Source organism: Nonomuraea sp. NPDC051941 (assembly GCF_044593615.1).
Map to the genome: position 1 here is coordinate 1 of NZ_JBIUCF010000082.1, position 42,261 is coordinate 42,261.

Below are 42,261 nucleotides of genomic sequence, written 5' to 3' on the forward strand. Positions count from 1 at the left end.
TGCGTGCCGTCGAAGATGGCGTACATGCCTTCCGGCTGGTCTCCCCTGGCGACGCCGTTGGTGTTGTTGTTGCGGTAGCCGGTGCCGGGGGCCACGTAGACGCCGTACGCCTTGTGGCCGTTGACCGTGGTCGGCGCCGCGGTCGCGTTCGCGAGGTTGTCGTATCCGCCCGGGGCCGGGCCCGGGAACCCGCCGGGAGGCGCCTGGATGAGGTGGTTGCCGCGTCCTGACTGGTCGTAGATGACGGTGATGAGGCAGGTCGTGCCGGCGCAGAACGAATCCTGCGTGGCGGCGTTGGCGGACCCGCCCGCGCTCAGCACGCCGATGTTCTGGGTGGCGTTGTCCGAGGAGCGGCGTACCTGGTAGAGCGAGCCGTTGTAGGCGGCGTACAGGGCGCGGGTCGTGCTGTGCGCCGCCACGCACGGCGTGCCGCCCGCGGCGTAGATGTCGCACGGCTGGTTCGACGACGGCGGCGGCGTGACGGTGGGGGTGGGAGTGGGGGTGGAGACGCCGCCGGTGCAGGTGACGCCGTTGAGGGCGAAGCTCGACGGCACCGGGTTGGAGCCGCTGTACGCCCCGTTGAACCCGAAGCCGGTGCTGCCGCCGCTGGGGATGCCGGCGTTGTAGCTGACGTTGGACACCGTGACCTGGGAGCCGGACTGGGTGTAGGTGCCGTTCCACAGCTGGGTGATGGTCTGTCCGGCGGGGAACGCCCAGGTCAGCTTCCAGCCGTTGATCGGGTCACCCAGATTGTTAACGCTAACATTTGCGCCGAAGCCTCCGGGCCACTGGTTGGTCACCGTGTAGGTGACCTGGCAACCGGCTGCGACGGCCGACGCGACGTGCGTTCCGGCCAAACCAACACCGGCCGTCAACAGCGCGGCGACGGCCGCGGCCGACAGTTTCCACCGTCGGCGGAAAGAGCTGACATGTCGCACTGGTGTTTTCCCATTCTCCGAGATGTGGTCGAGCCGACGGTCCTCGGCGGGGAGCGATTAGTCAACGAGCCCGGCTCCCCTCAATTCCGGATCCCCGCTGACCTGGGGCTCAGTAACTCGAGGAACCGGTCGGAGGAGAAACTTTCATCCGTTTCTTCGGCAACGATCGGTAGATCGCTCGGGGCTGCTGTGACGGATGCGCTCAAACACAAAAATCGTGATTACATATGACGCTTGGGCTTTGACGTGCTATTTGCGATTAACGAGGTAACTGAGAATATCTGTATGGGTATGTCCGGTTCCATCTGAGTGTCCGCTGAAACGGCGGATGCCAGGTTCCGGACCGATCTATCCATGAACGGAAACGAGACACGTGAACACCAACAGTCGGCGGACGCAAGGGCGGCTCGCAGCACTAGCTATCACCGGCGCGGTCGCCGGTGTCATGCTCCTTCCACTGGGCCAGGGGGTGGCCTCCGCGAGCGCGGCCGGCGGCCCGCCGGCACCGCGTAAGGTGACCCGCGTGGTGCAGCAGGCCGCGCCGAGGGTCGTCAGCCACGAGAAGCCCGTCTTCATTCCTCGGTTCATCCGGCAGGGGCGCGAGCGCGTCTTCGTCGACGTGGAGAACCGCAACCGCAACCTCAACAGGCACGAGCGCCGGCGCGAGCACCGCCACCACGATCACCAGGACAACCACAAGAACGATGGCACCTGGACCGACAACTCCGTCACCGAGACCCCGGAGTGGTCGGAAGACACCTCGGCGGAGTGAGGGGTCCTTCCGCTGACACCGCGGCCGGCGCCAGGTGGGAATCGTTCGCGCCTGCTCGGTGACGGTGGACGATATCGGCGTCGAGGAACAATGGAGCGGTTTATTCCATTGTTCCCGACGCCGAACTCGGCGTTAGGCTTCGGTCGTATGGATGTGATCTCTCCTCCCAAGCTGAACGCAGGCGACGTCGTACGAGTGGTGGCACCGGCCATGTCCCGCGCGATGGTCATGGAGCACGATCACACCGACCTCATCAGGTCCCGGTTCGCCGAGCTCGGCCTGACGCTCTCCTACGGCACCCATGTCGATGAGCGGGACGCGTTCGACTCGTCCAGCGTCGCCTCGCGGATCGCCGATCTGCACGAGGCCTTCGCGGACCCGTCGGTGGCGGCGATCCTGACGGTCATCGGCGGCTTCAACTGCAACGAACTCCTGCCGTACCTGGACTGGGAGCTGATCCGCGCCAACCCGAAGATCTTGTGCGGCTACTCCGACATCACCGCCCTGCAGAACGCCATCCTCGCCCGCGCCGGGCTGGTCACCTACTCCGGTCCGCACTGGTCGACGTTCGGGATGCGGGATCACTTCGAGGAGACCCTGCGCTGGTTCACCTCGGTCATGTTCGACACCGCTCCGGTCGTCCTGACCCCGGCGGCGCGGTGGAGCGACGATCTCTGGTTCCTCGACCAGGACAAGCGCGCACCGATCCCCAACGAGGGATGGTGGCCGCTGCGGCCCGGCACCGCCGAGGGACGCATCGTCGGCGGCAATCTGTGCACACTGAACCTGCTGGCGGGCACCCCGTACATGCCATCCCTCGACGGCGCGATCCTGATCGTCGAGGACGACTTCGAGTCGCACCCGGCGAAGTTCGCCCGTGACCTGACCTCACTGCTGCAGCTTCCCGACGCCCCGAAGATCCGAGGACTGGCGATCGGACGGTTCCAGAACGCCAGCCGCATGTCCCGGCCGCTGCTGGAACAGATCATCGCCACCCAACCGGTGCTGAGCCGCGTCCCCGTCCTGGCCAACATCGACGTCGGCCACACCAACCCCCTGGCCACCTTCCCGATCGGCGGCCAGGCCCGGCTCGCCGTCACCGACACCGAGTCGGACCTGACGCTGCTCCGCCACTGACGCCCGGATCAATGTGCGGGGCGGAGGGCGAAGACGGCCAGCGCGGCGGCGATCAGGAAACCGAGGCCGCCGACTGCGACGTCGGCGTGCAGGCCCGCCACGAGACCGCCGCCCGCGACCAGCGTGCCGACCAGCGCCACCCCGATCGCGCTGCCGGTCTGACGGGCGGCGTTGAACACCGCGGAGGCCGCCCCGCCGAGCTCGGGCGGCGCCGCCTCCATGATCGCCGCGGTGGCGGCCGGCATCGTGAAACCGGTCCCGAAGCCGGTGAGCATCAGCGGTACGACCAGCGCCCAGTAGCTCGTGCCGGCGTCGGCCGGCAGCCAGCTCAGCAGCCCGATGCCGCCGATGATCAGCCCGTACGCCATCGGCGGGCGCGGCCCGGTGCGCGCGGCGACCCAGCCGCTCAGCGGCGAGGCGATCGGCGGCATCAGGGCCATCGGCAGCATCGCCAGCCCGGTCGCCATCGCGTCGAGGTGGCGTACCTGCTGGAAGTACAGCGGCACGACGAACAGCAGGCCGTAGAAGCCGAGGTTGAGCAGCACGCCGATGGCGGCCGAAGCGGAGAAGCGGCGGCTCGCGAACAGCTCCAGCGGCAGCATCGGCGCGCTGGCCCGGCGTTCGAGCAGCAGGAACGCCGGCAGCGCGAGCACGAACAGAGCCAGCCCGCCCAGCACCACCGGCGAGGTCCAGCCGCTCGCCCCGGCCTCGATCAACGCCGCGGTCAGCCCGGCCAGGCACAACGCCCCGGCCACCTGCGCCGGCACGTCCAGCCCCCTGCGCCCCGTACCCCGCCCTGCCCGGCCGGGGACGTGCCGGACGGTGAGCAGGACGCCGAGCAGGCCGAACGGGATGTTCACGAAGAACACCGCCCGCCAGCCGATCGCGGACACCAGCACGCCGCCGAGCACCGGCCCCGTGCAGGCGGCGATCCCCGCGACCATGCCCCACACGCCGAACGCCCGCGCCCGCGCCCCCCGCTCCGGGTACGCGTCACGCAGCAGCGCCAGCGAGGCCGGCACCATGGCCGCGGCACCGGCGCCCTGCACCAGCCGGGCCCCGATCAGCGCACCGGCCGACGTCGCCAGCCCGCACCAGGCCGAGGCCACGGTGAACACCGCCAGCCCGGCCAGGAAAACCGGCTTCCCGCCGAGCCGGTCGTTGAGCCCGCCACAGAACAGCAGCAGCCCGGCGAACGCCAGCGTGTAGCCGTCGACGACCCACTGCAGCTCGGTCAGCCCGGCGGGCAACCTGGCGCCGATCACCGGGATCGCCACGGTGACCACGGTGACGTCCAGGATGACCAGGAAATATCCGAGACAGAGCGCGATCAGCGGTGACCAGCCCGCGGTCCGCGAGAGGGACGCGGTCGGCTCTCTCGTTGTACGCGTCATGCCTTCAGTCTGGAACGGAACTACTACGGCGAACGCCGAACTGTCGTCGTCCTAGACTGGCCCCATGTGGAAGACCGCCACGGAAGCCGACATCGCGCACGTCGCGGCGGCCATCGGCGATCCGACCCGGACCAAGGTGCTGCGCGCCCTCGCCGACGGCGGCGTGCTGCCCGCCAGCGCGCTGGCCGCCGAGGCCGGGGTGAGCATGTCCACGATCAGCGGCCACCTGACCAAGCTGCGCGAGGCCAAGCTGCTCACCGTCGAGCACGACGGCCGGCACCGCTATTACCGCCTGGCCAGCACCGACGTGGCGCGGGCGCTGGAGGAGCTGGCCAGGATCGCCCGGCCGCTGCCGGTCACGTCGCTGCGGGAGGACGTCCGCAACCAGGCGCTGCTGCGCGCCCGGCTCTGCTACGACCACCTCGCCGGGCGGCTCGGGGTGGTGCTGCTGGCCGCGCTGGTGGACGGCGGCGTGCTCGCCACCGCCGCGAACGGCTACCGGATCACCCCGGCGGGCCTCGGCAGGCTGGGGGAGTTCGGGATCGACGCCGAGGAGTTCTCCCGGCGGCGACCGGCGATCCGCTACTGCGTCGACTGGGGCGAGGGCCGCCACCATCTTGCGGGCGCGCTCGGCGCGGCCATCGCGACCCGGTTGTTCGCGCTGGACTGGCTGCGCCGCGGCCGGGCCCGCCGGGTCGTCCAGCTCACCGACGCGGGCCGCACCGGCCTGTACGAGACCTTCGGCGTCCCTCTCGACTGGGACACCCCGCAAGCCGCACCCCGCTGATCCGGGCCGGTCGGGGTGCCGAGGATCGGGTGCGTACGACGGCGCCGGTCAGGGTCTAGAGTCGTCCACCGTGACCGAAACCCCCTCCTATCTGACCACGACGGCGGAGGCCTACGACGCCGTCGCCGTCCTGTACGCCGAGCTTTTCCATGATGCGCTCGACCGCCAGCCCCTGGACCGCGCGGCGCTCGCCCCGTTCGCGGAGCTCGTGCGAACCGGCGGTGCCGGGACCTCGGTCGCCGAGGTCGGATGCGGCCCCGGGCACATGACGGCGCACCTCCGGGACTTGGGGCTGGACGCCTTCGGCATCGACCTGTCCCCAGTGATGATCAACCTTGCCCGTGAGGCCCACCCTGACCTGCGTTTCGAGGTCGGTTCGATGGACGCCCTCGACCTGGCTGACGGGGAGCTGGGCGGCATCCTGTCCTGGTATTCCATCATCCACACTCCACCGCAGGAACTGCCGCCGTACTTCGCCGAGTTCCGCAGAGTGCTGGCCCCGGGAGGCTACCTCCTGCTCGGCTTCTTCGACTCCGAGGGCGGGCCGGTGATGGAATTCGATCACAAGGTGACGCTTGCCTATCGCTGGCCGATCGACGGCCTCGCCGAACTGGCGCGCGAGGCAGGGTTCGTCGAGGTGGGACGAATGCTGCGCGAGCCCCAAGAAGACGAGCGGCAGTTCCGCCAAGGCCGTCTGCTGATGCGCAGACAGTAGATCCGACAGCCGGTCGGCGGCGCCGGCCACCTCGACTGCCAGAACCGCAGCGCGTGCAGCGCCGCTTCCCGAGAAGCGGCGCTGCCTCGGCTCAGCTGCAGCGCGCGACCCGGCTCACGGAGTACGGCTTGTAGGCGGCGGCGTAGAACTTCTTCTTGCCCTTGGTGTGGGCGTTGACGGTCATGCAGCGGTACTTGGAGGCCTTGTCGCCCACCGAGCCCTTCCTGACGAACATGATCTTGACACTGACCTTGTGGCTGCAGTGGTTGTTGAAGTAGATGGTCGCGGTCGTGTTGCCCTCACCCCAGGAGTAGTTGGCCCACTTGCCCCTGGGCTTGGAGCAACTGACGCTGTCGCGCTCGATCCCGGCTCGGGCCGACGCCGTACCAGCCTTGGTCGCGGTGGAGGCCGCGCTTGCCGGTGCCGAGGACAGCAGCAGAGCGGCCGTGGCGGCGGAGCCGAGGAGAAAGGATACGAGCTTCTTGCGAGTCATGCTTCAACCTCATGAAGGTAAATAGATCTTGACAAACCCACCATACCGGTCGTCCGAATCATGGGTAAAGCAACCCCCTCACCATCCGTAGAACAGCCGGTTACGCAGCGCCGTCCGAAGTCCGAACTGTCTCTTGATAGCATCAAGAGTTGAGGCTATAAAGAGATAGTGCATGAAGAGACGTCGGAGGACACGTTCTTCCGTGAGCTCGGAGGGGCCTGCGCCGAGCTGCGGCAGGCATTCGCCCGGCACGTGGGCATGAGCCCCCACCGCGTACAGCTGCTCGTCCGGCTGTGGCGTGACGGCGAGACCAGCCACAGCGACCTGCGCCGGACCCTGGGCATCGACGGTGCGAGCGTCACCCGGCTGGTCAAGGAGTTCGAGGCCGAAGGGCTGGTCGGTCGCCGCCTGGACCCGGCGGACAACCGCTACACCCTGTCCGCGCTGACCTCCGCCGGCGAGCGCGTCGCGGCCGATCTGGAGCGATCGCACCAGGCGTACCAGGAACGGCTGCTCGACTGCGTCACCCCGCAACAGCAGGAGATCGTGCAGGGCGTTCTGCGCCGCATCCGCGCGAACATGATCGAGCAGGAGAGCCGATGACCGAAGACGTGCGGGCCGCTGCCCGGCGCATGTATGCGGCGTTCAACGCCCACGACCACGCCGCCACGGCGGAGATCTTCACCGCGGACTTCTATAGCCACCCTCTGGACACGACCGGCCCCGAGAGCGTCACCCGGTCGTGGCAACGGTTCCACGAGACCTTCCCGGATGCCCGGGTCGTCGTCGAGGACATGGTCGTCGAAGGGGACACGGCCGCCGTCCGTACGAGTGTGCACGGCATTCCCGGGCGGCAACCACCGACCATGCTGGAGATCTTCCGCGTGCGCGACGGACGGATCGCCGAGCTGTGGGGGCTGTCGTCGCTGCGCCGCGACTCCTGACACAGCGGTTCGGCGCACGGCTGTGGCGCCGAAACCGCGTGACGTCTCTTCCCTGGTCCGATCTCCTGAGACCGGCTCAGGCGGGGAGCACCTTGAAGCGACGGTTGACCAGGCTCGGGTTCTTGGCGCGTACGGCGCGCAGCCGCTCCGCGCCGATGACGGCCGACGCGACCCCGGGGGCCTCGCCCGCCGACGCCACCACCGTGCCCATCGGGTCCACGACCGCGCTCTGCCCGGTGCAGACGGGGCCGGTCTGGCCGCTGGCCAGGACGTACGCGGTGTTCTCGGTCGCGCGGGCGCGGACCAACGTGATCCAGTGGTCCTCCTTGGCGGGCCCGGCGACCCACGCGGCGGGTACGACGAAGGCCTCGGCCCCGGCGTCGACCAGGAACCGGGCCATCTCCGGGAAACGGAGGTCGTAGCAGGTCAGGACGCCGAAAGTGAGGTCGTCCAGGGTGAAGACGAGCGGTTCCGGCGCGTGCGCCTGCACCCGGTCGGACTCGCGGTAGCCGAAGGCGTCGTAGAGGTGCACCTTGCGGTAGACGCCGAGCAGGTCGCCGCCCGCGTCCACGGCGAGCACGGTGTTGCTGGGCTTGCCGTGCTCCCCGGCGGGCGCCTCGGTCATGCCGGCGACGACGGCGATGCCGTGCTTCTTCGCCAGCGCGCCGATGGCGGTCGCGAAGGGCCCGTCGAGGGGCTCCGCGTCGGGGACGATGTCGGCCGTCACGTCCGGGTTGGAGTACATGGCGTTCTCCGGCAGGACGACGAGCCGCGCCCCTTGGGCCGCCGCCTGCTCGATCAGCCCCGTGGCGGCGTCGAGGTTGGCGGACTTGTCGGTGGTGGCGCTGAACTGTCCGACGGTGACGAGCATGCAGGGTCTCCTAGTGGGTGAGTTCGTGGGTCTGGTCGAGCGCGGCCTTGAAACCGGCCATGATGGCGCCGTGCTCCATGGTCAGGACGAGCTGGTCGGCCCCGTTCTCCAGGGCGAACGCCTTCTCCTCCGGCGACCACGCGGGCAGCACCCAGGGTTTGCCCGCGGCGCGGGCCGCGTCCGCCACGATCTTGAGGTCGGCGAAGTCCCCTTCCGAGCGGGAGTAGGCGCCCCGGCCGCGGCGGATGGACAGGTCGCTGGGGCCGATGAAGACGCCGTCGACCGTGTCGAGCGCGAGGATGTCGTCGATCTGCTCGATGGCGCCCGCGTCCTCGATCATCGGGTAGACGCGGGTCTCGCGATCTTGGCGTACGATCCACTCGTCGTCGAACCCGCCGTACCGCGCCGTTCGTCCGCCCGCGAAGCTTCTGTCGCCCCGAGGGGGGAACTTCCCGAAGGCGCAGACGGCGGCCGCGTGCGCGGCGCTCTCGATGTGGGGCACGACGACGGCGGTGGCGCCGAAGTCGAGGGCCTGCTGGATCGGCCCCCGCTCGGGCCCGAGTACCTTGGCCAGCACCTCCAGGCCGAGACCACGGAGGAACGGGATGAAGCGTTCGAGGTCGGCCAGGTCGAAAGAGCCGTGTTCGATATCGAGCACCACCGCGCCGTAGCCCAGGTCGGCCACGATCTCGGCCGCGGCGAAACTCGGACCGGACAGCCAGGCGGCGTATCTCCGCTGCAACGGATACTCCTTCTCACGGTTAATATACGCTGTGTATACACACGAGCGTGGGGGTGGCATGAACTGGGAACCGGACATCGCGTCGGCGGCTACCGCGGGCGAGCGCGCCTACCGATGGACGCGCGAGGCGATTCTCGGCGGCCGGTTTCCCGAGGGATCCTTCCTGGAGGAGAAGCTGGTCTGCGACGAGGCCGGCGTGTCGCGCACTCCCGTCCGTGAGGCGTTCCACCGCCTGGCGGCCGAGAAGTACATCGACCTCCTGCCCAGGCGCGGCGCGCAGGTGCGCAGCGTGACGGCTGCTGAGTTGTTCGAGACGTACGAGATGCGGCTTGTGCTCGAGATCCACGGCTTCCGGATCCTGTGCGACAAGAAGACCGACATCCCGCAGGAGCTGTCGGCGCACCTGGACCTGATGGAGGATCCGGACATGGTGGCGCGGTGCAGGGCGGGCGACCGCGACGCGATCGCCGAGCACGCCAAGATGGACTTCTTCTTCCACTTCGCGTTCGTCAGGGCGACGGGCAACACCGTGCTGACCGACCTGTTCAGCAGCCTCCAGCCACGGCACCAGCGGATCGGGGTCAGCGCCGTGGCGGCGCGCCCCGACCGGCTGGCGGTCATCAACCCCGAGCACCGCACCCTGCTCGCGGCCCTGACTATGCACGACTTCGACACCGCCGAACGCACCCTGCGCAACCATCTGCGGCCCGACGAGCGGGTGGTCTCCCACCTGAGGTGATCACCTGGCGATCGCCCGCCACAGCTCGCGGCGCTCGGCCTGCTCGGCGGGGTCGGGCACCGGCGCCGCCGCGACCAGCCTCCTGGTGTAATCCGTCCGGGGATCGTTCAGCACCTCGCGGGCGGGGCCGTGTTCGACCATCCGCCCCTGCTGCAGCACGGCGACGTCGTGCGAGAGCAGCTCGACCACGCCCAGGTCGTGGCTGATGAACAGGCAGGAGAAACCGAGCCTGTCCTGCAGCTCCCGGAACAACCGCAGCACCGTGGCCTGCACGGAGACGTCCAGCGCCGAGGTGGGCTCATCGGCGATGAGCAGCTCGGGCTCCAGCGCCAGCGCGCGGGCGATCCCGACGCGCTGCCGCTGGCCGCCCGACAGCTCGTGCGGGAACCTGCCGGCCCAGTTCCTGGGCAGCTCGACCTGGTCGAGCAGCTCCAGCACCCGCTCGTGGACGGCGGTGCGGCCCGCGTACCGGTTGATGATCATCGGGGCCGCGATGGAGTCGCCGATCGACCGGCGCGGGTCGAGCGAGGACCCCGGGTCCTGGAAGACCATCGAGTACTTCCTGCGGAACCCGCGCAGCTCCCTGGCGCCGAGCCCGGTCACGTCACGTCCGCAGATCTCGATCGTGCCGGATGTGGCGCGGACCAGCCCGACGATGGCCCGGCCGATCGTGGACTTGCCCGAGCCCGACTCGCCCACCAGGCCGAGGACCTTCCCCTTCCCGATCTCGAAGCTGATGTCGTGCACCGCTTTGAACCCTTTGCGGCCCAGCCGCCCCGGGTACTCGACCTGGAGGCCGGCGACCCGCAGCGTGGCGCCCTCCGGCGTGTCGCCGCCGGACGGCGCCGGCTCGGCCTGGCCGCGCCGGGGCACCGCGGACAGCAGCTTGGTGGTGTACTCATGCCGGGGTTCGGCGAACAACCGGGCGACCGGGGCCTCCTCCACGACCTCGCCCTGCTTCATCACCACCACCCGGTCGGCCAGGTCGGCGACCACGCCCATGTCATGGGTGATGACCACGACCGCCGAGCCGAGGTCCTTCTGCAGGCGGCGCAGCAGCTCCAGGATCTCCGCCTGCACCGTGACGTCGAGGGCCGTGGTCGGCTCGTCGGCGATGATGACCTCGGGCGACCAGGCGATCGCCATCGCGATCATCGCGCGCTGCCGCTGGCCGCCGGAGAGCTGGTGCGGGTAGCTGTCGATCCGCGACTCCGGCTCCGGGATGCCGACCTTCCTCAGCAGCTCCAACGTACGTGAGCGGGCCTCGGCGGCCGGTACGCGCTCGTGGCACTGGATCGCCTCGATGATCTGCTCGCCGATGGTGTAGACCGGGTTCAGCGCGGTCATCGGCTCCTGGAAGATCATCGCGATCCGCTTGCCCCGGATGTCGCGCAGGGCCTCCTCGCCGAGGTCGAGCAGCTCGGTGTCGCCGTACCGGATGCTGCCGCGACGGCGCGCGTTCTTGGCCAGCAGCCCGAGCACCGACATCGAGCTGACGGACTTGCCCGAGCCGGACTCCCCGACGAGCGCCACCACCTCGCCCTTGGCGACCGTGAAGCTGACGTTCTTGACGGCGGGCACCCACGTGCCCGCGATCTGGAAGTCCACCGAGAGCCCCTCGACTGAGAGGATCGGCTCCGCGGGATTCGTGCCGGTTGTCATGCGTCCCTCGAGGTGTTCCGGTCGTATTCCTGTATGTAGGCGGAGCAGAAACCGATCACCCGCTCGATCCAGATCTCGCCCGTCTTCGCGTTGCCGAGACTCACGTCGCCGGTGCAGCCGGTCGCGCTCACCTCGGAGAAGTCCCACAGGACGGTCCCGCGCACGTCGTGCCCCGGGATCGCCGCCTCCGTGTAGCTCGTCGGGGTCCAGCCGCTGCCCGACGCCAGGCCGCCCGAGACGGCCAGCTCGCTCTGGACCTGGTCGGGGAACATCGCGAGCATCGCGGAGTGCTCGGGCTCCGCGCCGTGCCCGTACGCCTTGGCCGGGTCGTCGTAGACGTCCCGCATGAGCGCGTAGCCGAGCTGCCACGGGTACAGGTGGCCGACGAGAACGCCCAGGTCATGACGTGCCTGGAGGCCGGCGTCGATGGCGGGCCCGACGTTGCCGCCGTTGTTGTTGATGATGATCACGCGACGGAAGCCGGACTGCACCAGAGCCTCGATGATCTCGTACGTGACGGCGCGCAGCGTCGCCTGGCTCAGCGAGAGGTTGCCGTTGAAACCGCGGAAGACCCCGGAGTGCCCGTAGTGGAGGGCGGGTGCGACATAGCACCCGTTCTCCTTCGCCAGCTTGTCGGCCACCCATTCCGCCACGATGGAGTCCTCGTGGATCGGCAGGTGCGGGCCGTGCTGCTCGACCGCGCCGATCGGCAGCAGGATGATCGGGTCCCGTTCCGCCAGCTCCTTGACCTGGGTCCAGGACAGCTCGCCGAGCCTGTGGGTGGAAGGGAGGGTCATGAATGCGTTCCTTTCAGTTGGTGCCACGGCGCCGCGGGTCGAGCAGGTCGCGGATGCCGTCCCCGAACACGTTGAGCGCGAGGACGACGAGGATGATGAGCACGGACGGATAGAGCAGCAGCGTCGGCTGGACCTCCAGGAAGTCGCGGCCCGAGCCGACCATGGTCCCGAGCGAGGGCAGCGGTGGCTGCGCGCCGAGGCCGAGGAAGCTCAGTCCGGCCTCCATCTGGATGGCGAAGCTCACCGACAGGCTCAGCTGGACGATGATGGGCGCCGCCACGTTCGGCAGGATCGTCCCGACGAGGATTCCCGCGGGCCGCGCGCCCATGATCTTCGAGGCTTCGACGTACTCCAGGTTCCGGATGGCCAGAACCTGGGTGTAGACGATCCTGGTGAACCTCGGGATGTACAGGACGCCGATCACCAGGACGACGTTCACCAGGGCCGGGCCCATGATCGCCACCACCGCGATGGCCAGCACGATCGGGGGGAAGCTCAGCAGGACGTCGATGCCGCGCATGATGATCGTCGAAGCCCAGCGGCCGACGTACCCGGCCACGAGCCCGAGCGCGACCCCGATGACCGCCGCCACCAGCACCGCCGACAGCGCCACCCCGAGCGACACCTGGAGCCCGACCAGCAGGCGCGACAGGACGTCGCGCCCGAAGTCGTCGATGCCGAGCACGGAGGCCGAGGTCAACGGCTTGCCGACGATGTCTCGGTAGTCGTACGGCGCGATCAGCCTGGCGAACAGCGTGACGATCGCGATCAGCAGCAGGAAAGCGCCCGCGACGGACGTCCTGCGGTTGGACAGCATGCGCCGGAGGAAGGTCCTCCCGCCGGCGCTCTCGATCGCAGGCGCGCCTGACAGCACGGTGGCCATGATCAGTTATCCTCCGCCCGGGGGTCGAGTGCCCTGGCGACCAGGTCTCCGACCAGGTTGACCAGGATGACGATGGTGGCCGCGGCGAGGACGACGGCCTGGATGACGGGATAGTCGCGCTGTCCCACGGCGTTCATGAGCAGGGAGCTCATCCCCGGCCACCCGAAGATGGTCTCGACCAGGACCGTGCTCCCGATCAGCGTCGTCAGCTCGACCGTCGTCGCGGAGACGACGGCGAGCAGCGCCGTACGCAGCGCGTGCCGGTTGATGACGTGCTTCTCGACCAGGCCCTTCGCCCGGGCCGTGCGGACGTAGTCGGCGTTGAGCGTCTCCAGCATCGACGCCCTGGTCATCCTCGTCACCACCGCGCACGAGGCCGCCGTCAACGTGGCCACGGGCAGGATGAGGATCTGCAGGTGGGCGAGCGGATCCTCGAACGGCGAGGCGAACCGGCGCGGCGGCAGGATCGGGATGAAGAACGCGAACACCAGCAGCAGCAAGGTGCCGATCACGAACACGGGTAGCGAGATCCCGAAGATCGACCCGGCGACCAGCGCATGGTCGGCCGGCTTGTCGGCGCGCGTGGCGGCGATCCGGCCCAGCGCGATGCCGACCACCAGCGAGATCGCCAGCGCGATGAGGACGAGCTCCAGCGAGTTGCCGATCCGGGACGGCAGGTCCTGCATCACCGGGCGGCCGCTGATCAGCGAGGTGCCGAGGTCGCCCTGGAACAACCGGGTCCAGAACCCGACGAACTGGCTGAAGAACGGCTCTTCGAGGTGCATTGCGGCCCGGGTGGCGGCGACCTGCTCGTCGGTGGCCGCGTCGCCGAGCACCGCCCTGGCCGGATCGCCGGGGATGAGCCGTACGAGGAAGAACACGATGGTCCCGACGAGGAGCAACTGCAGGATCGCCTGGGCGAACCGCTTGGCCAGGAAACGCCTCACGCCGTCTTCTCCATCCAGGTCCGGCGCAGGGCCGTGGCGGTCCAGGCGCCCTTCGGGGGGTGCTCGTAGCCCTTGACGTGGTTGTAGTGGGCCTCGCCCTGCTCGCGGCGGATCGTGTACGTCATCGGGACCAGCTCCAGGGCCCGTTTCTCGACGTCCAGGTAGATCTCGTTGCGCAGGCTCTGGTCGGAGCTCCTGCGTGCCTGGGTCAGCAGCTCGTCGATCTTGTCGTCGGCGAAGTCGAGGTACTTGGCGAAGGCGCCGGTGCTGCCGATGAAGTCGCCGAGCGAGGCGGGATCACCGAACTTCGGCGCCGTCCCCCACGAATGGACGGGGAAGACCTTGGTCGACACGCTGGAGCGGAAGGTCAGCCACTCCTGCTGGGTGAGGTTCACGTTCAGTCCCGCGGCGCGCAGGCCGGGCAGCATCGCCTGCGCCGGCCTGGCGATGACCGAGTACGAGCTGGTGGTCACCACCGGCAGCGTCAGGCCCTCCTGCCCGACCTGTTTGAGCAGGAATCTGGCCTGTTCCGGGTCGTAGGGCATGGAGCCGGCGAGCTGGGGCGCGTACGGGGCGAAGGTCTCCGACATCAGGGCGCCGTCCATCGGCTTGCCGTGCCCCAGCAGCGCGGTGTCCAGGACGGACTGCCTGTTGATCGACATCGCGATGGCCTTGCGGACGCGTACGTCGTCGAAGGGGCGCCGGCTGGTCACGAAGCCCACGAAGCCGAACCCGAAGGTCTTGTCCGAGACGAACCGCAGCCGCGGGTTCTCGGAGATGACGCCGACGTGGGTGGCGGGGACGTAGTCGATCATGTCCACGGTCGCCGTGCGCAGCGCCGTCACGCGGGCGTAGTCGTCGCCCATCGGCTGGAAGACGATCCCGTTGAGGTACGGCAGGCCGTCCTCGAAGTAGTTCTCGAACCGGACGTATGTGGTGTTTACCCCCGGGATGCGCTCCACGAACCGGAACGGTCCGGTGCCCATGACCTGCGTCTTGGTGTTCGCTCCCGACTCGATCCACTTCCTGGAGACGATGTTGGTGGTGGGCGCGGCCAGGGCGAACGGGAAGGCCACGTCGGGCTGCTTGAACCGGAACACCACGGTGGTGGCGTCGGGCGCCTCGACGGAGGCCACCTGGTCGAGCAGCGGGGCCGACGCCGCCGCGGTCGCCTTGTCCATCATGCGGCGGAAGGAGAAGACCACGTCGTCGGCCGTCATCGTGGACCCGTCGTGGAAGCCGACCCCGGGGTGCAGCCTGACCTTGTAGGTCAGCTCGTCGGCCCAGCCGAACTCGCTCGCGAGATCACCGACGATCTCTCCGGCCCCGTTGTACTGGACCAGCCCGTTGTAGGCGAGCTGGCGCAGGTAGTCGGAGGCGCTGCCGCTGGTGAGGTGGGGGTCGAGGTTGGCCGGGTCGGTGGAGAGACCGAAATACAGCACCCCGCCGCGGTTCGGTCCACCGCCACGCTCGCCCGGGCGGATTTCCTGCATCGATAGGGGCAAGGTCTCTGGGCTGCCGCAGGCCGTCAGGGCAGATGCCCCCAGCGTGGCTACGCTTCCGGCGAGAAATCCTCGCCTGCTGATCACTGCCATGACATCTCCGCCTCGTCAGGGCCTGGCGCTGAGTCGTTGGGTTGGGGATCCATCAGGTATTGCGTATGTATACATGGCGTTCACACCAGGGTCAACGGGTTGCAGCCTGGCGGAATTTGAGATACCGGCCAGGACAAAACGCTTGCCGATGACCCGTCGTAGGCTGAATCCCGCACGTAGCGGACAGGAGGCTGAGGTGGCCGAGACGACGGTGGCCGAGGTGATGGCCGAACTGGCCGAACTCGAGGACCCGAAGGCACGCGCGGTGAACGAGAGACACGGTGACGATCACGGTGTGAACCTCGGCAAGCTGCGCGCGCTCGCGAAGCGGCTGAAGACGCAGCAGGAACTCGCATGCCGGCTCTGGAAGACGGATGACACCGCGGCGAGACTGCTGGCGATCCTGATCTGCCGGCCGAAGGCGTTCGAGCGGGACGAGTTGGACGTCATGGTGCGCGAGGCCCGCGCACCCAAGGTGCACGACTGGCTCGTGAACTACGTGGTGAAGAAGAATCCGCACGCCGAAGAGCTGCGCCTGTCCTGGTCCGTCGATCCGGATCCAGCGGTCGCGAGTGCCGGCTGGGCGCTGACCACCGAACGCGTGGCGAAGAAGCCCGAGGTCCTTGACCTCTCAGGGCTGCTCGACGTCATCGAGGCGGAGATGAAGGACGCCCCGGATCGCCTGCAGTGGGCGATGAACCACTGCCTGGCCCAGATCGGGATCGAGCACGCCGACCACCGCACCCGTGCGATCGACATCGGTGAGCGCCTGGAGGTGCTCAAGGACTACCCGACCTCCCCGGGCTGCACGTCTCCGTTCGCGCCCATCTGGATCACCGAGATGGTGCGCCGGCAGCACGATCAGTAGTGGCCTGACGCTTTTCTGCTCTGTACGGCCCGCAGCACGAGCATGAAGCCCAGCAGCGCGCACCAGGCGCCGAGCGTGAACCTGGTGAGCAGGATGACCACGATCAGCAGGACCCTGAAGGTGTGCCCCGTCGGCCCCGGCATCAGGTCCACGAAGTGACCGACGGCCTCCACCGACATCAGCAGGCCGCCGATCCCGCCGAGCACCGCGATGAGGGCGTTCAGCCGCCACAGCAGGAGTGCGGCCGCCGCGGTCACCACGCCCAGCAGGACGGCAGGGACGATCGCGAGCAGCACCTCGGGCAGGTCGTCCTCGGTCTTCAGGACGAGCCCCCAGAACAGGAAGACCAGGGCCAGCGGGATCACGAGCGCCATGCTGATCGCCGAGGCCACACTGTGGCGCCACACCGCCACGCAGAAGGCGGGAACCACCAGGATCAGGCAGCCCATGCTGATCATGATCCAGGCCGGCATGCTCAGGACGTACCTGTGGTGGTCGAGGGCCCGCCCCGCGAGGAGGTCCAGACCCTGGGCGAACAGGGTCAGCGCGAGCAGGGCCATCAAGGCCAGCGTCACCGCGGAGGCGACCAACCGAGGCCGGCTCCCCGGGGCCGGCGATCCCGGGTCGGGCAGGAACAACGTCCCGGACGGCGGAGGCGCGGGGCGGTCCGGCACGGGCGCAGTCTGCGGCATCTGCCCCGTCAGCAGGCCCAGGAGTTCCTCGGCGCTCGGCCGTACCTCCGGGTTCTTGGCCAGGCAGCGCGCGAGCAGCGGCCGCAACCCCTCCGGCACCTCGGACAGATCCGGCTCGGTGGTCAGGATGGCGTGCATCAGGGCGGGCATCGTGTCCCCTTTGAACGCCTGCTGCCCGGTAGCCGCGAACACCATCGTGCTGGCCCAGCTGAACAGGTCCACCGCCGGCCCGACCACCCCGCCCGCGAACTGCTCGGGCGCCATGAACGCGGGCGTCCCCATCACACTGCTGGTGGCGGTCTGATCCAGCGCCCGGGCGATCCCGAAGTCGATCACGACCGGCCCCTCGGGCCCCATGATCACGTTGCTCGGCTTGAAGTCCCGGTGCACGATCCCGGCCCGGTGGACGGCGGCCAGCGCGGTCAAGGTGGTCACCGCCAGCCGTTCCAGCCCGCTGCCGAACCGTACCCCCTCGCCTCTCACCAGCCGTTCCAGCGAGGGCCCGGTGATGAACTCGCTCACGATGTACGGCCGGCCGTCGGCGACCCCGACCTCCAGCACCCGAGCCGTGCAGAACGGCGCCACCCGCCGCGCCGCCTCCGCCTCCCGCAGGAACCGCCGGTGCGTCTCCGCATCCCCCATGTACGCGTGCAGCACCTTCACCGCCACCTTCGCCCCGGCGGCGTCCTCCCCTGAATACACCGACCCCTGCCCACCCCGGCCGAGTACGCCGCTCAGCCGGAAGGCGCTGATCTGGCCCGGATCCGCAGACGAGAGAGGCAGCACGAAATGACCTTAGTGCGCCCTCCATCTCCCCACCACCGCCGTGCAGGTATGCCCGACCCCCATGCCCTCTTGCGGCATGACGCGACACTACGTATCGTGCCGATGTATCAAGTCGATATATCGGGCTGACGGTTCGCCGTAGCCCGGCTGACGCGGGAGCTGCGATGAGGCGGATCGACTACGACACGGAGCAGTACCAGGACTACGCGCGTGGCCGTGCGCTCTCCGAGCAGCAGCTGCGGACATGGATCAGCGCCTTCGAAGCGGTGCTGCCCGAGCGGCGTCCGCTGACGGGGCTGGACGTCGGCTCAGGGACCGGCAGGTACACCCCCGCGCTGGCGCGAACATTCGGGCCGGTGACCGGCGTCGAGCCGTCGGTCCGCATGCGGGAAGTGGCGCAGGCGCAGTCCCGGCATCCCGGGGTGCGGTATCTGGCAGGCTCCGCCGAGGACATACCAGTGCCGTCCGGCAGCGCCGACTACGCTCTCATGTTCCTGTCCTGGCACCACGTCCAGGACAAGCCGCAGGCGGTCCGAGAGCTGGCCAGGGTGCTCAAGCCCACCGGGCGGCTACTGCTGCGCGCGAATTTCAGCGACCACCATCCCAGGCCGTGGTGGCTGGAGCACTTCCCCCGCGGCTTCGAGGCGGACGCCTCGCTGTTTCAGCCGCTGCACGAGGTCATCGCGATGTTCACGTCGGCCGGCTGGCGCGTTGCCGGTTTCGGCACGGTCACCGAGCCGTCCGTCGGCACTCGCGCTGACATGCTCGAACGGCTGCGCCTGCGCACCCTCTCGTTCTTCGCCCAGCTCAGTCCCGACGAGCTGGAGTCCGGCTTCCGCCGCCTGGAGCAGGCCGTCGCCGCCGATCCCGACGCACCGGCGCCCGTATTTTCCGAGCCGCTCCTCACGCTCGAACGCTTCCAGTAGTCCCGACGGCGCCTGCACGACACCGGCCAGGGCGGGCACCGGCTGTGGGCCTCAGCACTCCACGAAGATGCTCTTCCAACCGACGCCCGTCCCCTGCTTCGCGTTGCCCATGGCGGGCAGCGTGAAGTGCACCGGCCCTCTGGTGTTGATCTGGTTGTGCATCCGGCCGGCCTGGCCGGAGCCGTACCACTTGTACGACCCGCGGTAGCGGAGGTTGGTCACGCCGCACTTGTCGATGACCTGCGTCTGGCCGGTGAAGCCCGGCCCCTCGTAAGCCACGTACGTCGAGCCGGCGTCCTCGGCCGTCGAGGCGTTGGCGGCACCGCCCATGATTGCGACCAGGGAGGCAGAGACGGCGCAGACAAGGGCGATTCTCTTGATGCTCTTCACGTCGATTCTCCAGGTGCGTCTTGGGTTATGGGCGAAAGCATTTTTCCTGACGAGAGGAACATATGGATCAACCCTTGATCGTCACTTGCGCCTCACTTACACCACACGTGACAACGGCAACGATCAGGAGTGGACGTCCCCGATCGGCAGGGTCCGGTTCGCTCGCGGCGACCGGTGAAACCCGGTCGAGGGCGCCGTGAAACCGGCACCGCCGAAAGTGAAGCCATGAGCATCACAGAACTCGGACGTACCGAGGGCCGCCCCGTCCTCGGCGGGGGCGCCGATCTGGCCGTACGCGCGCAAGGGCTGGTGAAGACGTTCGGCGAGCACCGCGCCGTCGACGGGATCGACCTGGAGGTACGCCCCGGTGAGATCTTCGGAGTCCTCGGCCCGAACGGCGCCGGCAAGACCACCACGATACGGATGCTGGCCACCCTGCTGACGATCGACGCGGGCCGCGCCGAGATCTTCGGGGTCGACGTGGCCGGCAACCCGCACATGATCCGCCAGTTGGTCGGCGTCACCGGACAATACGCGTCGGTCGACGAGAACCTGACGGCCCGCGAGAACCTCTGGCTCTTCGGCCGCCTGCAGGGCATCGCCGCGCCGCGCGCCCGGCGGATCGCCACCGAACTGCTGGGCCAGTTCGGCCTGGAAGAGGCCGCCGACAAGGCGATCTCACACTTCTCCGGGGGCATGCGCCGGCGCCTCGACCTGGCGGCCAGCCTGATCACCAGGCCACCGCTGATCTTCCTCGACGAGCCGACCACCGGTCTCGATCCGCGCACCCGCGGCCAGATGTGGGACACCATCCGCGGTCTGGTCGCCGACGGCTGCACGGTACTGCTGACCACGCAATATCTGGACGAGGCCGATCAGCTCGCCGATCGTGTCGCCGTCATCGACCACGGCCGCAAAGTCGCGGAGGGTACGCCCGACGAGCTGAAGACCGAGGTCGGCAACTCCACACTCCAGCTGCTGCTCGCCGACCCGGGCGAGGTACCCGCCGCTGTGGAGGTCGTACGGCGCGTCCTCGGCGAGGACCCGGTACTCAGCCCGGAGCAGGGCCGCCTCAACGTCGCCCTCGACCAGGCAGACCTGGCCGCGGACGTACTGATCGCGCTGCGCACCGCCGGGGTGTCGATCTCCTCGGTGAGCGTGGCCAAGCCCAGCCTGGACGAGGTGTTCCTCGCCCTCACCGGTCACGAGACGAATGGGTCCGATGGGGCCGCCACGAAGGAGAACCGATGAGCACCGTGATCGCACCCGCCCGCGAGGCCGTACGGGCCGCCGACCGTGTGGAGGCCGCCCGGCGGCGCGTCTCCATGGGGGAGACGATCGGTCAGACCCTGACGATGGCATGGCGGGCGCTCAAGAAGATGCGCCGCAACCCGGAGCAGTTCTTCGACGTGACGCTGCAGCCCATCCTGTTCACCGCGATGTTCGCCTTCATCTTCGGCGGCGCCATCGCCGGTGACGTGGAGAGCTACCTCCCCCTGATGATCCCCGGCATCCTCGCCCAGACCGTGCTGACGACGTGCATGGCCACGGGCACGCAACTGCGCGAGGACATGGAGAAGGGCGTCTTCGACCGGTTCAAGTCGTTGCCGATCGCCCGGATCGCGCCGCTCGCCGGCCCTATGGTGGCCGACCTGGTGCGCTACACGATCGCGGCCACTCTGACCTTCGGCATGGGCCTGGTGATGGGCTACCGTCCGGGTGGTGGAGCGGGCGGCGTGCTCGCCGCGATCCTGCTGGCGATCTTCACGGGCTGGTCGCTGGCGTGGGTTTTCACCTGGGTCGGCACCATAGCCCGCAGCGCCCAGGCGGTGCAGGGCATCTCCATGATGATCTTGTTCCCGCTGACGTTCCTGTCGAACGCGTTCGTCCCCATCGAGACCCTGCCCGGCTGGCTGGCCGCGTTCGTCCGCTTCAACCCGGTCTCACACCTGGTCACGGCCACCCGCGACCTCGCCAACAGCGGCCTCGTCAGCGGAGAGGTGGCCTGGACGCTGCTGGCGTGCCTGATCGTCATCGCGATCTTCGCGCCGCTGTCGGTACGCAGCTACAAGCGGCACATGTGACGTGCGCCCGTCACGGCCGGAGACCCGCTCGACGAGACTGCGCGCCTCGTCGAGCAGGTCGGAGCCGCGCCGATCGCCGTACTCGGCCCGCAGGGCGGCGATCATCCCGGGTGCGGCCCGCTCCGCGTGCGGTTCGATCCGCTCGAAGGCCATGCTGGGCATGCTGGTGTTGTACGCGAACCGTTCGGCCAGCACCAGCAACCCGATCGCGTCGCGCGGGGCCATGGCTCCGCGCAGCACCCCCCACGCGCCGAGCGCGAAGAGCATCGAGCCGCACAGCGGATAGTCGAGGATCGGGCTGTCCGTGGCCAGCAGGTCGTAGCCCCGGACGGTGGAGAACAGCTCCTCGCCGTACCGGGAGTCTTCCGGCGGCGCGTGGTACGCGTACGCCGTGAGAGTGACCGACTCCGCCATGATCGTCCACGGAGTGACCTCCGCGCGCAGCACCCCGGGCAGACGCAGGTTGTGCGCCCGCTGGACGGCCAGGCGGTATTCCGCGAGCGCGGCGGCCGTCCTGCCGCGGGCGAGGGCGAGCTCGGCCGCGCACAACGAGGCCATCGCCACCCCGCCGAGCACGGTCTCGCTGTCGTTGATCCGGATGATCCCGGCGAGTTCGGTCTCCGCGGCGTCGAGGTCGCCGTCGGCGAGAGCGGAGATCAGCAGCAGCGCGCGGAGCTGAACCTCGTCGTCGGCGGCGCCGATCCGGCTCAGCACCGGGATGGCGGTACGCGCGTGTCCGACCGCCCGCCGTCGGTCGCCGTGCTGCATGACCAGGTGGGCCAGCATGGCGTGCATGATCGCGGCGAACCACGGCCCCTCGTCCTCGCGGACCATCGTCAGGGTGAGCTCGGCGGCCTCGATCGCCCCGGTGACGTCTCCCGTGTTCTCCAGGACTTGGGCGCTCATCTGCGTCGCCGCCCAGACCACGTCACGGTCGGTGCTCCGGGACAGCTCCTCCAGCCGGCGGCGCACGTCGGCGCCGTCGTCCGCGTCGCACGCGAGCAGCACCGTGGCCATCGCCGCCATGCGGTGATCCGTCGCGTCACCGGTGGGCAGCCTACGGAGGAGGTCGCGCATCGGACCGCTGCCGCGGTCGGTGAAGTTCAGGCTGTTCATGAGCGTGATCAGCATGGCGCCCCTGGCCACCTCGACGAGATGCGGCGGCGGCAGCCAGCCGCTGACCACCTGGGCGATCGCGTCCCGGTGAACGAGAATCCGGGAGTGGTCGCCGCGGATCGACCACAGCGCGCCGACGCCGGCCAGCAACTGGACCATCGTGACGGGATCGGGCTCGCCGAGAGCCTGCCGGAGCAGATCGGCGAGGTTGCTCTCTTCCGCGTGCAACGCGTCGGCCGCCGCGAACTGCCCCGGGCCGAACAGCGTGGAGCCGTGTTCGAGGGTGTACGCCGTCGCCCAGGCCCGCTGCGCCGCCCGAGCGGACGCCTCTTCGCCGGCCTCCTTCAGCCGCATCCGCCCGAACTCCCTGACGGTCTCCAGCATCCGGTAGCGCAGGCCGTACGTCGTCTCGCGGACGCTCAGCATCGACTGCTCGGTCAGCGCGTTCACCACGTGCAGGGCGTCCGAGCCCAGTACGTCCTCGGCCGCGGTCAGCGTGAAACCGTCGCCGAACAGCGACATCCACCGCAACGCCAGCCGTTCCGGCTCGTCCAGCAGATTCCACGACCACTCGATGACCGCGAGCAGCGTCTGGTGCCGATCGGGGGCCGTACGGTTCCCGCCGCGCAGCAGGGCGAACCGGTCCGCCAGGCGCCGGGCGATCTCCTCCACCGACATCGCCCGTACCTTGGCCGCCGCCAGCTCGATCGCGAGCGGCAGCCCGTCAAGGCGGGCGACGATCTCCTCGACCACTCCCTCGTCGATCCGCACACCCGGGCGAGCGGCCGTGGCGCGCTGACGGAACAGCTCCACCGCGTCGCCCGTGGGCAGCTCGCCGAGCGGGTAGACGCGTTCGGCGGGGATCGACAAGGGGGCGCGCGAGGTCGTGAGCACCCGCAGGTCGCGGGTCGTCACGGTCAGGAACGCCACCAGGTCGGCGACGGCCTCGATCACGTGCTCGCAGTTGTCCAGGATCAGCAGCGCCGGAGCCTGATCGAGATGCTGGGCGATCCGGGCGCGAACGTCCGAGCGCTGCTCGGCGGTCAGGACACGACGCCCGCTGACCGAGTCCCGAACCCCGAGTGCCGAGCCCACCTCCCCCACCACACCCTCGGGCGAGGACACGCCGACGAGCTCGACGAAGTGAGCGACGGGCTGCGCGACGTCTCTGCCGACGACATGCGCCAGCCGCGTCTTGCCCAGCCCGCCAGGGCCGATGACGGAGACCACCCGGTTGGTCCGCAACAGGGCGTGCACCGCGCGGATGTCGTCATCGCGGCCGAGCAACGAGGAGCCGTCGAACAGGATGCCCGCACGCACCGGCCGGTCCGCGACGAGGAGTTCGGCGTACACGCGGGCGAGCTCAGGCCCCGGTTCGGTGCCGAGCCGGGCCACCAGGCCCGCGCGATACCGTTCGTAGCGCTCCAGAGCGGCGGCGGCACCTCGTACGGCGGCCTCGCTCCGCAGCAGGCAGGCCAGCAGCTCCTCGTCGTGCGGCCCGTCGGCCGCGGCCTCCTCCAGCAGCGGCAGCGCGGCCTCGTGAGCGCCGCTCCGGCCCCGCGCGATCGCCGCCACCCGCCGGGCCTCGGCCACCCACTTCGCCGCCATGCCCCTCAGCTCGGCGAGCGCGCCCGTGGCACCGTCCGAGCCGCCGGCCACGAGACCCATGGCCTCTTCGGCGCGGCGACGCGCGAGCGCCACGTCGTCCTCGCCCAGCGCGGCCCGCGCCTCCGTCACCAGCGCGCCGACCAGCAGCGCGTCCACCTGATCGGCGGCCAGCCCGAGCCGGTAACCACGCGGGATCCGGACCACGACATCAGCACCGGTCGCCGCCCTGGTCCGCGAGACGACCACCTGCAGCGCCTTCGTCGGATTGGCCGGCGCCTCATCGGGCCACAGCTCCTCGACCAGGTGCTCGTCACTGACCCCTGCACGCCCGTGCAGGGCGAGCACGGACAGCAGGGTCTGCGCACGATCGCCGACCACGGGCACACCTTGCCAGCGGACGCCGTCGAGCAGGACCAGAGCGGGGGACACACCCTCAGCTTACGGACGAGTCAGACGAGAGCGGCGTGACCGCTCAGTCTGAGGCGGTCGAGTCGCGGAAGAGGAAGCTGTTCGAACGATCCGTGTGCAGGTAGTGGTGGAACCGCGTGGCCTTCGCCTGGGCCGTCCTGTCGGCGGTGACGATCGTGAGGAGGACGTACCTCTTGGTCACGGCCACCCGCTGCTTGGCGTAGACGTACCTGTCGAGCATCTTGTCCCGGTGCCACTTCACCGCCCGGGAGGAGCCCGCCAGGTGGACGGCCGTGGCCTTGGCCGCCTTCACGGTGGGGAAGGACATGATGACCTGGACCGCCGTGAGATGCCCTCGGTAGGACTTGTAGGCCAGTTGAACGACGCGCTCGCACTTGTTCCTGGCCAGCACGCCGTTCCGGTCCACCGGCGCGCAGGAGTCGTACGTCCAGCCGCCCACCTTCTCGGCCTTGAACGTGACGCCGCCCAGACGGAAATTCCAGTCGCCGTACGCGTCGGCGTCGATCGGAGAGTCCGGGCGGCGCTCGTTCTCGCTGGGGCTCGGCTCCTTGGGCTCGGGTGTGGGATCCGTGGTCGGCGAGGCCGCGGCGGTGCTCGGGTCGGGGGCGCTGAGGTACTTGTACACGCTGAACGTGAAGCCGCCCGGCAGAAGCACTGCCAGGATCACGACCAGAGCAGAAACAACACCGGGGTATTCCCGCGGACCGGGTTGCCGAGGGTGTCCCATGCGTCAATTGTGCTGTACTTCATTACCTTCTGCCCCAAAACACCGTCAGCAGAACATCGGCTTGCCAGCATCCTTCGGAACCTCCGGCATGGAGTCGACGACCTTCACGGTCATCACCGCCGTACTGGCGCCCGGAGTCTCCCTGACCTGTCCGCCCTCCTGCCGCCCGATCCAGCTCCGGTAGCCGAGGAACCGGTAGGTGGTCGGCTCGAAGATGAGCTCCCCACGTTCCCAGCCGTAGGGGTTCTCAAGCTTGAGCGAGGCGCCCACCCCGTGTCGTCCGGCGGGGTCGGTGAGGTCCGGGACGATGGTCACGGTCGGCAGCTTCGACAGCGCGCCGAAGACCGTGGCCCTGGTCCGGGACGAGGTGAGCGGGTCCTGCGCCAGCCCGAGCAACGAGCTCGCGACGACCTTCTCGACCCGCATGTCGATCTCGTCCTGGCCGAGGTCCGTCTCTCCTCGTCTGCGCTGGTCCGACCGGACGAACGTCTCCGCTCCCTGGCGGATCTTCGCCAGAACCCGATCAGGATCGGCGGGAAGATCGGCGGCCTGGAACGGCAGGCTCAGGGAGTGCTCGGGGCACTGCCCCGCGCGCTGATACTCCACCGTTCCGGGGGATTGCACGTGCTCAGGGCGCCCGCTGGTGGCGTGTATCTGACCGTACGTCGAGCGCGTCAGGGCCTTGCCGGGATCCCCGGCGGGCATCCATACCTCTCGGCGCACGTCCTGGGTGTACTCGCCCTCGGAACCGCTGGCGAACGTGACGTTCTTCTGGTCGACGTAGACGAACTGCCCCGGCCCGGGCCGTACGTCCTCCCGCGCCGCGACCGAGGCCGCATGCCGGAGCAACTCGGCGGCGCTGGCCGGAGGGGCCCCGAACGGAGCGGAGTCGTGACCGCCACGCACCACGACCAGTCCCGCGGTCACCGCCGCCGCGAGCCCCACGGCCACGCCGGCCCTCATCGCCCACCAGCCGGCCGGGAATCCGCGAAGAGACCGCCGACGTGGCCGCGCCGGCTGACGGTGGCCGCTCCCGGTCCGCTCGGCCTCGATCTCTTCGGCCACCAGCACCCATGCGCGCGCGGTCACCTCGGGCGCGGGTCCGGGCAGGCTGTCGTGGTGGGCCTTGATCGCTTCGAGTTCGTTCATCACAGTGCCTCCCCGGCGGGACCGATGATCTTGCGGAGCTTCTTGCGGGCGCGGTTGAGACGTGATCCCACCGTTCCCTGAGGTATGCCGAGAGCCTCGGCCACCTCCTCGTAGCTGAGTTGAGCGCAGGCGACCAGCAGCAGGACGTCCCTGTCCCCGGACGAGAGCCGGGCGAGACCGGCGGCCAGCCGCGGTTGCATGACCGCCGCGGAGACCCGCTGCACCACGCGCTCGTCGTGACTGGCGATCTCCGCGGCATCGGCGCTCCTGGCCAGCGCTCGATACCTGCGCGCCTCACCGCGACGGTGCTCGGCGACCAGGTTGGAGGCGATGCCGTACAGCCAGGGCCGGGCGCTGGGGCAGGTGAGGTCAAAGCGGTCCCGGCTACGGAAGGCGCGCAGAAAGGTTTCCGCCGCCAGGTCATCCGCGGCCGCCTCACCCAGGCGCAGGTGAACATAGCGGTGGATGGATGCGAAATAGCGATCGAAGACGGCGCCGAAGCGATCAGGGTGACGCCACGACGCCTCTATCACCTGCGCGTCGGTGCCCTCGCTGGGAGGCGCCGAATCTTGGGGGGGAGCTGTCATGCATGCCGGCCTTTCAGGCGATTACCACGGAACACCCCTAGTTCGGCGAACCCCCCATTCCTCTTCACGGTCCATCACGCCGCCGCCGGCCAACGATCTCCGGCATACCGGCAACACTGTCCCGGCTCAAACCTCCGGGGAGAAGGCCCGCATCAGCACGGCACCGGTCGCGAACGCCAGCGCCACGCACAACGGGGTGTAGAGCAGCAGGTTGAGCCAGTAGAACGGGGTGCCGGTGTCCGTGCCCAGCCCGACGGCCCAGGCGAGGCCGAGCTCCGCACGCGCGAGCAGCCCGCCGCCCAGAGCGAGAGCGACCGCCTTGGCGAGCCGACCGCCCCGCCCGCGGGAGACTGCGAGCACCGCGAGGGCGGCGACGGTGAGCACGACGATCAGGGGAACGAGGACGCGCGCCGTGAAGGGCGTGTCGAAGTTGAGCAACGCCAGGGAGAGCGCTCGCGGGTCCGCCGCCGGCCGTACCAGCCAGGAAAGGTGAAGGAACGCGTCGAGCAGCAGGACGGCGGCGACGAAGGCCGCTGGGAGTGAGATTCTCATGCCCGGCAGGAGGCGCGGAAATCGCCGGTGGTTCCATGGAACCTTCTCCACGGTCGACGCCTCTGGATGGATATGACTTGGCCTGTTGCTGATCTGGACCCGGTACGGAGGCTGCGGGTGCTCGCCTCCGCCATCCCCGGGGCGTACATGGCGGAACGCGTCATCCCCGCCCCGTTCGAGGACGTCTGGTCCGTGGTGAGTGCCCTGGAAGAGGAGTTCGGCACCTTCGAGCCGGACATGCGCCGCTTGACCATCGTGTCCGGGCACGGGAGCGAGCGCCTGGTGGCCAAGGCGCGAAGCAGGTACGGCATGCGTGCGAGGTTCGACGTCGAGCTGCGGCCCGGCTGGTGCTGGATGCAGAGCAGGTTCCTGATCATCGGCGTCGCGGCGGCAGCCGTACCGGGAGGAACCCTGGTCGCCCAGACGGGAGGAATCCGCGTCCCCGGCCGGGCGGCGCTGGTGCCCCTGGGCGTGCGGGTCGCGGGAGAGAAGGCGCTGGCCAGGCTCGAGGCGAGGGTCGTGCGTCGATGAGCGCCGACCTGGTGCGCGCCGCGCAGGGCGGCGACACGATGGCCATGAACGACCTGCTGAGCGAGCTGACGCCCTACCTCGGCCGGATCTGCGGGCCCATCGCGCTCGACAACGGGCCCGACGCCGTCCAGGAGTCGCTGATCGCGATCTTCCGGAACCTGGGGAGCCTGCGCGATCCGCAGGCGCTCCACGGCTGGGCCCGGGCGATAGCCGTACGGGAAGCAGTCAGGATCGCGAAACGGCGGCACCACGCGGTGGAGCTCGCCGAACTCCCGTCGAGGCAGGACGTCGAGAGCGCGGTGGACATCCGCGACGTGCTCGAGCGCCTGTCACCCGAACACCGGGCGGTGCTGGTCCTGCGTGACCTGGAGGGGTTGCCGGAGGATGAGGCCGCACGGCTCCTGCACGTACCGGAGGGGACGGTCAAATCGCGCCTGCACCGTGCCCGCCGGAGCTTCCGCAAAGCATGGCAGTCGTGAGGAACCTCGTGAGGCTCGGTTGCCTCCTTCTGGTGGAATCCCACAGAACGGAGAGCAAACATGAGACCTCGCACGCTCGCGGTCCTGAGCCTGATCCTCACCCTGGCCGTCGGCGCCATTCTTTATGGCGCGTACGGCTATCGCCCAGCGGTGGCCGACTACCGGCCGCCGGCGAACGCGCGGTTCCTCGACACCCCACTCGCTCGCTTCCACTACGTCAAGGAGGGCTCCGGCAGCCCCGTCGTGCTGCTGTCGCCCGGGGCTTCATGGACGTACGGCTGGCGCCGCCAGGTGCCGGAGCTCGCCCGCGACCACACGGTCTACGTCGTGGACCTCCCCGGTCAGGGATTCACCCGGCTGAAGGACCGCGACTTCACCTGGGACCTGAGGGGGATGACCACGGCCATCGGCGTGTTCCTGAACGCGGCGGGCATCGAGCGTCCCGCGCTCGGAGGGCTCTCGTGGAGCGGAGGCTGGGCGCTGGCCTACGCCCAGCGCCACCCCGAACGCGTCAGCAGCCTGCTCCTGCTGTCCCCCTCCGGCGCCGCCACCCGCGATACCTGGGTATACGAACTCATGAAGTACCCGGTCATCGGGGAGTTGTGGAACAACTGGTACTACGCCGACAGGTCCAGCTCCCGCGCCGCGCTCGACCGCATCCACGTCAACCGAAGCAGGATCCTCGAGCAGGACGTCGACGCGTTCTGGGCACCCGGCACCTTCCCCGACAACCTGGAGAGCCAGGTCCTGCTCGAACGCGGCCTGGACTGGCGTGAAACCCTGGCCGCCATGCCGTCCACCACCACTCCCACCTTGGTGATCTGGGGCCGCCAGGACACCGTCAACCCGGTGCGGCAGGCCCAGGAGTACGCTCGCCGGATGCCCGCCGTGCAGGTGCGCGAACTCGACGGCTGCGGCCATGCGCTGACCACCGATTGTCCCGAGGAGGTCGTACGGCTGATGGCGAGACTACCTGGCTTCAGGGCCCGCCTCTCCCTGATCTCCGGCACATTGGGGACACGCTCGCGGCCCAGCCCGGCGGACCTCAAGGCCATGACAACGTTCGAGCAGCATTGATCAACCAGCACGCCACGCGACGCAGACCAGCGAATCGCCGACGCACTGACCGCCCGCGTAGAAGCGGAACAACAGAAGATCGCCAAAGGCCAATGACACGATGATCATGCCTGCCGGCTGGTCACTTCCGCGCGACGCGCGCACCCTGCTCTCTGATCATCCTGTCTGCCGTCGACTTGCCCGAAAGGGAAGCGGCCTGGGCCACAGGTCCGGTGGAGCGCCCCACTGGACGAACGACCTTGACCCCGTGGTCCTGGTCTGCACGGCTTGTCCCGGGTCGACAGCGGGCAGAATGACCAGGCTTCCACCTTGTCAATGGTCAGGTGCGTGTCGCCGCTGGTGGCCGGATAGAGGTCCCCATGGCTTCGTAGTTGACTACTTCTTGGTGAGGCGTCCGCTTGTCCGGGTTCGTGCCTTTTTCATGCGGAAGGACTCGCCCTCGGTGACCACGACGACGCTGTGGTGCAGGAGCCGGTCCAGCAGGCTGACGGCGGTGGTGTGCTCGGGCAGGAAACGACCCCACTGGTCGAAGGGCCAGTGCGAGCCGATGCCGAGTGCTCGGCGTTCGTAGGCGGCGGCCACGAACCGGAACAGCAACTGCGCGCCGGTGTCGTCCAGCGGGGCGAACCCGACTTCGTCGATGATCACCAGGTCGTTGCGGAGCAGGTTGTCGATCATGCGGCCGACGGAGTTGTCGGCCAGACCCCGATAGAGCGTCTCGACCAGGTCGGCCGCGGTGAAGTAGCGCACCTTGTAGCCAGCGTGGACGGCCGCGACACCGAGCGCGATGAGGCTGTGGGACTTGCCTGTGCCGGCTGGGCCGACCGCGCAGTAGTTCTCTTGGGCGCGGATCCACTCCAAGCTGGCGAGGTAGTCGAAGGTCGCGCGGGGGATGGAGGAGGCGCCGACGTCGAATTCCTCGATGGTCTTGATGACCGGGAAGGCAGCGGCCTTCATCCGGGTGCGGACGTTGGAGTCATCGCGCGCGGCCAGCTCGGCCTCCAGCAGGGTGCGCAGGAACTCTTCGGGGTTCCAGCGCTGCGTGCGGGCCGTCACCAGCAGCTCGGGCGCCAGGCGGCGCATGGTGGCCAGCTTCAGGCGACGCAAGGCGGCGTCCAGATCACCGGGCAGCGCGGGCGTGGTGGGCGCGCTCATCCGGCTTCTCCGATCCGGTCGAGGGCGTAGTCGCCCAGTGACCGGGTCGGGACGACTGGCAGGGCCATCACCAGCGCGTCCCCGGCGGCGGTCGGCTGTGGCGTGCCGGCCCCGGCCGCGAGGATGGAGCGGACGTCCTCGGCCCGCCATCGGCGGAACTGCGCCGCGCGCTCCAACGCGGCCACCAACGCCTTGTCTCCATGGGCCGCGGCGAGGGCAGCCAACTCGACTAGGTCGGCGGCCAGGCGGGTGTTGCCGGAGGCGGCCGAGCCGGTCAGCCAGGTTTCGGCGGCCGGACCGAGCGCCAAGAACGCCTTCTCGATCGGGGTGCGGGGCCGGGCGGCGCGCCGTGGCGCGGGCCGCGGGCCGCCGTAGTGCTCGTCGCTGATCGCGGCCTCGCCGGGGGCGACTGGGGCGTGGTCGGCGACGATCTCGCCGGTGGCCAGGTCGGTGATCAGCAGCCTGCCGTCGGCCTCGACCACGGCCACCCTCGCGCCGATGAGCCGATTGGGCACCGAGTAGCGGGCCGAGCCGAACCGCACGCACGACAGCTTGTCCACCTTGCGGGTGATCGGCGCTTTGCCGATCGCCGGGCGCAGCGACGGCAGCGTATTCATCACCTCCCGCTCGGCGACCAGTCGCTCGGCGGGAATCGCGCAGATCTCCGAGTGCACCACAGCATTGACCTCGGCGCACCAGGTCCGGGCGGCGATATTGGCCACTGTCAGGTCATCGAAGGGGGCCTGCGGCACGACCAGGTCCCACTTGGCGTAGCCGACCAGGTTCTCCACGATCCCCTTCGATTCGGGGTCGGCCGCCTCACACCAGTCAGGGCGGAACGAATAATGGGTGGCGAAGCGGACGTAGTCGGCGGTGGGGATGACCTTGTTGGCCACCACGCTGCCCTTCAGGCAGCCCATCCGATCGGCCAACACCACCTTCGGGACCGCGCCGAGCGTCTCGAAACACTCCGCGAGAAAGCCCAGAGTGGTCTCCGCGCGCTCGTTGTCGGCGAAGCGCACGAACCGGTAGCGCGACCAGGCCAGCACGGCGCAGAACACGTGCAATCCGTCACCCGCATCACCCCAGTCCATGACCAGCATCTCGCCCGGCGTCCAGATGGCCGGGCGCCGCCCGCGCGGGTGCTGTCGCCGCCATGCCTGCTTGGCCTCGGCGACCAGCCGCCGGAAGTTACGCGCCGACCCGCCGTATCCGGCAGCCTGCGCCAAGGGCAGCAGCCGCTTGGCCGAGATCTTCCCGTGCGTCGCGCGGACCTTGTCGGCTACCAGTTGGGCGACCACATCGTAGTTGTGTTCGCGCTGTTTGCGGGGCGGCGCCTTGTCCCCGGCCAGTGCCCGCTCGATGATGCGTTTGACGGTCTTGTGCGTGGTGCCGCATATCCCGGCGGCCCCGCGATAGGTGCCCACCTCGCGGTAGGCAGCGATGATGTCCATGACTTCCCCCGAAGATTTCATGGCCCGGCAGACTCCCTGAGCGGTGATCACATGACTGGCTGACACCGTCACGATCACCGTTCAGGGCACACCCCGCCCCACGACACACGGACAAGCACGCGAGGACGTGGGGACTTAGAACTGGCCACCAGCGGTGACCTCAACCCGGCCACCTGCGGCTACTTTTGCACGGCCACGGACACACCTCAGCCCACCTACGGACCTGCACCTGAGGCCGGCAATCATCCCGGAACCTGAGGCCACTGCCGGAGGCAATGGTTTGGAGCGACGCGGGATGGCGCTTGCTCGAATGTCGTTCGGAGGAATGAGTGGCGGATGGTCAAAGGACGTGGGGCCAGGAGGCGCGCAAGGCCCTGCTGGGCTGGACCTGCTGGGTGGTGGGCTGGTTCTTGGCGTTGCTGGCCATAGATCTCATCAGTGAAGGACCAGAGAGGATCACGGCGGCCTATCTCATCGCGCGGCCTGTTGTTTTTGGGGTCGGCTGGTTCGGCGGAGTCCTGGTGATTCGGTGGTGGGCCCGTCGGGCAGCCGATGATCCGGACGGGGCGGACAACGACGGCTCATAGGCTGCCGCTTCGGGGCCTCGGCGGCAGTGACCTGACAACGGCGCGGCACCCAGGTCGGTGGCGTTGGGCAGGTATGGCGGCGCGTGTGTGCGGCGACGCCCCGCGTGGCGCCCGCACCGTGACGCGCACCACCTTGTACCAGGGCACCATCACCTTCGCACAGCTCGGCAAGGCGAATCCGGGCTTGCGCATCGGCTTCCGGAGCAAGCCCACTGGCAAGTACGGCACCTGGAAGGTTGTGGATCGGTGGCGACCGACTCGTCCGCAGAGCGTGGCGCTCCTGGCGCGAGCCGAACGATGGCCCTGGCAGATCCCCGGGCGACGACCCGTACTACGCCTTCGCGCAAGACCTCCGCATGTCGGATGGGGGATGAATGGGCACATCAAGCCGCCGCCGGCCGATGAGACGGTGTCATCGGAGGAACTGCACGACTGACCCGAACGCGCGGGAAGTCGAGACACTGAGGGACGTCGGGGTCTCGTGCCGCAGCCCACAGGCTTGACGCCCTCGCCCGCGGCGCGCTCACCCAAGAACCCGTCGGGCACATAACGGGCACGACCCCAAAGCCTAGGCCGTTGACCTGCTCTTTCGTACGAGTGGAGCCTAGGAGATTCGCACTCCTGACTTCCTGCTTGCAAACGGGAGCCAGCCACGACGTCGACGGGTCTTCCTCCTGGTCAAGCGGTAGATGATGGCTGCTGACGCGTACTCATGTGCGTCGGCGTTGCTGTACTTCTCTGCTGTACAGCACCGAGTGCAGGACAGGACGCCAGCGTCAGATCCGTAGTCATTTCGAGATCGTCCACGGACGTCTAACGCTGTCCGAGGCGCCTGCTCAGCGGGCCTTCCGGCTTGAGTGGCTTCCCGCGGCGTACACCAGCGTTCTGAGACGTCGTTAGCAACGGCGTTAGCGGGATCGGCTGGACGGATGACCATCCCCAAGGCGGTGTGCCGAGGTGGTCCCTCAGCCGGTGATGAACCGGTCCTCATAACCACGGGCACGAGCCCCACCCCGAGCCTTCCCGCCATCGGCCAAGCTCGCCTGGTCCTTCACCAGACTGTGCGAGTCGACGATCAGCACGACCGCACCACCCGCATGGTCCACGGCCTCCATTCATGCGAAACGCTCTTCGGTCTCCTCGGGATGGATGATGCCTTCGACCAGGATCCCGGAGTCACCGGGGCCGTCAACGGCCGAGATGGTCAGGCCGGCGAGGAGTTGCCAACCATCGCAGGGCAACGGCCTGCCCACATCGAGTCGGCACACGGGAAGGCGTTCACCCTAGGCTGTCGATCGGGCCATCGAAGTTGAAGGTCAAGCTAGGTGAGGGATGGCCCGATAGCCAATCAGACAGACCGGGTCCTAGCGCCGGGCGCCAGGGGCATAATCTTCGCCTCTGGCGCCAAGCGACCATCAAAAGATGATCTCGATCACCAGAAGATGGCCCCATCGATGATGCGCGCCGATCCGCACTGCCCTTGCAAAGCAGGCGACCATGATCTCTTCTCGGTAGCTCTCGAAGAGTGGCAGGCTCATCCCTGAGCGACACCACACGAGTAGCACCACGTCGCCATCGTCCCAGAGGGTGTGCACTACAAGAGGGAGCCTGCCGTCGGAGGTGCGGAGTGAGGTACGCAGGCACAACCGTTGGAAGCGATGCCGCACCAGACGTGCCCACACCCAGCCTGCCAGGCGCCGCCGCATCATGAGGCCCAGAGCGGCTACTCCCGTCAGCACCAGCAGAGTCTTTCCCCCGCCTAGCTGAGTTGCCAGCGCGATGATGGCGGTGGCACCGAGCGCTGCGGCCACGAGTTCCAGCCGCCAGCGCCAGACCTTCCCCGTCCACGCCAGCAGTCCCTTGGCGGGCTGGACAAGCGGATGGTTCCGCGGATGCCCGCCCTTACCTACGGCGAAAGGGCGACGCCGCGACCTCGCGACTCGCGTCGGCATGTCTGTCTGGCAGCCGATCGAAGCGGGGATCGCGGTAGATCCGCCTGCGCCAACTAGACTCCCGAATCTCCAGCCCTGCCGCACGCGCGGAGGCATCGGGCGCTCCCCAGATCCGGCGCTCCAGATAAGCAATGAGTCGTGGGATGAGACGTTTGTTAGGCTCGGTCATAAGCAGGTCCTGTCCTTGTAGCTGGGTGGGTACATGCTCTGTTGGCCGGGCTGGCGGGGGGTATCCGCCAACCCGGCCTCTTCGCTTTGACTGCGCCGTTGGTCGCAAGTCGATACCGGGATTTTTGATTCGCCTCCTCGTGGCGTCTGCGATGCTGAGATACTCTGAGAATCCATCGCGGAGAGTATCGGTGCAACTTCCACAGGAAGTACATGAGGACCGTTCGAGGGAAGTTGAATCGAGCTCCCCAGTGAGGATTACGAAGCCGTTCAATGGGGAAGGGCAGCAGGGTGAGTCGGATCAGTAACGGTCTGCGACGCGGTCTGTTGGCTATGGAGCTTCGACGCCTGAGAGCCGAAGCCAGACTCAACGGCCCTAAAGTCGCCAAGGAACTCGGTTGGTCGTCCGCCAAGTTCTCGCGCCTCGAATCGGGCAGTACGAAACCGTCGTTATCTGACGTGGCTGCGCTCCTCGCTCACTACCAGGTCCCAGAGAACCAACGTGAGGGATACCTTGAGCTCGCCCGCCAGGCGGGTCAGCCTAATTGGTGGGACCCGTTTTCTAAAGAACTTCCCTCCTCCTATGTCGACTACATCGCTTTTGAGCATGAGGCGAAAGTTGTCGTAAATTGGGAACCTGGCATTATTCCCGGTCTTCTGCAGACGGCCGAATATATAGAGGCGTGTCATCGTCCGGGCCACGAATACTTTGCGCTTCCCCCAAGTCTGCTGCGCGTTCGTACCCAGATTCGCTTGAAGCGACAGGAACTCCTGGTCGCCCCTCGGCCGCTCGAGCTCATAGCGGTAATTGACGAAGCGGTTCTCTACCGCCTAATCGGTGATGAGGAACTTATGCGGGGTCAGGTGAAACATCTCATTGAGGCGTCCCAGTGGCCCAACGTGACTATTCGGATTGTCCAGTTGGCAAATCCATATCCGATCCTGGGTACTACCAGCCTGGCGCAACTGCAATTCGAGCCCACAGATTTTCCCATCGGCTTCCAGCACTCGGACATCATATATACCGAGACGGTCATGGGAGGAGAGTTCTCCTTTGACGAAAAGGAGACATACCAGTACGGACGAATAGTAAACCGCATCATGCAGGCAGCGCTGGATCCAGATGATTCAGTCCAATTGATGCGGGCGGCTGCGGACCGGCTGGCAAATTAGTTCATCGCGAGAAGAAAGTATTCGGTTATGTCTGCTCCACCCCAGCTGCGCTGGTTCAAGAGTACGTTCAGTAGCTACAACGGCAATTGCGTTGAAGTCGCAACGCTTGCCAGCGGTAACATCGGAGTGCGCGATTCTAAGGATCCGCATGGCCCGGTGCTGGAGTTCTCTGCTGAAGAATGGGCCCAGCTGCTGAGTGCGATCAAGTCCAGCGGCACGAAGGGATCCAGCTAGGATCGCGGCTGACGGGACTTCCGCTGACCGGAAGTTCTTGCTTGGACCGCGGTCGGCGGGAGTCCCGAGAAGACATCCTCTCCACTCTTCATCCATTGAACTTGCCGTATTGACGACGACTCGTCGTATTATCTTGGTGTGCGTTTCTCGTCGACTAAATCAAAACCTAATGGATCGACGGATTGAGTTCAGAGGCCGCTTCATCAAGCAGCTCGTTAAGCCTGATTGGGCCTTCCTGTGCCATGGCCACCCACCGGCGATCAAGCGCACGCATTACCGAAGATCGGCGACTCCCGCTTGGGTAGGCGGTAGATATGCATCTAGTCGCATGTAATCCTGTAACACTTCGGCCTGGCTCAGGATTTGATCTTGCAGCGGGTTGACCAGCAGAGGCGCGGGATGGGCCTGTAATCCTCCTCAAGCAAGTCCAACAAGAGCCGATGGCTTGTCTTCGTTAGTCGTCGAAGCTGGCGATCCATTCATTGATGAACTTCGACGCCTCCTTGGCCGTGACGACATCGCTCCTGGGTGCAGGCCCGAGGCTATCGTCGAGCAATTCTGGCGCTACGAGTTCCCCCGCGACGACCAGGTAGCACGATATGCCCTCACTCATTTGACGTGACATCGAGGAGATGAACGCGTCGCGGCGGTACTTGTTGCAGAGCAACAGCAGGTTCTGCTGTTCCAGCTTTGCTCTCAGTTGCCGCAAGGCGTCTTCGAAGTCGATCGATGAGTGAACCCTGATCGTGGAAGCGCTTGCGCGAGTCAGGCGGAGCTCGTACGTCTCGCCGTCGGTCTGCGTTGTCACCTGGCATGGCATAAGGGATTCGTCCGCCTAGTTGACCAACTTGATGTCGTGCATGCTCACCTTTGCACGTAGGTATTGAGGGATTACGAAGATGGCGTTGCCATCCTCCAGTCGCCTACACCGTGGCGGACGCGGTCACGTACCGGCTTGAGCATGGCTCTCAAGGGCCGCGACAGGAAGACCATGGAGCTGTACAAGGACTTCGCCAGGCTCCACATCCTTCCAGCTATCGGTTCCTACAAGCTTCGCGATCTCTCGGTTGAGGAGGAGGATAGATGGCTGGCCCACACCTAAGCACGCGGTCTCTCAAGATCATGCACGCGATATTGAATCGCGTAGTGAAGAGCGTCATGACTGACAAAGTCAAGCGGAACGTGGTGGATCTTTGCGAGATTCCGACGGGCGTGCGGGCCGACCTTCAAAAGCACTCACCCCGCCGCAGGCGCAGGCAGTTATGACGGTTGCGTCCGCGGACGTGGCGTACGAGTTTGGCCTGGTTACAGGCGTGGCGTAGTGAAATTAAGACGGCCATCGCGTCCACGAGAAGTGGCTCAAGCTTCATGAGCTGGCCCGCAAGAGGCCGGTGGTCACCAAGTCGCCGAAGCTTTCGGACTACCTGACGTACTGGCTTACTAACGTCGTGGGACCCAACTTCGCGCCCAAGACAGTGGCGAACTATGAGATGTTCGCTCGGCTCTACATCACTCCGGCGCTTGGTAACAAGAGGGTCGACAAGCTGACCGTGCGCGACGTCCAGACCTGGGTGAACAAACTGTGCCGGTCCTGCCAGTGTTGCGTCCAGGGCAAGGACTCCGCGCGGTCCGAGAGCCACAGCAATCCGAATCGGCTCCGGCAATGCTGCGCCATTGGCAAATGTTGCTGGTCGCTGCCTTTAGAGCGGACGGTTCACGACGCGTACATGACGTTGCGGGCCGCGCTCAGCAACGCCGTACGAAAAGAGACCCTGGGCCCGTAACGTCGCGGCCAACGTCAAGATGTCGGTCCCGCGGAAGCGCAAGGTCAAGCCCTGGAAGGTGAACGAGGCGAAGACCTTCCTGGAGTCGGCACGCATCCGCGACCGCCCTGGGTTTCTTGGAGACGCGTCCCGGTGCCGGCAACTAATATGCGCGGCATGTCGTCTCCGTCCCGCCATGAGGCACCGGCTATTCGTCCTGCTGCCTGGCGTGTGCAGCCAACTTGGACCAGTCTGCTGCCGAAGGGCGTGAAGTCATGCCCGCCGCTGGGCACCACCGGCGGCCACACCAATTGGGTGGCGGCGGTGACGACCGCGGTCTTCGACGGCCGTGCCGTAGCGGTCACCGGAGGCGGCGACGACACAGTACGGGGTTGGGATCTGTCAACCGGCGAGCGGGTCGGCGCCCCGTGGACTGGTCACACGAACGCGGTGCGGGCGCTGACGATGTCCGTTCTGGACGGTCGCCCCGTTGTGGTCAGCGGCGGTGACGACAACACCGTACGGGTGTGGGAACTCGCGTCCGGCATGCCGGTGGGCGAGCCGTTCCACCTTCAGGCTGACAGCGTGGAGGCCCTCGCGATCGCGGAACGCCATGGCCGCCAGGTGGTGGTCACCGGTTGCTACGACACGACGGTACGGGTATGGGACCTGGAGACGCGCCAGGAGGTGATGGCACCGATCCGCGGCCACACCGGCCCGGTGTACGCGGTGGCGACCGCGATGCTGGACGGCCGCTGGGTGGCCGTCACGGGCGGCGACCGAACGGTCCGGGTATGGGACCTGGATACCGGCGATCCGGTGGGCAGCCCGTTCACCGGCCACAGTGGATACGTGAGCGCGGTTGCGGTCGCGGAGCTGACCGCCGGCCATCTGGTGGTCGTCTCTGGTGGCTACCAGACGACCACACGCGTGTCGGACCTGGCCACCGGACTGCCGGTCGGAGAACTCCCCCGATCTGCGGACTTGGAGGCCGTGACGACCACGGTCGTACACGGCCGGCTGGTGGCGATCACCTGCAACTCCAATGAACCGACCATCCAGGTGTGGGACCTGAAAACGGCCGAGTTGGTCGGGGAGCTGTTCCCTCAGCATCGCCGCACGGTGCATGCGGTGGCGACGGCAGTGGTGAACGGCCGGCAGGTGGTGGTGTCGAGTTGCGACGGCGGGTCGGTCCGGGTGTCCTTCGACCCGGGCGGGCTCCAGCAGGCCCACTGTCCAGCAGGGCAACGGGTGGGTTGCCCGGGCCCACCTACACACACCGCGGAAGGAGTGGAGCCTAGGAGATTCGAACTCCTGACTTCCTGCTTGCAAACGGGAGCCAGTCACCTCGATGAGGGCTCGCGGCCCTGGTCACGGGATAGCTAGGAGCCGACGACGTGTGAGGGGGTAAGGCGACGTTGCTGTACTCGGCTGCTGTACAGCAGCCGCCTCGTCAAGGCTCTCAAGTCTGGCCCCCATGCCGTCCTCGATCAACACGAGGCGGCGATAGCCGCTGTATTGGCCGGAAGCTGCTGCACCGCCAGACCAAAACGGACGCGTCCGACGCCTTTCTGTCCTTCCCCGAGATCGTCACGACGGCCCTCCGCACCCGTCAACGGGTGCGTGACACCGTCCGCGAAGCGGCGGGAGACGACTGGCAGGAGACCGGGCTCGTCTTCGCCACCGCCAGTGGTCGGCCGATCGAACCGTCCACCTTCCGGCGCAGCTTCGCGAACGCCTGTGCCAAGGTCGGAGTGCGGAGAGTCCACGTCCACGCCACCCGCAAGACTTGCGCGTCCTTGCTCGTCGCCCTCGACGTCCACCCGCGGGTGGCCATGCAGATCCTTCGCCACTCACAGATCGCGGTGACCATGAACATCTACAGCGAAGTCTCCTCAGAGGAGACACGCTAGGCGCTCAAACGCTTGGGGCAGCACCTCGGTTTCTAAGCCCCACGCACCTCCAAGGCCACTTCCATGGAAAGTGGCCTTTGTGGCCAGCCAGTCCGGCCGGGGGAAATCCGGTCGACAGGCAAGCCACAGTGCACTGTGATAGTCCAGCCCCCGCCGCACGGAGCGGGCCGATCGCAGGAGGTGCTCTTGGCAACCGTGAGAACCGCGGACACCCGCCCCACGATCAATGCCTCACTAGTCAGGAGGCTGGTCGATACGCAGTTCCCACAGTGGGCCGCGTTGCCTCTGGAGCTGCTCGATCCGGCCGGCTCGGACCATGTGATCTACCGGCTAGGCGAGCAGCTGTCCGTCCGGCTGCCCCGCCACGACGGCGCCATCGGACAGGCCGAGAAGGAACTTGAGTGGCTGCCCCGGCTCGCCCCGCGACTGCCCCTGGCCATCCCGGTACCGGTGGGAGTGGGTGAGCCCGACTTCGGCTATCCGTGGCGGTGGGCGGTGTCCCGCTGGCTGGAGGGCGAGGTGGCGACCGTCGAGGCGCTGGCCGACTCGTCCGCGGCCGCCGTCCAACTGGCGGAGTTCCTGGTCGCCCTGCAGCAGTTCAGGTCCGAGGACGTTCAGGCCATGGAGGCCCGCGAGGACCTCGATGACCAGCCATTGGCGGGCCGGGATCGCGCGACGCGGGCCGCCATCGCAAAGGCCGACGGCGTGTTCGACACTACCGCCATGACCGAACTGTGGAACGCGGCCCTGAGCGCCCCCGGATGGGATCGCCCTCCGGTCTGGTTCCACGGCGACTTCCACACCGGCAACCTGCTGACCGTCGGCGGCCGTCTCAGCGCGGTCATCGACTTCGGCGGGCTCGGCATCGGCGATCCGGCCTGTGACCTGACCATCGCCTACACGCTGATGTCGGCCGACAGCCGTGCCGCCTTCCGCGCCGCACTCGATGTAGACGACGCCACCTGGACGCGGGGTCGCGGCTGGGCCCTTGCCACCGGTCTGAACGCCTACACCACCTATGCCGCCGTCAACCCGAGGGTCGCCGCGCAGACCACCCGTCAGATCACCGAGGCCCTCATCGGCTAGATCAGACTTCGGCGGAAAGCGAGCCGTAGCTGTACTTTGCAGTTGTACAAGATCGAAAAGGCTACTTCCCGATCACGAGTAGTGGCCTTTGACCTCCTGTGGAGCCTAGGAGATTCGAACTCCTGACTTCCTGCTTGCAAATAGCTGCGACGATCTTGAGTGATCTGCGTAGACACTGCTCAGGGGGCTGATCGTGTCCCCCGTGACTCCCCGCTGTTCCTTCTGGTTTCCCGTCCGATTGGGCACGCGACGGGCACGCCGTAGGCCCTCATTGTGGTCGTTCCGGGCGCTCAACTACTCTCATTCCACCTTGAAGCAGGGAGGCGGCAAGTGACCGTAAGGCGTGCGCGATTCGTTCTGATGTGGATCGGCTGCCTGGTTCTCGTTCCAAGCATCCTTCTCGAACGATACGCACAGGATGCCAGAGAGAGGGCCAGATCTAGCGAACTCTGGACGCTGATGCGAGAGAACCAGTATTTCGGAAGCACACCGCACGCTGATGCGTCCTATGAGTCGTTGATCATTAGTGGATGGATGGGCATCGGCCTTGGCGCTCTCTGGATTCTGGCCGCTATAACGTGTTTCGTCCTCGCTCGGCCCCCGTTGGACCTCACGCCATCTACAAGAAAACCGAGGAAGTCCGGTACAGGCATACCTATCATTCGGCCCTTTCCTTGATCTTCCCATCGCCGTCGTCCCACCCGTCAGGGGAGCGGGCCAGAGGGCAGTGGGGGTGGAGCTCCCCGCTGGAAGAACGACCTTCGCCCCTGCCCCCTGGCCTGCTCGGGCTTGTCCTGGGAGCGATGGCGACGGGAAGATCAGGCTGGCCGGCGGACCATCATCATCCCCTCAGTCATCGTCCCCTCGCTGGTCGAGCACTTCGCATTGTTCGTCGACGAGGCAGAAGACAGTTTCGTGTTCCTTGGCAAGCGGGGCGCGTTCCTGCGGGGTGGCAACTTCCGGCGTGAGGCCCGATGGGCGGACGCGCTTAAGGAGATGGGTCTCTCCTGGGCTTGCACTCATGATCTCCGGCATACGGGGAACACGCTGGCTGCGCAATCGGGGGCATGCCTCGCTGATCTCAAAGCGCGGATGGGGCACGACAGCGACCGTGCGGCGCTGATCTACCAGCACGCCACCCGAGACGCGGACCAGAGGATCGCCGATGCGCTCAGTGCGCGGGTGAAGGCCGAGCGGAAGAAGGCGGAGAAGAAGCGCAAGAGGAGCGATGACGACGGCAGCGCGGGCGCGCTGGTCCCCGCGAGCTGACACGTGAATCCACCTCAGCCAAGCAGGCGGCAGCGAACCCTGGCCGGTGATCGTCGGTCAGGGTTTAGTGGCGAGGCAGGCGTCAGGCGG

The 42,261-nt window shown here is 67.8% G+C and carries 42 protein-coding genes and 1 pseudogene; 22 read left to right on the plus strand and 21 right to left on the minus strand.

Annotation, left to right across the window (positions count from 1 at the left end; all coding sequences use genetic code 11):
* Positions 1-857 (minus strand): arabinofuranosidase catalytic domain-containing protein (locus ACIHFD_RS63525; protein WP_397375226.1); only part of this gene is annotated, 857 nt, incomplete at its 3' end.
* 526 nt (positions 858-1,383) lie between these two features.
* Here ACIHFD_RS63525 and ACIHFD_RS63530 point away from each other — a divergent pair.
* Positions 1,384-1,710, plus strand: a complete 327-nt coding sequence (locus ACIHFD_RS63530; protein WP_397375227.1) for a hypothetical protein — start codon at positions 1,384-1,386, stop codon at positions 1,708-1,710.
* Positions 1,711-1,857: 147 nt separating this feature from the next.
* Complete coding sequence (locus tag ACIHFD_RS63535; protein ID WP_397375228.1) at positions 1,858-2,847, plus strand: S66 peptidase family protein; 990 nt, start codon at positions 1,858-1,860, stop codon at positions 2,845-2,847.
* 8 nt (positions 2,848-2,855) lie between these two features.
* On the opposite strand, the gene ACIHFD_RS63540 is transcribed toward ACIHFD_RS63535, so the two are convergent.
* A complete protein-coding gene (locus ACIHFD_RS63540) occupies positions 2,856-4,241 on the minus strand; it encodes a DHA2 family efflux MFS transporter permease subunit (protein WP_397375229.1) in 1,386 nt (461 codons plus the stop codon).
* 64 nt (positions 4,242-4,305) lie between these two features.
* Here ACIHFD_RS63540 and ACIHFD_RS63545 point away from each other — a divergent pair, with 64 nt between their 5' ends.
* Both ACIHFD_RS63545 and ACIHFD_RS63550 read left to right on the plus strand, forming a co-directional pair.
* Complete coding sequence (locus tag ACIHFD_RS63545; RefSeq protein ID WP_397375230.1) at positions 4,306-5,028, plus strand: ArsR/SmtB family transcription factor; 723 nt, start codon at positions 4,306-4,308, stop codon at positions 5,026-5,028.
* A 70-nt stretch (positions 5,029-5,098) separates the two neighbouring features.
* Positions 5,099-5,743, plus strand: coding sequence for a class I SAM-dependent methyltransferase (locus ACIHFD_RS63550; protein ID WP_350742215.1), 645 nt, complete (start codon positions 5,099-5,101; stop codon positions 5,741-5,743).
* 91 nt (positions 5,744-5,834) lie between these two features.
* Here ACIHFD_RS63550 and ACIHFD_RS63555 read toward each other — a convergent pair whose 3' ends face one another.
* Positions 5,835-6,236: a hypothetical protein gene (locus tag ACIHFD_RS63555; RefSeq protein WP_397375231.1), complete on the minus strand. Its 402-nt coding sequence runs from the start codon at positions 6,234-6,236 to the stop codon at positions 5,835-5,837.
* Between the two features lie 168 nt (positions 6,237-6,404).
* Between ACIHFD_RS63555 and ACIHFD_RS63560 the strand changes: the two genes are divergently transcribed.
* Both ACIHFD_RS63560 and ACIHFD_RS63565 read left to right on the plus strand, forming a co-directional pair.
* A complete protein-coding gene (locus tag ACIHFD_RS63560) occupies positions 6,405-6,839 on the plus strand; it encodes a MarR family winged helix-turn-helix transcriptional regulator (protein WP_397375232.1) in 435 nt (144 codons plus the stop codon).
* Complete coding sequence (locus ACIHFD_RS63565; RefSeq protein ID WP_192789116.1) at positions 6,836-7,180, plus strand: ester cyclase; 345 nt, start codon at positions 6,836-6,838, stop codon at positions 7,178-7,180. The genes ACIHFD_RS63560 and ACIHFD_RS63565 overlap by 4 nt, the downstream gene beginning before the upstream one ends.
* Positions 7,181-7,256: 76 nt before the next feature.
* Here the strand turns inward: ACIHFD_RS63565 and ACIHFD_RS63570 are convergent, their stop codons facing one another.
* On the minus strand, positions 7,257-8,051 hold the full coding sequence (locus tag ACIHFD_RS63570; RefSeq protein WP_397375233.1) for a carbon-nitrogen hydrolase family protein: 795 nt from the start codon (positions 8,049-8,051) through the stop codon (positions 7,257-7,259).
* A 10-nt stretch (positions 8,052-8,061) separates the two neighbouring features.
* Positions 8,062-8,793: an HpcH/HpaI aldolase/citrate lyase family protein gene (locus ACIHFD_RS63575; protein WP_397375234.1), complete on the minus strand. Its 732-nt coding sequence runs from the start codon at positions 8,791-8,793 to the stop codon at positions 8,062-8,064.
* Positions 8,794-8,851: 58 nt separating this feature from the next.
* Between ACIHFD_RS63575 and ACIHFD_RS63580 the strand changes: the two genes are divergently transcribed.
* Positions 8,852-9,532 (plus strand): GntR family transcriptional regulator, encoded by a 681-nt coding sequence (locus ACIHFD_RS63580; protein WP_397375235.1) that lies wholly within the window; start codon positions 8,852-8,854, stop codon positions 9,530-9,532.
* Here the strand turns inward: ACIHFD_RS63580 and ACIHFD_RS63585 are convergent, their stop codons facing one another.
* Genes ACIHFD_RS63585 through ACIHFD_RS63605 form a run of 5 tightly spaced genes read right to left on the minus strand, consistent with a single transcriptional unit; the run spans position 9,533 to position 15,314 of the window.
* The gene (locus ACIHFD_RS63585) at positions 9,533-11,194 is read right to left on the minus strand and encodes an ABC transporter ATP-binding protein (RefSeq protein ID WP_397375236.1); all 1,662 of its coding nucleotides are present in this window, start codon (positions 11,192-11,194) and stop codon (positions 9,533-9,535) included.
* On the minus strand, positions 11,191-11,991 hold the full coding sequence (locus ACIHFD_RS63590) for a creatininase family protein (RefSeq protein WP_397375237.1): 801 nt from the start codon (positions 11,989-11,991) through the stop codon (positions 11,191-11,193). Before ACIHFD_RS63590 ends, ACIHFD_RS63585 begins: the two co-directional genes overlap by 4 nt.
* A 13-nt stretch (positions 11,992-12,004) precedes the next feature.
* Positions 12,005-12,874, minus strand: a complete 870-nt coding sequence (locus ACIHFD_RS63595; protein WP_397375238.1) for an ABC transporter permease — start codon at positions 12,872-12,874, stop codon at positions 12,005-12,007.
* Positions 12,875-12,876: 2 nt separating this feature from the next.
* Positions 12,877-13,821, minus strand: a complete 945-nt coding sequence (locus tag ACIHFD_RS63600; RefSeq protein ID WP_397375239.1) for an ABC transporter permease — start codon at positions 13,819-13,821, stop codon at positions 12,877-12,879.
* Positions 13,818-15,314, minus strand: a complete 1,497-nt coding sequence (locus tag ACIHFD_RS63605) for an ABC transporter substrate-binding protein (protein WP_397375240.1) — start codon at positions 15,312-15,314, stop codon at positions 13,818-13,820. Before ACIHFD_RS63605 ends, ACIHFD_RS63600 begins: the two co-directional genes overlap by 4 nt.
* 325 nt (positions 15,315-15,639) lie before the next feature.
* Here ACIHFD_RS63605 and ACIHFD_RS63610 point away from each other — a divergent pair, with 325 nt between their 5' ends.
* Complete coding sequence (locus tag ACIHFD_RS63610; protein ID WP_397375260.1) at positions 15,640-16,284, plus strand: DNA alkylation repair protein; 645 nt, start codon at positions 15,640-15,642, stop codon at positions 16,282-16,284.
* On the opposite strand, the gene ACIHFD_RS63615 is transcribed toward ACIHFD_RS63610, so the two are convergent.
* The gene (locus ACIHFD_RS63615; protein ID WP_397375241.1) at positions 16,278-17,762 is read right to left on the minus strand and encodes a serine/threonine-protein kinase; all 1,485 of its coding nucleotides are present in this window, start codon (positions 17,760-17,762) and stop codon (positions 16,278-16,280) included. The two genes, ACIHFD_RS63610 and ACIHFD_RS63615, sit on opposite strands and share 7 nt — an antisense overlap.
* A gap of 164 nt (positions 17,763-17,926) precedes the next feature.
* On the opposite strand from ACIHFD_RS63615, the gene ACIHFD_RS63620 reads away from it, so the two are divergent.
* A complete protein-coding gene (locus tag ACIHFD_RS63620) occupies positions 17,927-18,688 on the plus strand; it encodes a class I SAM-dependent methyltransferase (RefSeq protein WP_363978522.1) in 762 nt (253 codons plus the stop codon).
* 51 nt (positions 18,689-18,739) lie between these two features.
* Here ACIHFD_RS63620 and ACIHFD_RS63625 read toward each other — a convergent pair whose 3' ends face one another.
* Positions 18,740-19,078 carry a MiAMP1 family antimicrobial peptide gene (locus ACIHFD_RS63625; RefSeq protein ID WP_350742186.1) on the minus strand — a complete coding sequence of 113 codons (339 nt, stop codon included), beginning with the start codon at positions 19,076-19,078 and terminating at the stop codon, positions 18,740-18,742.
* Positions 19,079-19,303: 225 nt separating this feature from the next.
* Between ACIHFD_RS63625 and ACIHFD_RS63630 the strand changes: the two genes are divergently transcribed.
* Both ACIHFD_RS63630 and ACIHFD_RS63635 read left to right on the plus strand, forming a co-directional pair.
* Complete coding sequence (locus ACIHFD_RS63630) at positions 19,304-20,329, plus strand: ATP-binding cassette domain-containing protein (protein WP_397375242.1); 1,026 nt, start codon at positions 19,304-19,306, stop codon at positions 20,327-20,329.
* The gene (locus ACIHFD_RS63635; protein ID WP_397375243.1) at positions 20,326-21,162 is read left to right on the plus strand and encodes an ABC transporter permease; all 837 of its coding nucleotides are present in this window, start codon (positions 20,326-20,328) and stop codon (positions 21,160-21,162) included. The genes ACIHFD_RS63630 and ACIHFD_RS63635 overlap by 4 nt, the downstream gene beginning before the upstream one ends.
* A 1,686-nt stretch (positions 21,163-22,848) precedes the next feature.
* Here the strand turns inward: ACIHFD_RS63635 and ACIHFD_RS63640 are convergent.
* The 5 genes and pseudogenes from ACIHFD_RS63640 to ACIHFD_RS63660 all read right to left on the minus strand — a co-directional run.
* A pseudogene (locus tag ACIHFD_RS63640) lies at positions 22,849-24,315 on the minus strand (ATP-binding protein); the annotation flags it as partial.
* 43 nt (positions 24,316-24,358) lie between these two features.
* Positions 24,359-24,982 (minus strand): hypothetical protein, encoded by a 624-nt coding sequence (locus ACIHFD_RS63645; RefSeq protein WP_397375244.1) that lies wholly within the window; start codon positions 24,980-24,982, stop codon positions 24,359-24,361.
* Between the two features lie 105 nt (positions 24,983-25,087).
* A complete protein-coding gene (locus ACIHFD_RS63650) occupies positions 25,088-26,191 on the minus strand; it encodes a CU044_5270 family protein (protein ID WP_397375245.1) in 1,104 nt (367 codons plus the stop codon).
* On the minus strand, positions 26,191-26,778 hold the full coding sequence (locus ACIHFD_RS63655) for an RNA polymerase sigma factor (protein WP_350742176.1): 588 nt from the start codon (positions 26,776-26,778) through the stop codon (positions 26,191-26,193). Before ACIHFD_RS63655 ends, ACIHFD_RS63650 begins: the two co-directional genes overlap by 1 nt.
* Positions 26,779-26,904: 126 nt before the next feature.
* Entirely contained in the window at positions 26,905-27,330 is a 426-nt protein-coding gene (locus ACIHFD_RS63660) for a hypothetical protein (RefSeq protein WP_397375246.1), read from the minus strand.
* A gap of 72 nt (positions 27,331-27,402) precedes the next feature.
* On the opposite strand from ACIHFD_RS63660, the gene ACIHFD_RS63665 reads away from it, so the two are divergent.
* From ACIHFD_RS63665 to ACIHFD_RS63675, 3 genes are read left to right on the plus strand one after another with little or no spacing between them, the layout of a single operon-like run.
* Complete coding sequence (locus ACIHFD_RS63665) at positions 27,403-27,861, plus strand: hypothetical protein (RefSeq protein ID WP_397375247.1); 459 nt, start codon at positions 27,403-27,405, stop codon at positions 27,859-27,861.
* A complete protein-coding gene (locus ACIHFD_RS63670) occupies positions 27,858-28,340 on the plus strand; it encodes an RNA polymerase sigma factor (protein WP_355212262.1) in 483 nt (160 codons plus the stop codon). Before ACIHFD_RS63665 ends, ACIHFD_RS63670 begins: the two co-directional genes overlap by 4 nt.
* A gap of 60 nt (positions 28,341-28,400) precedes the next feature.
* Entirely contained in the window at positions 28,401-29,417 is a 1,017-nt protein-coding gene (locus ACIHFD_RS63675; RefSeq protein ID WP_397375248.1) for an alpha/beta fold hydrolase, read from the plus strand.
* Between the two features lie 375 nt (positions 29,418-29,792).
* On the opposite strand, the gene istB is transcribed toward ACIHFD_RS63675, so the two are convergent.
* From istB to ACIHFD_RS63690, 3 genes are all read right to left on the minus strand, one after another.
* The gene (gene istB, locus ACIHFD_RS63680) at positions 29,793-30,572 is read right to left on the minus strand and encodes an IS21-like element helper ATPase IstB (protein WP_397375249.1); all 780 of its coding nucleotides are present in this window, start codon (positions 30,570-30,572) and stop codon (positions 29,793-29,795) included.
* Positions 30,569-32,047, minus strand: coding sequence for an IS21 family transposase (istA, locus tag ACIHFD_RS63685; protein WP_397375250.1), 1,479 nt, complete (start codon positions 32,045-32,047; stop codon positions 30,569-30,571). Before istA ends, istB begins: the two co-directional genes overlap by 4 nt.
* Positions 32,048-34,028: 1,981 nt before the next feature.
* Positions 34,029-34,424: a hypothetical protein gene (locus ACIHFD_RS63690; protein ID WP_397375251.1), complete on the minus strand. Its 396-nt coding sequence runs from the start codon at positions 34,422-34,424 to the stop codon at positions 34,029-34,031.
* A 642-nt stretch (positions 34,425-35,066) separates the two neighbouring features.
* Here ACIHFD_RS63690 and ACIHFD_RS63695 point away from each other — a divergent pair.
* Positions 35,067-35,906 (plus strand): helix-turn-helix domain-containing protein, encoded by an 840-nt coding sequence (locus ACIHFD_RS63695; RefSeq protein ID WP_397375252.1) that lies wholly within the window; start codon positions 35,067-35,069, stop codon positions 35,904-35,906.
* A gap of 27 nt (positions 35,907-35,933) precedes the next feature.
* The gene (locus ACIHFD_RS63700) at positions 35,934-36,140 is read left to right on the plus strand and encodes a DUF397 domain-containing protein (protein WP_397375253.1); all 207 of its coding nucleotides are present in this window, start codon (positions 35,934-35,936) and stop codon (positions 36,138-36,140) included.
* A 454-nt stretch (positions 36,141-36,594) separates the two neighbouring features.
* On the opposite strand, the gene ACIHFD_RS63705 is transcribed toward ACIHFD_RS63700, so the two are convergent.
* Positions 36,595-36,948: a hypothetical protein gene (locus tag ACIHFD_RS63705; RefSeq protein ID WP_397375254.1), complete on the minus strand. Its 354-nt coding sequence runs from the start codon at positions 36,946-36,948 to the stop codon at positions 36,595-36,597.
* A gap of 153 nt (positions 36,949-37,101) precedes the next feature.
* On the opposite strand from ACIHFD_RS63705, the gene ACIHFD_RS63710 reads away from it, so the two are divergent.
* The 6 genes from ACIHFD_RS63710 to ACIHFD_RS63735 all read left to right on the plus strand — a co-directional run bounded on the left by ACIHFD_RS63710 (position 37,102) and on the right by ACIHFD_RS63735 (position 42,171).
* On the plus strand, positions 37,102-37,242 hold the full coding sequence (locus tag ACIHFD_RS63710; protein WP_397375255.1) for a hypothetical protein: 141 nt from the start codon (positions 37,102-37,104) through the stop codon (positions 37,240-37,242).
* 346 nt (positions 37,243-37,588) lie between these two features.
* Positions 37,589-37,924, plus strand: coding sequence for an N-terminal phage integrase SAM-like domain-containing protein (locus tag ACIHFD_RS63715; protein WP_397375261.1), 336 nt, complete (start codon positions 37,589-37,591; stop codon positions 37,922-37,924).
* Positions 37,925-38,080: 156 nt separating this feature from the next.
* Positions 38,081-39,289 carry a WD40 repeat domain-containing protein gene (locus tag ACIHFD_RS63720; protein ID WP_397375256.1) on the plus strand — a complete coding sequence of 403 codons (1,209 nt, stop codon included), beginning with the start codon at positions 38,081-38,083 and terminating at the stop codon, positions 39,287-39,289.
* Positions 39,290-39,522: 233 nt separating this feature from the next.
* Positions 39,523-39,816: a tyrosine-type recombinase/integrase gene (locus ACIHFD_RS63725; protein ID WP_397375257.1), complete on the plus strand. Its 294-nt coding sequence runs from the start codon at positions 39,523-39,525 to the stop codon at positions 39,814-39,816.
* 180 nt (positions 39,817-39,996) lie between these two features.
* Positions 39,997-40,902: an aminoglycoside phosphotransferase family protein gene (locus ACIHFD_RS63730; protein WP_397375258.1), complete on the plus strand. Its 906-nt coding sequence runs from the start codon at positions 39,997-39,999 to the stop codon at positions 40,900-40,902.
* Positions 40,903-41,691: 789 nt separating this feature from the next.
* Positions 41,692-42,171, plus strand: coding sequence for a tyrosine-type recombinase/integrase (locus ACIHFD_RS63735; protein WP_397375259.1), 480 nt, complete (start codon positions 41,692-41,694; stop codon positions 42,169-42,171).
* The last annotated feature ends 90 nt before the right edge of the window (positions 42,172-42,261 follow it).

Coding starts and splice junctions, on each gene's coding strand:
- ACIHFD_RS63610 (WP_397375260.1), top strand. CDS start 15,640: ATGGCCGAACTGGCCGAACTCGAGGACCCGAAGGCACGCGCGGTGAAC.
- ACIHFD_RS63720 (WP_397375256.1), top strand. CDS start 38,081: ATGTCGTCTCCGTCCCGCCATGAGGCACCGGCTATTCGTCCTGCTGCC.
- ACIHFD_RS63635 (WP_397375243.1), top strand. CDS start 20,326: ATGAGCACCGTGATCGCACCCGCCCGCGAGGCCGTACGGGCCGCCGAC.
- ACIHFD_RS63580 (WP_397375235.1), top strand. CDS start 8,852: ATGAACTGGGAACCGGACATCGCGTCGGCGGCTACCGCGGGCGAGCGC.
- ACIHFD_RS63605 (WP_397375240.1), bottom strand. CDS start 15,314: ATGCAGGAAATCCGCCCGGGCGAGCGTGGCGGTGGACCGAACCGCGGC.
- ACIHFD_RS63530 (WP_397375227.1), top strand. CDS start 1,384: ATGCTCCTTCCACTGGGCCAGGGGGTGGCCTCCGCGAGCGCGGCCGGC.
- ACIHFD_RS63670 (WP_355212262.1), top strand. CDS start 27,858: ATGAGCGCCGACCTGGTGCGCGCCGCGCAGGGCGGCGACACGATGGCC.
- ACIHFD_RS63570 (WP_397375233.1), bottom strand. CDS start 8,051: ATGCTCGTCACCGTCGGACAGTTCAGCGCCACCACCGACAAGTCCGCC.
- ACIHFD_RS63710 (WP_397375255.1), top strand. CDS start 37,102: ATGGCTCTCAAGGGCCGCGACAGGAAGACCATGGAGCTGTACAAGGAC.
- ACIHFD_RS63700 (WP_397375253.1), top strand. CDS start 35,934: ATGTCTGCTCCACCCCAGCTGCGCTGGTTCAAGAGTACGTTCAGTAGC.
- ACIHFD_RS63555 (WP_397375231.1), bottom strand. CDS start 6,236: ATGACTCGCAAGAAGCTCGTATCCTTTCTCCTCGGCTCCGCCGCCACG.
- ACIHFD_RS63565 (WP_192789116.1), top strand. CDS start 6,836: ATGACCGAAGACGTGCGGGCCGCTGCCCGGCGCATGTATGCGGCGTTC.
- ACIHFD_RS63695 (WP_397375252.1), top strand. CDS start 35,067: ATGGAGCTTCGACGCCTGAGAGCCGAAGCCAGACTCAACGGCCCTAAA.
- ACIHFD_RS63545 (WP_397375230.1), top strand. CDS start 4,306: ATGTGGAAGACCGCCACGGAAGCCGACATCGCGCACGTCGCGGCGGCC.
- ACIHFD_RS63655 (WP_350742176.1), bottom strand. CDS start 26,778: ATGACAGCTCCCCCCCAAGATTCGGCGCCTCCCAGCGAGGGCACCGAC.
- istB (WP_397375249.1), bottom strand. CDS start 30,572: ATGAGCGCGCCCACCACGCCCGCGCTGCCCGGTGATCTGGACGCCGCC.
- ACIHFD_RS63540 (WP_397375229.1), bottom strand. CDS start 4,241: ATGACGCGTACAACGAGAGAGCCGACCGCGTCCCTCTCGCGGACCGCG.
- ACIHFD_RS63675 (WP_397375248.1), top strand. CDS start 28,401: ATGAGACCTCGCACGCTCGCGGTCCTGAGCCTGATCCTCACCCTGGCC.
- istA (WP_397375250.1), bottom strand. CDS start 32,047: ATGAAATCTTCGGGGGAAGTCATGGACATCATCGCTGCCTACCGCGAG.
- ACIHFD_RS63595 (WP_397375238.1), bottom strand. CDS start 12,874: ATGGCCACCGTGCTGTCAGGCGCGCCTGCGATCGAGAGCGCCGGCGGG.
- ACIHFD_RS63535 (WP_397375228.1), top strand. CDS start 1,858: ATGGATGTGATCTCTCCTCCCAAGCTGAACGCAGGCGACGTCGTACGA.
- ACIHFD_RS63665 (WP_397375247.1), top strand. CDS start 27,403: ATGACTTGGCCTGTTGCTGATCTGGACCCGGTACGGAGGCTGCGGGTG.
- ACIHFD_RS63585 (WP_397375236.1), bottom strand. CDS start 11,194: ATGACAACCGGCACGAATCCCGCGGAGCCGATCCTCTCAGTCGAGGGG.
- ACIHFD_RS63620 (WP_363978522.1), top strand. CDS start 17,927: ATGAGGCGGATCGACTACGACACGGAGCAGTACCAGGACTACGCGCGT.
- ACIHFD_RS63650 (WP_397375245.1), bottom strand. CDS start 26,191: ATGAACGAACTCGAAGCGATCAAGGCCCACCACGACAGCCTGCCCGGA.
- ACIHFD_RS63590 (WP_397375237.1), bottom strand. CDS start 11,991: ATGACCCTCCCTTCCACCCACAGGCTCGGCGAGCTGTCCTGGACCCAG.
- ACIHFD_RS63630 (WP_397375242.1), top strand. CDS start 19,304: ATGAGCATCACAGAACTCGGACGTACCGAGGGCCGCCCCGTCCTCGGC.
- ACIHFD_RS63660 (WP_397375246.1), bottom strand. CDS start 27,330: ATGAGAATCTCACTCCCAGCGGCCTTCGTCGCCGCCGTCCTGCTGCTC.